The 57,671-nt window shown below is 36.8% G+C and carries 53 protein-coding genes (1 of these 53 running past the window's edge); 32 read left to right on the top strand and 21 right to left on the bottom strand.

Features of this window, described 5'->3' with window-relative positions:
* From M9949_02045 to argH, 23 genes are all read left to right on the top strand, one after another.
* Positions 1-256 carry the 3' end of a PAS domain S-box protein gene (locus tag M9949_02045; protein ID MCO5250186.1) on the top strand. 3,575 nt of this gene lie to the left of the window's left edge, so 256 of the gene's 3,831 nt are visible here — the last part of the coding sequence; the start codon falls outside the window, past its left edge; the stop codon is at positions 254-256.
* 42 nt (positions 257-298) lie between these two features.
* Positions 299-751, top strand: a complete 453-nt coding sequence (locus M9949_02040; protein MCO5250185.1) for a response regulator — start codon at positions 299-301, stop codon at positions 749-751.
* 59 nt (positions 752-810) lie between these two features.
* Positions 811-1,974 (top strand): hybrid sensor histidine kinase/response regulator, encoded by a 1,164-nt coding sequence (locus M9949_02035; GenBank protein ID MCO5250184.1) that lies wholly within the window; start codon positions 811-813, stop codon positions 1,972-1,974.
* A 324-nt stretch (positions 1,975-2,298) separates the two neighbouring features.
* Positions 2,299-3,384 carry a beta-lactamase family protein gene (locus M9949_02030; GenBank protein MCO5250183.1) on the top strand — a complete coding sequence of 362 codons (1,086 nt, stop codon included), beginning with the start codon at positions 2,299-2,301 and terminating at the stop codon, positions 3,382-3,384.
* Between the two features lie 211 nt (positions 3,385-3,595).
* A complete protein-coding gene (locus M9949_02025; GenBank protein MCO5250182.1) occupies positions 3,596-4,303 on the top strand; it encodes a hypothetical protein in 708 nt (235 codons plus the stop codon).
* A 253-nt stretch (positions 4,304-4,556) separates the two neighbouring features.
* Positions 4,557-5,078, top strand: coding sequence for a hypothetical protein (locus M9949_02020; protein ID MCO5250181.1), 522 nt, complete (start codon positions 4,557-4,559; stop codon positions 5,076-5,078).
* Positions 5,079-5,111: 33 nt separating this feature from the next.
* Positions 5,112-5,513: a hypothetical protein gene (locus M9949_02015; protein ID MCO5250180.1), complete on the top strand. Its 402-nt coding sequence runs from the start codon at positions 5,112-5,114 to the stop codon at positions 5,511-5,513.
* 163 nt (positions 5,514-5,676) lie between these two features.
* Positions 5,677-6,657: a GDP-mannose 4,6-dehydratase gene (locus tag M9949_02010; GenBank protein MCO5250179.1), complete on the top strand. Its 981-nt coding sequence runs from the start codon at positions 5,677-5,679 to the stop codon at positions 6,655-6,657.
* A gap of 209 nt (positions 6,658-6,866) precedes the next feature.
* Positions 6,867-7,748, top strand: a complete 882-nt coding sequence (locus M9949_02005) for a Fic family protein (GenBank protein MCO5250178.1) — start codon at positions 6,867-6,869, stop codon at positions 7,746-7,748.
* Positions 7,749-7,866: 118 nt separating this feature from the next.
* Positions 7,867-9,255, top strand: coding sequence for an AAA family ATPase (locus M9949_02000; GenBank protein MCO5250177.1), 1,389 nt, complete (start codon positions 7,867-7,869; stop codon positions 9,253-9,255).
* Entirely contained in the window at positions 9,252-10,622 is a 1,371-nt protein-coding gene (locus M9949_01995; GenBank protein ID MCO5250176.1) for a hypothetical protein, read from the top strand. Before M9949_02000 ends, M9949_01995 begins: the two co-directional genes overlap by 4 nt.
* A gap of 165 nt (positions 10,623-10,787) precedes the next feature.
* The gene (locus tag M9949_01990; protein MCO5250175.1) at positions 10,788-11,717 is read left to right on the top strand and encodes an OmpA family protein; all 930 of its coding nucleotides are present in this window, start codon (positions 10,788-10,790) and stop codon (positions 11,715-11,717) included.
* Positions 11,718-11,927: 210 nt separating this feature from the next.
* A complete protein-coding gene (locus M9949_01985; GenBank protein ID MCO5250174.1) occupies positions 11,928-12,155 on the top strand; it encodes a hypothetical protein in 228 nt (75 codons plus the stop codon).
* A 364-nt stretch (positions 12,156-12,519) separates the two neighbouring features.
* A complete protein-coding gene (argB, locus tag M9949_01980; GenBank protein ID MCO5250173.1) occupies positions 12,520-13,341 on the top strand; it encodes an acetylglutamate kinase in 822 nt (273 codons plus the stop codon).
* Positions 13,342-13,354: 13 nt separating this feature from the next.
* On the top strand, positions 13,355-14,551 hold the full coding sequence (locus M9949_01975; GenBank protein MCO5250172.1) for an aspartate aminotransferase family protein: 1,197 nt from the start codon (positions 13,355-13,357) through the stop codon (positions 14,549-14,551).
* Positions 14,544-15,581 (top strand): N-acetyl-gamma-glutamyl-phosphate reductase, encoded by a 1,038-nt coding sequence (gene argC, locus M9949_01970; GenBank protein ID MCO5250171.1) that lies wholly within the window; start codon positions 14,544-14,546, stop codon positions 15,579-15,581. The genes M9949_01975 and argC overlap by 8 nt, the downstream gene beginning before the upstream one ends.
* A 38-nt stretch (positions 15,582-15,619) precedes the next feature.
* The gene (gene argJ, locus M9949_01965; protein MCO5250170.1) at positions 15,620-16,831 is read left to right on the top strand and encodes a bifunctional glutamate N-acetyltransferase/amino-acid acetyltransferase ArgJ; all 1,212 of its coding nucleotides are present in this window, start codon (positions 15,620-15,622) and stop codon (positions 16,829-16,831) included.
* 244 nt (positions 16,832-17,075) lie between these two features.
* Positions 17,076-17,546: a DMP19 family protein gene (locus M9949_01960; protein MCO5250169.1), complete on the top strand. Its 471-nt coding sequence runs from the start codon at positions 17,076-17,078 to the stop codon at positions 17,544-17,546.
* Between the two features lie 21 nt (positions 17,547-17,567).
* Positions 17,568-17,960 (top strand): SMI1/KNR4 family protein, encoded by a 393-nt coding sequence (locus M9949_01955; GenBank protein ID MCO5250168.1) that lies wholly within the window; start codon positions 17,568-17,570, stop codon positions 17,958-17,960.
* A gap of 133 nt (positions 17,961-18,093) precedes the next feature.
* Complete coding sequence (locus M9949_01950; GenBank protein ID MCO5250167.1) at positions 18,094-18,396, top strand: BrnT family toxin; 303 nt, start codon at positions 18,094-18,096, stop codon at positions 18,394-18,396.
* Complete coding sequence (locus M9949_01945) at positions 18,374-18,649, top strand: BrnA antitoxin family protein (protein MCO5250166.1); 276 nt, start codon at positions 18,374-18,376, stop codon at positions 18,647-18,649. Before M9949_01950 ends, M9949_01945 begins: the two co-directional genes overlap by 23 nt.
* Positions 18,650-18,837: 188 nt before the next feature.
* A complete protein-coding gene (locus M9949_01940; protein ID MCO5250165.1) occupies positions 18,838-20,037 on the top strand; it encodes an argininosuccinate synthase in 1,200 nt (399 codons plus the stop codon).
* Between the two features lie 119 nt (positions 20,038-20,156).
* Positions 20,157-21,536 carry an argininosuccinate lyase gene (gene argH, locus M9949_01935; GenBank protein MCO5250164.1) on the top strand — a complete coding sequence of 460 codons (1,380 nt, stop codon included), beginning with the start codon at positions 20,157-20,159 and terminating at the stop codon, positions 21,534-21,536.
* Between the two features lie 185 nt (positions 21,537-21,721).
* Here the strand turns inward: argH and M9949_01930 are convergent, their stop codons facing one another.
* Complete coding sequence (locus tag M9949_01930; GenBank protein ID MCO5250163.1) at positions 21,722-22,027, bottom strand: hypothetical protein; 306 nt, start codon at positions 22,025-22,027, stop codon at positions 21,722-21,724.
* 180 nt (positions 22,028-22,207) lie between these two features.
* Here M9949_01930 and M9949_01925 point away from each other — a divergent pair, with 180 nt between their 5' ends.
* From M9949_01925 to M9949_01910, 4 genes are read left to right on the top strand one after another with little or no spacing between them, the layout of a single operon-like run.
* Positions 22,208-22,495, top strand: coding sequence for a TetR/AcrR family transcriptional regulator (locus M9949_01925; GenBank protein MCO5250162.1), 288 nt, complete (start codon positions 22,208-22,210; stop codon positions 22,493-22,495).
* A gap of 48 nt (positions 22,496-22,543) precedes the next feature.
* Complete coding sequence (locus M9949_01920; protein ID MCO5250161.1) at positions 22,544-23,110, top strand: YtfJ family protein; 567 nt, start codon at positions 22,544-22,546, stop codon at positions 23,108-23,110.
* Between the two features lie 50 nt (positions 23,111-23,160).
* Positions 23,161-23,352, top strand: coding sequence for an outer membrane lipoprotein-sorting protein (locus M9949_01915; protein ID MCO5250160.1), 192 nt, complete (start codon positions 23,161-23,163; stop codon positions 23,350-23,352).
* Positions 23,353-23,378: 26 nt separating this feature from the next.
* Positions 23,379-24,797 carry a DUF3943 domain-containing protein gene (locus M9949_01910; GenBank protein MCO5250159.1) on the top strand — a complete coding sequence of 473 codons (1,419 nt, stop codon included), beginning with the start codon at positions 23,379-23,381 and terminating at the stop codon, positions 24,795-24,797.
* A 130-nt stretch (positions 24,798-24,927) separates the two neighbouring features.
* On the opposite strand, the gene M9949_01905 is transcribed toward M9949_01910, so the two are convergent.
* The 11 genes from M9949_01905 to M9949_01855 all read right to left on the bottom strand — a co-directional run bounded on the left by M9949_01905 (position 24,928) and on the right by M9949_01855 (position 38,386).
* The gene (locus M9949_01905) at positions 24,928-25,668 is read right to left on the bottom strand and encodes an SDR family oxidoreductase (GenBank protein MCO5250158.1); all 741 of its coding nucleotides are present in this window, start codon (positions 25,666-25,668) and stop codon (positions 24,928-24,930) included.
* A 2-nt stretch (positions 25,669-25,670) separates the two neighbouring features.
* Positions 25,671-26,966, bottom strand: a complete 1,296-nt coding sequence (locus M9949_01900; GenBank protein MCO5250157.1) for an FAD-binding oxidoreductase — start codon at positions 26,964-26,966, stop codon at positions 25,671-25,673.
* Positions 26,966-28,390, bottom strand: a complete 1,425-nt coding sequence (locus tag M9949_01895; protein ID MCO5250156.1) for a UbiA family prenyltransferase — start codon at positions 28,388-28,390, stop codon at positions 26,966-26,968. Before M9949_01895 ends, M9949_01900 begins: the two co-directional genes overlap by 1 nt.
* Positions 28,390-29,517 carry a UDP-galactopyranose mutase gene (gene glf, locus M9949_01890; GenBank protein MCO5250155.1) on the bottom strand — a complete coding sequence of 376 codons (1,128 nt, stop codon included), beginning with the start codon at positions 29,515-29,517 and terminating at the stop codon, positions 28,390-28,392. The genes M9949_01895 and glf overlap by 1 nt, the downstream gene beginning before the upstream one ends.
* Complete coding sequence (locus M9949_01885) at positions 29,514-30,929, bottom strand: flippase (GenBank protein ID MCO5250154.1); 1,416 nt, start codon at positions 30,927-30,929, stop codon at positions 29,514-29,516. The genes glf and M9949_01885 overlap by 4 nt, the downstream gene beginning before the upstream one ends.
* 13 nt (positions 30,930-30,942) lie before the next feature.
* Entirely contained in the window at positions 30,943-32,670 is a 1,728-nt protein-coding gene (locus tag M9949_01880; protein ID MCO5250153.1) for a DUF1957 domain-containing protein, read from the bottom strand.
* 148 nt (positions 32,671-32,818) lie between these two features.
* Positions 32,819-33,145: a DUF3467 domain-containing protein gene (locus M9949_01875; protein ID MCO5250152.1), complete on the bottom strand. Its 327-nt coding sequence runs from the start codon at positions 33,143-33,145 to the stop codon at positions 32,819-32,821.
* Between the two features lie 19 nt (positions 33,146-33,164).
* Positions 33,165-34,664, bottom strand: a complete 1,500-nt coding sequence (locus tag M9949_01870; GenBank protein ID MCO5250151.1) for a tetratricopeptide repeat protein — start codon at positions 34,662-34,664, stop codon at positions 33,165-33,167.
* Positions 34,665-34,888: 224 nt separating this feature from the next.
* A complete protein-coding gene (locus tag M9949_01865) occupies positions 34,889-35,467 on the bottom strand; it encodes a PorT family protein (GenBank protein MCO5250150.1) in 579 nt (192 codons plus the stop codon).
* Between the two features lie 137 nt (positions 35,468-35,604).
* The gene (locus M9949_01860; GenBank protein ID MCO5250149.1) at positions 35,605-36,351 is read right to left on the bottom strand and encodes a hypothetical protein; all 747 of its coding nucleotides are present in this window, start codon (positions 36,349-36,351) and stop codon (positions 35,605-35,607) included.
* Between the two features lie 178 nt (positions 36,352-36,529).
* Positions 36,530-38,386: an HD domain-containing protein gene (locus tag M9949_01855; protein MCO5250148.1), complete on the bottom strand. Its 1,857-nt coding sequence runs from the start codon at positions 38,384-38,386 to the stop codon at positions 36,530-36,532.
* Positions 38,387-38,495: 109 nt separating this feature from the next.
* On the opposite strand from M9949_01855, the gene M9949_01850 reads away from it, so the two are divergent.
* Entirely contained in the window at positions 38,496-39,542 is a 1,047-nt protein-coding gene (locus M9949_01850; GenBank protein ID MCO5250147.1) for an LD-carboxypeptidase, read from the top strand.
* Here M9949_01850 and M9949_01845 read toward each other — a convergent pair.
* The gene (locus M9949_01845) at positions 39,535-40,851 is read right to left on the bottom strand and encodes a tetratricopeptide repeat protein (GenBank protein ID MCO5250146.1); all 1,317 of its coding nucleotides are present in this window, start codon (positions 40,849-40,851) and stop codon (positions 39,535-39,537) included. The genes M9949_01850 and M9949_01845 overlap by 8 nt on opposite strands.
* 118 nt (positions 40,852-40,969) lie before the next feature.
* Here M9949_01845 and M9949_01840 point away from each other — a divergent pair, with 118 nt between their 5' ends.
* Both M9949_01840 and M9949_01835 read left to right on the top strand, forming a co-directional pair.
* Positions 40,970-41,974, top strand: a complete 1,005-nt coding sequence (locus M9949_01840) for a DUF2851 family protein (protein MCO5250145.1) — start codon at positions 40,970-40,972, stop codon at positions 41,972-41,974.
* Between the two features lie 52 nt (positions 41,975-42,026).
* Positions 42,027-43,283 (top strand): Nramp family divalent metal transporter, encoded by a 1,257-nt coding sequence (locus tag M9949_01835; protein ID MCO5250144.1) that lies wholly within the window; start codon positions 42,027-42,029, stop codon positions 43,281-43,283.
* On the opposite strand, the gene murA is transcribed toward M9949_01835, so the two are convergent.
* On the bottom strand, positions 43,275-44,540 hold the full coding sequence (murA, locus tag M9949_01830) for a UDP-N-acetylglucosamine 1-carboxyvinyltransferase (protein ID MCO5250143.1): 1,266 nt from the start codon (positions 44,538-44,540) through the stop codon (positions 43,275-43,277). The two genes, M9949_01835 and murA, sit on opposite strands and share 9 nt — an antisense overlap.
* A gap of 125 nt (positions 44,541-44,665) precedes the next feature.
* On the opposite strand from murA, the gene M9949_01825 reads away from it, so the two are divergent.
* A complete protein-coding gene (locus tag M9949_01825) occupies positions 44,666-47,284 on the top strand; it encodes a PAS domain-containing protein (GenBank protein ID MCO5250142.1) in 2,619 nt (872 codons plus the stop codon).
* Positions 47,285-47,309: 25 nt separating this feature from the next.
* On the opposite strand, the gene M9949_01820 is transcribed toward M9949_01825, so the two are convergent.
* From M9949_01820 to M9949_01810, 3 genes are all read right to left on the bottom strand, one after another.
* A complete protein-coding gene (locus M9949_01820; GenBank protein MCO5250141.1) occupies positions 47,310-49,559 on the bottom strand; it encodes an inorganic phosphate transporter in 2,250 nt (749 codons plus the stop codon).
* Positions 49,560-49,654: 95 nt separating this feature from the next.
* The gene (hemW, locus tag M9949_01815; protein MCO5250140.1) at positions 49,655-50,839 is read right to left on the bottom strand and encodes a radical SAM family heme chaperone HemW; all 1,185 of its coding nucleotides are present in this window, start codon (positions 50,837-50,839) and stop codon (positions 49,655-49,657) included.
* Positions 50,840-50,845: 6 nt separating this feature from the next.
* Complete coding sequence (locus tag M9949_01810; GenBank protein MCO5250139.1) at positions 50,846-51,556, bottom strand: FAD-binding oxidoreductase; 711 nt, start codon at positions 51,554-51,556, stop codon at positions 50,846-50,848.
* Between the two features lie 171 nt (positions 51,557-51,727).
* Between M9949_01810 and M9949_01805 the strand changes: the two genes are divergently transcribed.
* Positions 51,728-54,235: a glycogen/starch/alpha-glucan phosphorylase gene (locus tag M9949_01805; GenBank protein ID MCO5250138.1), complete on the top strand. Its 2,508-nt coding sequence runs from the start codon at positions 51,728-51,730 to the stop codon at positions 54,233-54,235.
* An 84-nt stretch (positions 54,236-54,319) separates the two neighbouring features.
* On the opposite strand, the gene M9949_01800 is transcribed toward M9949_01805, so the two are convergent.
* From M9949_01800 to M9949_01785, 4 genes are all read right to left on the bottom strand, one after another.
* Positions 54,320-55,684, bottom strand: a complete 1,365-nt coding sequence (locus M9949_01800) for a hypothetical protein (GenBank protein MCO5250137.1) — start codon at positions 55,682-55,684, stop codon at positions 54,320-54,322.
* A gap of 402 nt (positions 55,685-56,086) precedes the next feature.
* A complete protein-coding gene (locus M9949_01795; protein ID MCO5250136.1) occupies positions 56,087-56,998 on the bottom strand; it encodes an IS3 family transposase in 912 nt (303 codons plus the stop codon).
* Entirely contained in the window at positions 56,971-57,336 is a 366-nt protein-coding gene (locus M9949_01790; protein MCO5250135.1) for a hypothetical protein, read from the bottom strand. The genes M9949_01795 and M9949_01790 overlap by 28 nt, the downstream gene beginning before the upstream one ends.
* 154 nt (positions 57,337-57,490) lie before the next feature.
* On the bottom strand, positions 57,491-57,671 hold a 181-nt coding region (locus M9949_01785; protein ID MCO5250134.1), incomplete at its 5' end, for a T9SS type A sorting domain-containing protein.

The raw sequence follows: 57,671 nt of genomic DNA, 5'->3' as shown, positions 1-57,671 counted from the left end.
GCTTATAGAAATTAATGCCCAAAAGCAAAAAGAGAAGTGGTTGTTCAGCATTAAAGACAACGGGATTGGTATTGATGAAAAATTCAATGAGAAAGTATTCGTTATTTTCCAACGCCTACACGGTGCTGCTCAATATAAAGGTACCGGAATCGGATTGGCTATTTGTAAAAGGATTGTTCAGCGGCACGAAGGCGAAATTTGGTTTGAATCGGAAGAAAACAAGGGAACAACATTTTTCTTTACACTAAAAAATTAAATTGAATGAGATATAATCATAAACCATTAAAAGGGAATTATCATGAATGACAAAAAAATTGAAGAACTAAAACCGATTGACATCCTGCTCGCTGAGGATAGCCCGGGAGATGCGGATTTAGCTAAAGAGGCTCTGGAAGAGAGCAAACTGAAAAACCAGTTGCACGTTGTTGTTGACGGACAGGAAGCTCTGGATTTTCTTTACAAAAAAGGAAAATACCAGGATGTGCCACGTCCTGATTTAATTCTGCTCGATTTGAATATGCCCAAAGTGGACGGGCGTGAAGTGCTGAAAATTGTAAAAGAAGACGAAGATCTAAGAAGCATTCCAATTGTCATCCTCACAACATCGAGAGCGGAGGAGGATATTTTGAAAACTTATAACCTTCATGCGAACTGTTATATCTCCAAACCACTCGACCTCGATAAGTTTATTGAAGTGGTTAACTCCATCGAAAACTTCTGGATAAGCATTGTGACGCTGCCCAAAAAATAAAATGGCAAGTAAAGCTAATAATTATAATATTTATAGACCAAGGTAACCAAAATAAAAAAATGAAGAAAAATCTCAAAATTCTATTGATAGAAGACAATCCCGGTGATGCAATGCTGATTGAAGAACTTTTGCTGGAAAGCAAACGATTCACTTTTAGCATTTCTATTGCAGATACATTAAAGGCCGGTCTTGAACTGGTAGAAAAAGATGATGTTGATATTGTTCTGCTGGATCTTGGGTTACCCGACAGCCAGGGGCTGGAAGCTGTAGAAAAAATGGTTGAAAAGGTCAAGCATCTTCCTATTGTGGTTATTACAGGGCTTGACGATGATGACACAGGTCGGAAAGCAATTAATATGGGAGCACAAAACTATATTGTTAAAGGATTAAACAATACCCGTTTAATTACAGATTCAATTATGCATGCAATTGAGCGAAACAATATCCTGCTGCAATTAAAGGAAAAAGATGCGGAGATGGTGAGGATAAACGCCCAATTAATGGAGACCAACCATGCCAAAGAACGTTTAATCGCTTTAATTTCCCACGATTTAAGGGGACCGGTAAAAACTGTTGTTTCTTTTCTTAAATTACTGGTTGAAGATTATAATGATTTTGATGATGAAATGAGAAAGCAGGCAATGAACTCATGCCTAAACAGTGGAAACATTGCGGTGGAATTAATGGAAACACTCCTCGATTGGGCACGCTTGCAATCGGATGAGAAAAAAATATATCCAAAAATAGCAATGCTGAAAACTTTTGTCGATAATTCAATGGAACCTATTTGGCCAATGGCAGCCCAAAAAAATATCACCATCAGCAATCTAACTTCAGATAATCTCTCATTTTATGCCGACACAGATATGATTGCAACGGTTATGCGTAACCTGTTAACCAATGCTGTAAAATTTACACCTCAAAACGGAACTGTCACTATAAAATCAGAAAAAACAACAAATGGAGGAGTGATTATTTCTGTTGAAGATACAGGAGTGGGAATAAAAGAAGATGACATCAATAAAATTTTTGACATCACCGCAGGATTTACCACACTTGGAACTAACAACGAAAAAGGCAGTGGGTTTGGGATGATACTTTGCAAAGAGTTTGTGGAGAAAAATAACGGGAATATCAAAATAGAAAGTGAATTAGGAAAAGGAACAAAAATATGCTTTGAGTTACCGGTAATGAGTAAACAAGGCTTCAATGAAAAAAACTAAGAAAATGAAAGATATCACAAACTGCTTATGGACACTGAAAGCTTGGCAGACAATTAAATAACTAATAACAAAGCACATGGCTATAACAAGGTGTATAAATAATTTGGCAGATAGTGCGTTCCCGAGCATTTCAGCTCGTATCAAAAGTAGTTGTAACTGGTCAATTTCATGACGGTCTTGCTTTCGCAATCGCTATAAATTTTGAAATTAAGAAATATTTCCTTAGATTTGCGTATCATTTATCGAGAGTACATAAATAAATGAGTTGTATGGGCAATTAGGAAATATCCTGTATATCAATAATTTTAAATCAGATATAAATAAATGAAAAACATAGCTACAGTCAAGGAGGAAATTGAGTCCAATTTTAGGCAGCAAGTACAAAATGATAAAAAAGTAAAGAATGCTTATCTGCTTGTTCATTCCGAAAAGCTAGGAATTGAAATCAATATTTCGGAAGGTAAGACGGGAGAATTTCAGGCAAATCCGAAGCAAGCCAACCACCTTGCATCCGTAGGCAAACTCTTTACAGCAACTGTCATAAGTATGCTGCACGATAAAGGGCTACTATCTTTTGAGGACAAAATTTCAAAATACCTTGATACAGAACTGATGAGTGCATTGCATGTCTATAAGGGCAAAGACTTCTCGTCTGATATCAGCATCAAAAATTTACTGAAACAAACATCGGGGTTAAATGATGTCTTTTTCCTATTACTTAAAAAGATAATGAACGACCCAAACCTTGAAATGACGGTGAGACAAGCACTGGAATGGGGAAAAACAAACCTTAAACCTGTTGGAAAGCCTGGTCAAAAACATTTTTATACAGATACAAATTATTATTTGCTGGGTTTAATCATCGAAAATATCACCAAAAAATCTTTTCACGAAGCTGTGCATGAAATGATTTTTGAGCCTTTGAAAATGGAGAATGCTTATATTAACGGTTATTCCGAACCAAAAAACAAACCCCTATATCCTCCGGCGAATATCTATCTTTTCAACACCAATTTTATCGAGAATAAAAGAGTGGCAAAGATTGATTATGCAGGAGGAGGCGTAGTGGCACCACTGAGCGAATACCTGGTTTTCATGAAAGCTTTGGTTAACGGCAAATTGGTGAAAGAAGCTACTTTGAATAAAATGATTTATGATGATATTAAAATGGGTTTCCCTGCCATAGGCTTTGATTATGGCTATTCTGTCTGGAAGCCTAAAGCCATTCCGTTGTTAATGCCTGAAAAGTATTTTTGCTGGGGGTGCGTAGGTGTTACCGGCGCCTTTATGTTCTTCCATCCGCAAACTGAAGCATATGTTATAGGTACATTCAATGATAAATCCTATACCTCTAAAGCATTGAGGTTTATGCTAAAGAAAGTTATTAAACCTTTACTGGAAATTAAATAAAGCTAAGATCATGATAATTAAACTCCCTGCAACACGTAAAATAGCAAATGGCGGGGACAGTAGTAAATTCAAGGGTTGTAGCCCTCTTCAACTTTTGTGTAACTTAACAGAAATCGCCCGAATCGCCACCTTCTTGTAGCTGCAAAACGTTATGGGCAAGCGTAGGACGACCGTAACGACAATAAAACGGTTGACAAAAAGGAATTAATAAATGGTAATTGACACAACATTTAATTTTTACACAGACGCAAATGGCGGAGACCCGGATAGCACAAGTCCGACACTTCGAGCATACCACCAATTTCTGTGGAATAAGCCTTTGCCTAACGGGGATATATTTGAACTAACTGACAAGAAAAGCGGAACTTATTTATACCATAAATCAGGACTTGGAGAATTTTCATTAGGAAGTGATGCAATTACACATTCATATAGAAATCACAAACGCAAGATTTGGCTGACTCAACAAATTCAAGACGAAGTAAAAGAGCTGTTTGACACGGGTTCGACTATTGGAGCATACACACTTTTCCCGAACAATAGAGTTGGCGGGAAACATACAATAAATCAAGCACGTGGAGTAAATAGCTTAATTGACGACAGATTTGACTTGACATTGGAGTGCATTCGACTTTTTTACTTAGGACAAGAAAGTCCGCTTTACTACACGTTATTGAGATATAAAAACTTCTTTGATTTGTTTGAAAGCTTTGAAGGATATTACAAGTTCTTTTTACTCTACGACCTTGTGGACGAAAACAAAAAAGTAAAATTCTACTTGCCATTCGACAACTTCAAAACCAAACCGACATTTTCCGAAATTAATGACTATCTGACTTATAAAAATGGAGTATTGAACTTCATTAAGGCGAGAAACAAAAGAATAGAAAACTATGCAAACCAACGAACAACAGAATAGAATGCCTGCCCATAACAGTACCCCCCCAAAAATCACCGCCTAAATGCTTAAACCATCTCCCCTCTTCTCCCAAACTTTCTCCTCACTTCCTCATCCCCCCCCAAAAAATTTGCAAATCCCCAATTTTTTCCTTAAATTTGCAAAGTGAATTTTGTGGTATGGTGGAAATAAACGAATTGGCAGTGATTTTAGAAAAAGTCTCTGCAATTAAGATAGAAATTGAGTTTGAACTATAACCAATAAAAGAGTTAAAATGAAAAAGTCCTTTTTCTTAATCGTTTTATTCATGGCAGCTATTTGCACTGCCGGAGCCGTCGAAGGTGATACCATTACTTATCTGTCAAAAAGCCAATTGGAATGGTCAGATTTCCGAATGAATCCTGATATTAGTGATTCGTCAAAACTAACATTAAACCTAACCATAGTAACCATTACTAAAGATGTAGGTTTGTGGTTTGGAACAATTACTGTTGAATCAGTTGCGGGAATACGAAGAGATTCTTCCTGGGTCAAGCCTGAATTTATGTCAGAGCAATTGCTGAAATATGCCCAGATTAAGTATGATATAGCCCACTTTTATGCTAAAGAATGTGAAAAGGAAATTAATGAGAGGAAAATAAATGCCGGTTCGACGAGAAAAATCGGTAAAATCATCCAGTCATACATTGATAAAATGAATACACAGCTTGTGAACTTTAGAATAGAAACAGCAGAAGGTGATAATAGTGAAGCAATTGATTTGTGGAGAGCTAAACTGACAAATGGAAGTATGTAGCAGCACAAGAATCAATTAAAAACCAAGTTAACAATGAGTTACTTTAAAATTTTAGGGATTGTGTTTGGTTTGGCGGCTATGCTGAAACCATTTTATATGCACCTGATTCCTTGGGACGAAAACAAATTCCTCGCCAAAGCCTACGCAAAAAAACGTCCCAAATGGATTGTGCCTGTGGCTATTGTTGGGCTGCTGTTGGTCGCATTTACATGGTATAAAGAATTGACTACCGATGTGGCTTATTCTATGGTTATTACTATTATTTTCTCGCTTACAGCCATCAAAGCACTCGTTTTCATTTTCGATTATGAAAAATTTCAAAAGTGGGTAGCCGAGATGCTCGCGGAGAAAGAGGGCAAAAAAATCGTGTTAATTGATATTGCAACAGGGATTTTTGGATTAATAGTCCTTGTTGCATCTTTGTTGATTTACTGACAAGAATTTATCCATGAAAATAATATTAAAAGAGTTTCACCCCTGAGATGTATGAGTAAAATAATAGGTTGATGAACATCACAGCCAATAAAACAAAGGACAAAATTAATTATAGCAACATTACTTTTATCAGGTAATTTCCTCTATTCACAAGTGAGAACCAATGAATAGGGAAATAAAAAACATATTAGTTACCGGTGGAGCAGGTTTTATTGGCTCAAATCTTTGTCATTTTTTGGTAGAGCAAAAGTTTAATGTTTTCTGCTTAGACAATTTTGATGATTTCTATTCGGAAGAAATAAAATTGAACAACATCACATCATTGCTAAACAATAATTCTTTTGAATTGATTAGAGGCGATATTCGGGACGGAAAACATTTGAATACAATTTTTGAAAGTAATAAAATTGGAACTGTAATTCATTTAGCTGCCAAAGCAGGTGTTAGAAATTCTATTTTTAATCCGTATAATTATTTTGACATCAATGTAAACGGAACTCTTGTTTTGCTTGAAGCAATGAAAAAGTATGGAGTAAAAAATCTTGTTTTTGCTTCGTCATCATCAGTTTACGGCAACAAAAGCGGAAAATCAAAAGAAACTGATTCTTGCAACGAGCAAATTTCACCCTATGCAGTTTCTAAGAAAACAGCAGAATTGTTGAATTACAGCTATCACGTTAATTTCAAAATGAATATTATCAATTTGAGATTGTTTAGCGTATATGGAAAAAATCAACGACCCGATTTAGTAATTCACAAGTTTTTCAATCAGATTTCGCAAAACAAACCAATAGAGATTTACGGAAATGGAGAAACAAAAAGAGATTACACATACATTGATAATGTGGTAGAAGCGTTTTACAATTCCGTTTTATACTTTGATAATCAAAATCAAAGTATTTATGAAATCATAAACATAGGTAACGATAAACCTATTTCATTGTTATTGCTTTTGGATTATATAAAAATAGCAATTCCAATCAGAAAGATTGAATTTGTAACAAAGGAGATTGTGAAAGGCGATGTGGAAACAACTCACGCAGATATTGAAAAAGCTAAGAACTTACTAAATTATAAACCGTCAGTTTCTCTTGAAAAGGGGATAAAATTGTTTTACGAATGGTTTAAAACAGAGAAAATATGACAACGATAGCGAATGAAAAAGTTCAACTTTACAGGTACTGTTTACACTTCTGCCTGTGAGTTTCCAATAGTTCTTGACGGTCACAGGTTCTGTTATAACATATGCTTTTAGGGTAAGAATTCCAATTCCCACCCCCAAATTCGAACATCTAAATTTTTTCACTATATTTGCAAATTGAATTTTAGAATGAAAATAAACGAGTTAGGTGCATGAGTAAGGAAAAAATTTCCATACGATTTTTTGATGACCGCGAGGTGCGAGCCGTGTGGGATGAAGAAAACGCCAAGTGGTGGTTTTCGGTGTTGGATATTGTAGCAGTACTTACCGACCAAGACGACTACACCAAAACCCGTAACTATTGGAAATATCTTAAAGCTAAATTAAAGAAAGAAAACAGTCAAGTGGTTAGTGTCACTACCCAGTTGAAATTTCTTGCCCCCGACGGCAAAGAGCGTTTGGCGGATATGATGGATTATCAGGGCATTATTGCTTTGGGCAAAACGTTTCCGGGTACCAAAGCCAACCGATTCATTGAATGGTTTACATTTAGCGACGAAAGCATAGACGGCAAAAGCAAAACAAAAGCATATGCACTCTTTGAAAGTTCATTTATAGACGGCATTGAAGTTGGCACAGCTAAGGGTTTGCAACAAATTCACGCTTATTTGTTTGGTGGCTTGTATGATTTTGCCGGACAAATAAGGCAAAAAAACATTTCAAAAGGTGGCTTTCAATTTGCCATATCACGATTTTTGGGCGAAACATTGCAGCGAATTGATGCAATGCCCGAAACTACTTTTGACGAAATCCTTGAAAAATATGTAGAAATGAATATTGCCCACCCTTTTATGGAAGGTAACGGCAGAAGCGCCCGAATATGGTTAGATTTGCTCCTAAAAAAACGCCTGAAAAAATGTGTAGATTGGAGTAAAATCACAAAAAATGATTACATGAACGCAATGAAGCATAGCCCAACAAACAATAGCCTTCTAAAAAAACTGTTGAACAACGCTTTAACCACCAAAATAAACGACCGCGAAATGTTTATGAAAGGAATTGACTATTCCTATTACTACGAAGAAAATGAGTAAGGGGGGAATGGATTTGGAGATTCAGTAATATTTGGTTAGATTTGTAAAGTAATTAATAACTTTATGGCGAAAATAAACGAGTTGCCGGGCATTGTAAAACGACATTCAAACAGACAATATGAACATAGAGAATATTAGACAATTCATCAAAGAGAAAGCGGAACAGTTCGGTGCCAAGACTGACAACGAATTTAATAAACCTTATGTTGAACGAAACAACACTGGACATGAAGCTTTAAAAGACAATGGAGCATATTTTGGTTTTATTCATCCAGAAGAAGAAGCTTCGGGACCGTTCCACGACTTTTCATTAACTATATTTCCAAACGACCAAGATCAACCTTGGTTAGTTTGTTTGGGTATTGGTTCTAGTGGTTTTAAAAATGATTATGAGCTTGCAACCTATCCCGGACTAAGACGACTATTTTCTAAACTTATTAATGAAAAAGGATTTTGTAAATCGGACTTTTCTGACATAGAAACAAGTTTGCCAAAGTCCATCACTGGCAGCCTAGATTTAGAACACATAAAAAACACAATAAAGACTTACACAAAAGTTTTACCAGCTTGCCAAATTGTTGATGACCCTGAAAGCGAAGAAGGCAAGAAAACAATTGCAGCATTTGTAGCAGGTTATGCAAAACTTAGAGACTGGTCATCAAACAAAGACCACCGAAGGGCTATATCAGAAGCTTTGGAACCTTTCGTTAAGGCAGATGCAATTGATGAAGCAGAAGAAATAAAAAATCTTTTGAACGAAAGAAAATATATTGTACTTCAAGGACCTCCTGGGACTGGGAAAACAAGAACAGCAAAAGAAGTTGCAGAAAAAATTAAAGCAAAAACATTTTTCACCCAGTTCCACGCGGAGACTAGTTTTTCAGATTTTATTTTTGGTATTCGCCCAGATTTAAACAATAAAGAACTTAGCTACAAAGAAAATTTGGGAAGTTTTACCGAGGCTTTGAAGTATGCGAAAGAACACGAGAATGAAAAAGTTCTTTTGATAATTGACGAAATAAACAGAGCAAATCTTTCGAATGTTTTAGGACCCATTTTCTATTTGTTTGAACACAAAATGGACAAATCAAATGTTGAAATTGAAATTTCTCCTGGTTTCAAGATTAACAAACTCCCGAATAACTTTACTGTAATCGCTACAATGAACACTGCTGATAGAAGCTTGGCGGTTGTTGACTTTGCGTTACGTAGACGATTTGCTTGGTATACATTAAAACCTAAGGCCATTATTTCAAAACAATTCTTCAAAGTTGATTTTACAAGAATTCAAGAAATATTTGAATGGTACGCTTCAAGTAGTGAATTGTCATTGCAACCGGGCCAAGGTTACTTTATTGCAGACAGCGAAGAGGAAATGACAAACCGTATCAAGTACGAAATATTCCCATTGATAAAAGAATATTTACAAGAAGGGTTGATTAGAAATACCAAAGAAGAATTTAATAATTATTTCGCTACTCGAATAAACAAATCACTTTTTGAATGAGCAAGCCATTAGATGTTTTCTGTGAAGTGCCTTGCTTAACTGAACAATCAAGACAGTTAAGTGGAATTGCTTTACAAAAAAAATGGTTTAAATCGGCTGACAAAAGAATTATTGGCCAGTACATCCAAAAGTTTATAGACTATAACTCATCACAATTTAAGTTCATAGGCGTTCAACAGCTATTATTGGCTCTGACAAAATACCTCATTGACTTTTCGTTCTTCCAGCTTCATCGGTACCATTCCCTTAGAGCATCTGACACCGGAAAGCAAATAGGTGATTTTGTTGTAATGCCAAGGTTTACTGGGTGTGACCGTTTTGAAGATTACATTGAAATTCTGAATTTACTTGGAACAGAAATAAGCCCGGAAGTTATTGACAGCTTACCGCTTGCTTCTGGTAAAAACTTCCGACCACCGTTATATTTAGAAGCAGTGAAATTCATTGCTTCTCTTGAAGCATTACTTTCAAGACCTTGGCGTAAGTTTGACAATATCGAAAAAATATCCAGCCAACCCACTGGACAAATCAATTGGAACAAATACATCAACAACGAATACAAAATTGAAAATCGTTTAAGGTTTCCAACCCGAAAAAATATTTTAAGTGAATTTCATAGCGAATATGCTGAAGTACGGTATGTATTTGACATTTGTAAGAACGAGTTGCTTTCATCCAACACGCCACAAAGAATAAAAAACACAATCCGTGTAAAGTTGAGTTTCATTGAAGAAAAATTGTATTACCATACACCTAAAGCGACAAATAATATTGTTATCAAATCATCTGACAGCCCAACAGTAAAAACGTGTAAAGCACAAGCTAATAAAATTCTAAACTTTAATTTGGTTGACAGTACAGCATGGAGAGTAGACTTCTCAGATGTTTTTGAAAAATTCGTTCAACATATTTTCAAAGCAGTTGCTAAAGAGACTGGAGGGAAATTATTTGTAAATTTCAAATTCCACTCACGAACTTCTAAGCATTATTCTTGGGAACTAAAACACATTGAACCAGACGCTATTTATCAAAAGGAAAACCTTTTAGTATTCATAGACGCTAAGTACAAATCAAATCTTTATAACAAGTTCGACAATAGCGAAACTCTGAAAGACGACCACAGACACGATTTACACCAAATTATGGCCTATACATCTTTTAGTAAGACAGACTTTAAATATGGGTTTCTTTGTTATCCATCAGACCAATTAGAATTGAAAAAAATAAAATATAAGAACGGAATTAACGAAGTAACAAACACGGTTTTAGTAATGGGTATTCCATTAAAAAAAGACAGCATCAATGAAGCAAAGCGACTACTAACAAATGAACTTAATGAGCTTGAGAGAAGAACAACGACCCGGTAACAGCACCTACCCAAATGGAACGCTTCAGTGCATTCATGCTTCTTCCTTCTCCCAAACTCTCTCCTCACTTCCACCCTCTCTATAAATTTGCACATCTAACTTTTTTCACTATATTTGCAAAGTGAATTTTTTGGAATTGATTACTTAAATAAACATTAGGAATCTATGAAAACAAATTATTTGAATTTAATCGTAATTGCAACTATAATGATTGCAATGAGTGGTAATCTACTAGCGCAAGATGATGCCGACGGATGCAATGACCATTCACTGTTCAACCGAATGCCAAACTATTATTTGTTTGACTGCGCCGAGGTCGAATTTGGCTCTATGAAATTCCCTGTGGGCGCTCCGAACCCTGATAATGATAACTTAATGAAATCGGAGAATATTGAAGGGAAAATTATGGTATTTAATTACAGTTTGATTGAAGATGCAAAAGCTGCTTCGGGCTTGCAAATTTTCCGTAATTTCCAGAACGCGGCGAAGCAGAAGGGCGGTGTCATCCAAGGCGAATATCAAGGTTGGTGCACAGGAACCTACGAGTTTAGCGGGTCAAATATCAACGGTGGCACGATTCCCTTTGGCAATAGCTGTACAAATTGGGGGCAAACTATTAAATTCGCCAGTGACAGCAAAGAAATTTGGGTTTACATTCAGATGAACGGCGATGGCGAAGGGTATGATATGGTAATTGCTGAAAAAGAAGCTATGATTCAAGATATTCAAGCCAACGAAATGTTCGACAAAATTAATGCCGGCGAAGCCCTGGCTCTATATATCAACTTTGAAACAGGGAAATCTGCTATCAAAAGTGATTCGCAGGATATTGTTGATGAATTGTATATGATGCTCAGCGACAATCCGGCATTGAATATTATCATCGAAGGACATACTGATAACGTCGGCAACTCTACGGCAAATCAAAAGCTATCCGAGCAGCGTGCAGCAAGTGTAAAAACTGCACTCGTCAGCAAGGGCATTGCATCAGACCGCATCAAAAGTGTTGGCTTTGGTCAACTCAAACCCGTCGCTGACAATTCCACCGATGACGGAAAAGCCAAAAACAGACGTGTCGAGATTAGAAAGCAGTAATCATAATTGCTAACAGAACCGAAATTATGTAAGCGGGTTTCAGTGATTTTCGTATCTGAGTAGCCCGCTTACTTTTCGCACCCACTACACTCTCCGGCTTTCCCCTGACTCATCAAATCCGCGATCCCAATCATAGTCTTCGCTATTCTGCTCGGTAACAATGAAATTTTGGTAGAGAATATAAATTTGTTAATAAAGAGATATTTTAGTATGTTTGCTTTTAGTTTTTTGAAAGTAAGTAGATATAAATTAGTCATGTTGCATAATAAACTAGCATACATCCTGATAAATATTTACATAAAAGACTTAGAAGGAAGATTGGATGGACAAACAACGTCTTCAATGATGGACCTTGAAATCATTGGAAATCTCAGAGAAGATTTTGCGATGAATGTGCATTTTGAAGATATAGGAGAATCATTTTGGTTTACAGAGTAGTTAGTTGAGCATTTGGATAACGGACAAGGAGCAGAAATAACTCTTGATGGAATTAATTTAAAATGGACTAAGGGAGAAAATTGTGAATGGATTGAAAAAGATACAATTTTAACAAACACGAAACATAAACTCGAACATAATCAAACTAAGAACAAGAATTGGTGGATATTTTGGAAGAAAAATGAATAACGACACTACAATAGCATATACAACTTATGACAGGTGAAGTGGTGGTTAAATCAAGAGCTTTGTGGCTCGTCTCAAGTTTAGTGCTTGGCAGACAGTTTCGTGTTCAAAAAACCACACATTTCTTTGCCTCAAAACGTTAAGAACAAATCAAAAACAGAAAATGTCAAAATTAATCATGAAAAAAAAACCTTTAATAGTATTTAAATATGGTGGGAACGCCATGACTAACGATTCGCTGAAGGTGAGACTTTTAGAAAATATTGTGGCATTATGTAAAAATGGATTTAATGTAATCATTTCACATGGTGGTGGTCCTTTTATAAAAAAAATGCTCAATGAAGTAAAGCTTGAGTCTGAGTTTGTAGATGGTCTGAGAGTGACAACACCTCAAGCTTTCGATTATATTGAAATGGTTCTTAAAGGTAAAGTTAACAGTGATTTGGTAAACACGATTAACAAACTAAATCATAAAGCCGTAGGGTTATCGGGCATAGATGGTAAAACAATTATGGCAAAAAAACGTAAACATAACAAAATAGTTAATGGAAAAGAAGAGCTTATTGATTTGGGTCGTGTTGGTGATGTAAGCAAAATAAACCCTGTATTAATTGACCTATTGCTTCAAAATGATTTTATTCCGGTAATTGCTTGCATAGCTGCTGATGAAAATGGAATCGGATATAACATAAATGGTGACACTTTTGCAGGCACCTTGGCAGGCGAATTAAAGGCAGAACAATTTATTGTGTTGACGGATGTAGATGGGTTATTAAGAGACAAAGATAATCCGGAATCAATCATCAAGACCATTAACTTTGCAGAATTAGAAATACTGAAAGCTGATGGAATCATTCAAGGTGGTATGATTCCCAAAATAGAAGCCTGCCAAATTGCTATTAATAAAGGGGCTAAAACAGCCAAAATACTAAATGGGACTAAACCCGAACAAATATTAACATTAGATGAAAATAAGTTTGGAACTTTAATTTATAAATAATAAGATGAGAATAATGGAAACTACCAATAAATATTACACAGAATTAGACAATCAGTATTATCTAAAAACATTTAAAAGGTACCCAATAACATTAGATCGAGGTCATGGAAGCCATGTTTGGGATGTAGAAGGCAAGAAGTATATTGATGCTTTAGGTGGGATCGCAGTGAATTCAATAGGTCATAGTCATCCTGTACTGGTTAAAGCAATACAAGACCAGGCAACGAAATTAATTCATATTTCAAATTTTTACTTAAGCGTTCCTCAGGTGCAGCTTTCAAAAAAATTGGTTGAGTTATCCGGTTTAGATCGCGTTTTCTTTACAAATAGTGGAGCTGAATCTGTAGAAGGAGCTATAAAAATTGCGAGAAAATATGCCCATAGTATCGGAAGAGGTGGAGAAATTATTTCTTTTGAAGGCGCTTTTCATGGGCGTACACTCGCAACAATCGCTGCAACAGGGAAAAAGGAAATGCAGCAAGGTTTTGAACCAATTCCAAATGGTTTTAAGCAAGTTCCTTTTAATAATATTGAGGTTGCAAAAAATGCAGTTAACCAAGACACGGCTGCATTTATAATTGAACCCATACAAGGAGAAGGTGGCATTAACATTGCTGATACAACTTTTCTAAAAGAATTGCGAGATTTTTGCAACCGGCAAAATATTGTTCTAATTTTCGACGAAATACAGTGTGGCATTGGAAGAACCGGAAAAATGTTTGCATACGAGCATTTTGATGTAAAGCCAGATATAATGGCTCTTGCAAAGGCATTGGGTGGTGGTGTGCCTATTGGAGCAATCTTATCTAATGAAAAAGTCGCCTCTGCTATAGATTTTGGCGATCACGGGACCACTTTTGGTGGTAATCCGCTTGCCTGTGCTGCTTCATTAGCTTGTTTAAAAATAATTGATACTGAAAAACTGCTCGTTAAAGCTGAAGAAAACGGAAACTGGTTCAAGGACAAAATAAAGCAACTAAACAATCCGGACATTAAGGAGATTAGAGGAATAGGTTTAATGATTGGTATTGTATTTGACTTTGAAACCAAACCATTGGTAGCAAAGATGCTTGAAAATGGAGTTTTAGCTAATGCTACAGCAGGCAATGTATTGCGAATTGTACCTCCGTTAAATATAAGTATTTCGGATTTAGAAGTGATTGTCGAAGTTTTAAAGAAATCATTAATCGAGATAAAAGAAAATGGATAAAAAGAAAATAGGCATTATCGGCGCTACAGGCTATACCGGCTCAGAGTTGGTTCGAATACTTAAAAATCACCCTGATGTGGAAATACATTTGATAACATCTGAAAGCCGTGCAGGTGAACGTTTCTCGGATGTCCATCCTTTTTTTCAAGGAATTGAAGAACAGGAGCTACAATCAATAAATCAAATTGAGAACTACGACTTAGATTTGGTTTTTTTAGCATTACCACATGGTGTTTCCATGGAATTTGTAAAAAAATTTCACGATAAACCTTTCAGTATTATTGACCTTTCGGGCGATTTTAGACTAAAGCCGAAAGTTGTATATGAAGAATGGTATAAAATGGAGCATATTTATCCTAAAGGCATCGATGATGCTGTATTCGGAATTCCTGAATTGTTTGCTGATGAAATAAAAAATGCAAAGTTGATTGCAAATCCCGGATGTTTTCCAACTTCTGCAATTTTAGGAGCGGCACCTTTAGTTATAGAAGGCTACGTTGAAACAAATTATATTATCGTAGATTCTAAATCAGGTGTAACCGGAGCAGGAATAAAATCGAAGCCTGTTAACTTATTTTCAAATGTAAATGATAATTTTAGAGCTTATGGCATTATGAATCATAGGCATACAATTGAAATTCAAAACACATTAGAGCATATCTCAAAGCAAGAAACAATAGTTCAGTTTACACCACATTTACTACCCGTTGACCGAGGCATTTTATCAACTATTTATTTACGTCCGAAAAAAGCGTTCAATAAAAAAACACTAACCGATGTTTACGAAAGTTTTTACAAAGACAAACCATTTGTACGCATGCGAAATCAAGCTCCTGCAATAAAAGATGTAAGAGGCACAAATTATTGTGATATTCATCTATGTTTTGACGAAAGAACAAATATGATAATTATTGTTAGTGTAATTGACAATTTGGTAAAAGGAGCAGCAGGACAAGCTGTACAAAATATGAATATCATTTTTGGATTGGATGAAAAAAGCGGTTTAATCCAAATACCTATGAATCCTTAAGAAATGTTAAATAGTGTTTATTTTATAAAGAGAAGATTATGATTAAAAATATTACAAACGTCAGAGGTATAAAATGCTGGGGAGCTCATACCGGAGTTAAATCTTTAAGACGGGATTTAGCTATTATTTATTCGGAAGTTCCTGCAAGTGCAGCAGCAGTTTTTACTCAAAACCAGGTAGTGGCAGCTCCAATTACCTTATCGAAAAGACACATTAAAGATGGAAAAGCACAAGCTATCGTTATTAATTCCGGTAACGCCAATGCTGCTACCGGTGAACAAGGAATGCAAGGGGCAGAAGCCATGGCTCAGACTTTGGCTGACGAATTAGGAATAGATAAAGAGATGGTTTTAGTATCATCAACAGGGATTATCGGAGAGCCGTTTCCTACTGAAGAAATCATCAAGGGGATAAAAGAAAATGCTAACAAACTTTCAACCAATTCTAATGCAGGCTCTTTTGTTGCGAATGCAATTTTAACTACAGACACTTTTGCCAAAGAGGGATTTGTAGAATTTGATGTAGGCGGTTACGAAGTTAATATGGGCGGAATTGCAAAGGGGTCCGGAATGATACATCCTAATATGGCTACAATGCTGGCATTTATTCTCTGTGACGTCTCGATAGACTCAACTTTACTTCAAAAACTGGTAAAAGAAACAGTGGATAAAACTTTTAATATGATTACTGTTGATGGTGATACTTCGACGAACGATATGGTGGTTGTTTTAGCAAATGGACTCGCAAACAATAATAAATTAGAAACAAAAAAAGATATCGGTTATCAAAATTTCAAAAAGAAACTTGAAGAAATGATGATTCATCTTGCCAAACAAATTGTTTCAGATGGTGAAGGGGCTTCAAAACACATAGAATACGAAATCGTAAATGCAAAAAGTGAATATATTGCTCGCACATTAATTCGTGCCATCTCAACATCATCATTGGTTAAAACCGCTATGTTTGGCAGAGACCCCAATTGGGGCAGAATAATTTCTGCAGCAGGAAATGCTAATGTTTCGTTTAATTATGAAAATGTTGAATTGTATCTTGGTTCAGAAGAAGAAATTATAAAAGTTCTGGATAAAGGAAAGCCTGAAAATTTCGATAGAAACTATATGAAAAAGTTGTTGCGAGAGAGTCATATTAAAATAAAAATCGATATGAATGAAGGTAAAGCGAAAGCAAAAGGCTGGGGAACAGACCTAACAACTGATTATGTTTTGTTTAATTCTGTTTATACTACATGATTATTTAGATGATAAACATAGTACAGGCATAAACCACTTACAACTTGCTAACGGACAAAAAACATTGTCGGTATCGTTGGCTATTCAAAGATTTGTACTTACTTGCAATTTCGTCCAAATTTGAATATTAAATTTTTCACTATATTTGTAGCGTGAGTTTTAGAGAAATGGGGTAAATAAAAGAGTTGGGTACGCAATTAATACAACCAATTTTTTAACATTTAGATAACAAATAAAAAACTATATGACAAGAATTGAAAACTTAGAAACGTTACTTGTAGCGGATAACAAGAACGACAGCATTATTGAACTAGACAACTTCATTGCCGACCTCTGTTCTTATGGGGACGCAATGGATAAGTTGTCCGGACCGCAGAAACAATTTTACTATAATCAATGCTTAGAAAGAGAAGTTAATAATGGTGGGTTTAATCAATATTTCATCAACTCAAGTGGCGGCTTTGCTCATCAGACCGTACATTCATTGCGGACAATTGGTGCGAACACAACTGCCGGCATTTTACAAAAAGCTATTGACCAGTTTCCTAATAAAATTGTTCCTCAAGACTCGGTAGAAAGAATTGAATTAGTTGAACAGATTGAAGAAACAGCAAATGAAGTTTGGGAAGAACTTGACCAAAAATTCTTTACATACGAAGACGATTTGAACACGTTGAATATTAATTTTATTAGACAAAATAAAGACAATTTCTAACTTGATAAATAGAAATAATATATGCCTTTACCACTTGACTTGAAATTTATCGAAGAGTTAGAGATTAACTTAGGAATTAGTTTCCCGGAGAAGTATAAATCTAAAATGACAATCCAAAACGGTGGAGAGATTCAAACCGATGACAAGTGGGCACTTTTTCCATTTTTAGACAAAACAGACCATAAACGAATTAGCCGGACAAGTAATCATATTGAGCTTGAGACCGCAAATGCCAAAGAGTGGGATAATTTTCCGGCAGACGCAGTTGCTATTGGAGAGAATGGGTTTGGTGATTTATTGATTTTATTGCCGGACAAAAGCGTTCCAAGCAAATTGACTGACAATATTTTTATTTGGTTACATGAGACCGGTGAAATATATGAACTAGCAGAAAATATAGACTTGATTGGTTAATTGCAATTTAGGGAAAGTCAAAGTTTACAGACACAGAACGCTTTAATTCGATTAATCACTGGTGGGGAAATTTGAAACTTTATCTCTTTTTACATGAATAAAATAAAATTGTGTATATATACGTAATATACTTATGGTGAACTTGAGCAACATAAACGGTTTCGATTGGGATGATTTTAATCGAGATAAAAATTGGCAAAAGCATGGGGTGCTTTGGGTGGAATGCGAGGAAGTATTTTTCAACGAGCCAGTGCTTTTGTATTTTGATGATAAGCACTCTAATGAGGAGTCCAGATTCTACGCGCTTGGTAGAACTGATAACAAGAGAGATTTGTTTATAGTTTTCACTTTAAGAAATGACAAAATTAGAGTTATTTCGGCAAGAGATATGAATAAAAAGGAGAAAAGTCAATATGAAAAATATTCCAAAATTTGAAAGCGAATCCGAAGAGCAGGATTTCTGGGCGAAAAATGATTCGACCGAGTTTTTGGATTGGTCTAAAGCAATTAAGGTGCATTTTGCTGAACTTAAGCCGACTGCTAAGAGCATTTCACTTAGATTGCCCGAATCTATGATTGTTCACTTGAAGCAAGAAGCTAATAAAATGGATATTCCTTATCAATCATTGATGAAATTGCTGATTAATGAAGGTTTGGAAAGAAGGAAAAAACTGAAGATGTCAACATGAGTGTAGGCGAATAGTAAGAGTCGTTGCCAGCTTTGATTCGACAGATCCGCCATGGCAGAAGCAGGTTATAAAATACTTGTTGAATCAAATTGTCATTATATAGAATGTTCATAATTCTATAAGAGAAACATGATTTTAAAACACATTATTAATTGAGTCTATTAAAGTGGACTCGTATGGAGAAAATATTGAATCCAAAGAAAATTGTTGTTGCTTATTCCGGTGGACTTGATACATCAGTAATGGTAAAATGGTTAAGCGAAAAATATGACGCTGAAATTATTGCTGTTACCGGAGATTTAGGTCAGAAAAGCGAATTAGTTGGCTTAGAAGAAAAAGCATTAAAAACGGGCGCTTCAAAAGTTCACGTTATAGATTTAAAAGAAGAGTTTATTAAAGAGTACGCTTTTAGAGCACTAAAAGCTGGGGCTCTTTACGAAAACGAATATCCAATGGGATGTTCAATTGGCAGACCTTTACTTGCTAAAATGCTCGTTGATGTTGCAATAAAAGAAGGTGCAGATACAGTTGCTCATGGCGCAACTGGTAAAGGTAATGATCAAGTAAGATTTGAGGTAGGAATTCAGGCTCTTGCTCCACATTTGAATATTTTAGCTCCACTAAGAACATGGGAGTTCAAAAATAGAGAACAAGAAATTGAATATGCCAAACTACACAACATTTCAGTTCAAGCAACAAAAGAATCACCTTATTCTATAGATGAAAATCTTTTTGGAATTTCTATTGAATGCGGTGTTTTAGAAGATCCTACTGTGGCACCTCCGGCAGATGCATATCAAATTACTACAGATCCTAAAAATGCACCAGATGAATCTGAAACAATTACAATTTCTTTTGCAAAAGGTATTCCTATTGCTATTAATGGAGAAACTAAATCCCCGGTTGATTTGGTTGTTGAACTAAATACACTTGGTTCAAAACATGGAATTGGTCGATTAGACATTATTGAAAATAGAGTTGTTGGAATTAAATCAAGAGAAATTTATGAAGCACCGGCAGCAACCATTTTACATAAAGCACATCATGAACTTGAAAAATTAGTTATGGATAAGGACACATTTAGATATAAACAAGGTGTTTCAAATCAAGTAGCTAATATGATTTATGATGGATTATGGTTCACTCCTTTGTTCAATTCACTTATGGCTTTTGTTGATTCAACTCAAGAATATATTTCCGGAAATGTTAAAATCGAACTTTATAAAGGAACTCTAAAAGTGCTATCAAGAGATTCTGAGTTTAGTCTTTACAATGAAGAATTGGCAACATACTCTGATGGAGATAGATTTGACCAAGTAGCTTCTATCGGGTTTATTCATCTTTATGGATTACCATTTAAAACGGCTAGTCAAGTTAGAAACAAATAAATTTAGATGAATGAAAGATATTAGATATTAGATACTAGGACAGAAGAGGGTTTACTCCGTGTTTTGTCATGTATTTAATATCTTTTTTTTTATTTCTAAAATAATAAGGAAACACAATTATGCTTTGGGGCGGAAGATTTAAAGATAAACTAAATGATAATGCAATGGAATTTTCTTCATCGCTTTCATTTGATATAAATTTAATTGGTGAAGATATTAAAGTAAGCATTGCACATGCAGAAATGCTGGCTTTCGTAAATATTATTTCCGAAGATGAATCCATAAAAATTGTAAACGGACTAAATTCTATCCTAAAACTATATAATAATAATGAATGGAAACCGGAAGAATTCGAGTTTGAGGATGTTCACTCCGCAGTTGAGGCAAAGCTTTTTGAACTAATTGGCGAAATTGCCGGTAAACTTCATACAGGAAGAAGCAGAAATGACCAAATAGCAACAGGATTTAGACTTTGGACTAAAAAAGCAATTTCTAATTTGATAGAGGAAATATCTAATTTTCAAAAAGCACTAATTAACTTGAGTGAATTGCATACAGAAACCATAATGCCGGGATATACTCACATGCAACGCGCCCAACCAATTTCATTTGCATTTCACCTGCTTGCTTATATTGAAATGCTCGAAAGGGATAAAAATCGCCTAAAATTTGTTTTTGAGGAAACCAACATTTCACCACTTGGTTGTGGAGCTCTTGCTGGCTCAACTCTTCCACTTGATAGAAATTTAACTTCCGAAAAATTGAATTTTAGCAAACCCGCTTCAAACGCTTTGGATGCAATTTCGGATAGGGATTTTGTCCTCGATTTCTTAAACTCATGTAATATTGGAATGATGCATATAAGCCGCCTTTCAGAAGAGTTAATTATCTGGTCAACTTCCGAGTTTAATTTTATTAAACTGGGTGATTCTTTTACAACCGGCTCTTCACTAATGCCACAGAAGAAAAATCCCGATATGGCAGAACTAAGTAGAGGTAAAACAGGCAGAGTTTATGGAAATTATACAGCCGTTTCCACTATGATGAAAGGTTTGCCTTTAAGCTATAATCGTGATATGCAAGAAGATAAAGAGCCGGTTTTTGATTCATTTAACAACTATTATCAAGCACTTTCTATGATGATTGGAATGATTAGCACGATTACTGTTAACAAAAACAGATTTGTAAATGAATTAGAAGGCGATTTTATTTTTTCAACCGAGCTTGCCGAATGGCTTGTTGTTAAAGGAATTCCGTTTAGAGAATCACATCACATTGTTGGCGAAGTTGTTAAACTTGCCGAAGAAAATCATTCCAAATTGCACCAACTTTCATTAGAGCAGTTACAAAAAATCAATCCAATTTTTGATGAAACTGCTATTGAAGTATTTAAAGTTGAAGGCGCCCTCTATCGCAAAAAAACTTTTGGTTCACCAAATCCAAATTTTGTAAAAGATGAAATAAATAGGTGGAAACTATTATTAAGCGTTGAGGATTAAATTTTCAAACTTCAACTTTCCTTATCAATCATTGATGAAATTGCTGATTAATGAAGGTTTGGAAAGTAGGAAAAAGCTGAAGATGTCAGTGTGAGTGTAGGCTGACTGTGAAGATGTACTGCCTTAGCAAAGTTCATTTCTTCAAATAAATTATGTTCATCAATTCGGAATTCAAAGTCGAAAACTCAAATCTTTTCATTTCGAAAATGACCATGCTTACTTTTGATTAACAAAGTCTCGGACAAAAATGCGTGGCTATGCAATAGATTTTTTGCATTCAGAAGATTGAGTTGCGCAAATTCGTATGCCGCAACCAAATTCTCAATATCTACTATTTCCTTATTATTGTTGCCTTTTGCTTTCAACAAAGCATGATTCTTAAATGAATTCAAATCAATGCTATTGCCCTCGATATTCGCCGAATAGTTCGCAATTTTATCGCCAACACTTAATTTGTAATCCTTCAAATATGTTTGCTCAGTGATTTTCATGAATCTCGGACTCATGATAATTTAGGAAATTTCACATTTCATTCTGACGATTATAGCAGGATTGAATTTGTTAGTAAACTTTTGAAGAAAAAAAATTGTATATGTAATTTTTTTACAATACTTTTGCATAGTGAACGTTCACTAACATAAAAGTAACTTTAGATTGGATATCATCGAAAAATGACAATGACTATAACAGACAGACAAATGGAAATCATAGAAGCTGCCGGCAGAATACTTACCTCATCAGGTACCGGCGGATTGACCATAAAAAACTTAGCCAAAGAAATGCAATTCTCTGTAAGTGCTATTTACAGGCACTTTACCGTGCAGGCGGAGATTATTGTAGCTTTGCTTGAATACACTGCACAGATTTTTGATGAACGATGCACTATTGCAACTTCGTTAGGTAATACGCCTGAGGAAAAGTTTACATTACTATTTCAAAATCCTTCCTATCGAAGATAGGATAGAGTTGACACGTATTTTGCAACAAAAAAAAGAAAATGAATAAAAATGAGAATGAATAAGAATCATAGAAGTATCATCACTATATCACGGTTTATAGTGCTCTCCCTATTTGCTGTAGTTACTTTAAATGCTCAAATCAAGATAAACAAAAATCTTCCGGATTTAGTTTTGCAAAAAGACAAAGGAGGTAATATTAATGGTAACGAATGGAAAAGCTCTGATCTTAAAAACAAACTAAATATTATTTTTTATGTAGCGCCGAACCAGCAAAAGGATGTTGAATCGTTGCTTAACAAAATAGATAGTAAAGCTTATTCTCGCAAATCCGTACAAGTAACACTGGTAATTAATACCAAGGCTACTTGGATTCCCAACGGCATTATCGAGGGAAAAGTAAAGGGAAGAGCAAAAGAAGATGCAACTAAATCATACGTACTTGATAATGATGAAGTTTTATTAAAGGGATGGAATTTGTCCAAAGATAATCCAAACATAATTGTGGTAGATGCGACGGGTAAAGTTATCTCTTTCTCCAATGAAAAACTAACCGACGATATTACAAAAAAATTACTTAGCATTATTGAAAAAGAGATTAAAAAAGAGGAGTTCTAAAATGAAACTCAGATATTCAGCAAAGATTACGGCAAGAAGAAAAGAGCATTATGTCTTTTCTTTCTACGGCTGATGTGAGAAACATGTCATTTATGAATTGGAGTTATGATAATGAGGGTAAAGACCACGACCAGTGGATTTATCTTCCAGCTCATAAAAAAGTGAAGCGAGTTTCAAGTGACAGTAAAAGCGATTACTTCATTCCGAAATGCACAATATTCAAAAAGCTCACAGAACTATAATGAATTTGATTGAAGGATAACTAAAAATGAAAAAAGATATTTATAAGCTGACCGTTAATTTTCTTGTGATAATAAGTCTGTTCTGCATTTCTCAAGACATATTAGCACAAGATAATAATCAAAATTTACTTTCAGCTTTGGTGGTTTATTCGGAAAGTTCTAATAGTGAACAAACAATAGAAACTTCACAAGCCGAGAAAAATTATCTGCTCCCTGCTGTTGAAATTATCGGGCTAAATCTTTCTCTCGGTGCCGTTAACACATATATCTTCGACCAAGATTTTGCTAAAATCAGTTGGAGAACAATTAAAGATAATTTTAAGACCGGGTTTGTTTCGGATGAAGATCATTTTTTAATGAATCAATTTCTTCATCCATTTCATGGTGCAAATTATTTTAATGCCGCACGTTCTAACGGATTGAGCTTTTGGGAGTCCGCCCCATATACATTCGGCGGAAGTTTAATGTGGGAGCTTTTTATGGAAAACGAGCCTCCTTCTTATAACGATCTAATTACAACTTCTTTCAGCGGAATAACTTTAGGCGAAATATCATATCGTGTTTCAAACTTAATTATAGATGAAAGTTCAACCGGATTTGAAAGATTCTTACGTGAGTTTACGTCAACCGTAATTAATCCTATGCTGGGTTTTAATCGTCTAATACGAGGTGATATGTGGAAATCGGGTTCACCGAATATAAGACCCGATTTCAAACTGATTGCTTCTACCGGGGTTCATACCGTGTTTTTCAGTAAAAACATTAATGAAAGCAAAACATACTTATCTCTTAGAGCAAATCTTAATTATAGCGATCGGTTTGATGTTGATAAACACACAAAACCGTTCGACTATATTTCACTTCACACTGAAGTTAATATTGCCGAAGGAAATGAAATAGTCGGAATATTTGCAAGCGGGGTTATCACAGACAGTAAACTTAAACTTTTTGACAACACCGATAATATAATCGGTCTATACAAAGAAATCGATTTATTTATAAATAATGTATATAAATTAACCGCCACGAGTGCTACAGGGCAATTAATCAACCGCGTTCTACTTTCAAATTCACTAACGATGGAGAATAATATAAGTCTATCGGCAATATTACTGGGCGGCACAAATTCTCAATATACAGTTGAAGAAGGGAAAGAGTATAATCTTGGTCCCGGCGCAAGCGGAAGTATCGGAATAAAATTTAGCTTCTATGATTTGGGCGAAGTCTATTCCAACTATAAAAGATATTGGATTTATACAATAGCCGGTGCAGAAGGAAATGAGTTCGTCGGTTTGCTTAATACCGGAATCAATCTACACTTGTCCCGAAAAACTGCACTCGGTTTAGAATTCCTTTTATATGAACGTTACGGCGATTATAAATATTACGAAAACTACAGCAGCTCAAACACAGCGTTGAGATTGTATATTCATCATTCTATTTAACCATCGTCCATTCAAAGTAAGATGCCTAGTTGCATCAATAATCCGGCTTAAATGTACGAAACAGACTTAGCCGTTTCGATTCAACGTGCCGAAATCTTTGACTTATCCGCCAAATTGACCCAAAATCAAATCACATCTTCAATTTCATAAAAAGAGATTCGGGGATGGATTTTACAATGCACATGATTAACCTCCAATATCCCGGAACATATATCGAACCAGATTTACCGGATTTCATAGCTTCGAAAATTCTTTTGCCGACAGCTGCGGATGATGCGAAAAGAAAGTTTTTCGGCAAATGTGAAGTCATTGGCGAATCCACAAATCCGGGCTTGATAGTCAGTACAGATACGCCCTTATGGAACATTCGATTGCGTAAACCTTGGAAATAAGTGCTGACAAAGCCTTTAGCAGCACCGTAAATGTAGTTGCTTTGTCTGCCACGGTCTCCTGCCACGCTACTTATCACTGCAATCATTCCTTTACCTAAAGGCTCGAAATAATTTGCGGCAATTGTTGCCAAATTAATCACAGAAACTCCGTTAGCGACGATTTCACGATTGATTGCATCCAAATTGCCCGCGATTTTCTCTTGCTCGGGCAATGTGCCGTGTGCTATCAAAACGGCATCAATCGAGCCGGCACTTGCAAGTGCTTCATTGAAGGATTTTTGATATGTTGCCTCGTCAAGTGCATCGAAATAAAATGTAGCGACATTTGCCGAATAACGTGTTTTCAAGTCGTTTGATAAATCATTTAATTTATTCTCGTTTTTTGCGACGAGCAATAATTTCCATTTATCTTGCGCGAAATTAACGGCTGCAGCTTGAGCTATTGCAGATGTTGCACCATAAATTAATACTGTTTTCATATTTATTCCTTTGTTACTCTTTTCCAAAAAGTTGACGAAAATTTAGGGTCTATATAATTAGCGAAATCCGTCCATTGCGGATAAAATACTTTAAAATTTTCGGGCGACATTCGAGCGTCTTTGCAAGGATAGACTACTCCCCCGACTGATTTGACAATATTATCGGATTCGTCTAATATCTTGAGCAATGCATCGCCTATCATTTTGAAATCAATTGCAAGCGTAACACCTTCACGTGGGAATGACATCATGCCGGGCGATTTAATATTGCCGAATGTTTTTAATACAGTCAAAAAAGATGACAATTTTGAGCGTGTAATTAAATTAAATATTTCTTTTAATACATTTATATAATTATCGAATGGAATTACAAATTGATATTGTACAAAACCTTTTTTTCCGTAGGCTTTGTTCCAACCGTCAACTGCATCGAGAGGATAGAAAAATGGCTCGAAAGATACATCCGCTTTTTTAATTCTCGATAATTGTTTGTTGTAATATAATGTATTAAATGCTTTTACGGTTAATGGATTAATTAATTCAATATTTAACGGGAATGGTAACATTTTACCATTTGTGGATTTATACGGTTTTTGTCTGCTTTTGGGAGCGAAATTACCACGATTATATAATCCTCTACCGGGTTTAGTTGTATCTACCCAAGCAACGGTATAATTGTAATTTTCTGAATTTTGCGTAATATCGAAAAACTCCTCAAATGTCCTGAATTTAATACTTTCGGATTCGATTATTGGTCCCGGGCATTCGACAGTTTGGAAGCTTACTTTTGTAATAATTCCCGTAAGTCCGAGCCCGCCAATTGTAGCAGCAAATAATTCAGAATTAATTGAATTGGAGCATTGAAGCAATGTTCCGTCCGAACGGAGCAATTCAAGCTCGGTGACGTGACACCCGAATGTTCCTGCTTTGTGATGATTTTTGCCATGTACGTCATTTGCGATTGCACCACCGAGCGTTACATATTTTGTTCCGGGAGTGACAGGCAAAAAACGCCCTCGAGGAAGCAAAAAGTCAATACAATCAGCCAAAGTCACTCCGGAATAACACGTCAAAATCCCGGATATTTCATCATAATTAATGAATTTATTCATGCCCGAAATATCGAGCAATGTTCCGCCATCAATTAGGCAACTATCGCCGTAGCTTTTGCCCAAACCGTAGGGCAAAATATCTCCCTCAATTTCGCCAATATTTAGTAAGTCGTTATAGCAATAATACTTGTTTAGTTTTTGATTGCTTAATTTGGGGTAATTTCCAAATGATAATGTTGTTTCCATTATAACATTCCAATTACGGATAAAATAAATATAATAATAACTACGAAATGACTTGCTCGGTCGCGAAATGCGAATACGACAGGGTCATGATGAATTTGCCCGCGATTGGCTATCAGCCAAGTTCGCGTAATCCAATATAATATTACAGGAGCGATAAGATACATTACAAAATGATTTTTGTAAAGCACGACAACCGCAGGGGAATTAATATAAAGCACATAAACCACTACTGAGATTAATCCGGAAGCTACACCGATTATCATCATCAATAATGTATCGTCGGTATTGTAGCCACGAACGGATTTGCTTGAATTGTTCAATTCTATAGATTTCAACTCTATAAATCGCTTCAAACTCGCAAGCGATAAGAAGAAGAACATCGAAAATGACAAGAGCCAATGCGAAATTAAAGTGTCGGTCGCAACGCCGCCAAGCAATAATCTCAATGTATATAATCCTGCCAGAATTATAATATCCGCCATGTTTAATCGCTTGAACCACAAGGAATATAATACGGTTACGGCAAAATAAATCAATATTACACCCAATGTATCAAAACCTTTGGCGAAATATGCTAATACTACAGCCATTGTAAATAGTATTGGTACAAGTTTAGCCGCTGAAAGGATTTTAAGTCTGCCTGATGCAAGAGGACGGTTTTTCTTGTCAACGTGCTTGCGGTCTGCTTCGATATCGAATAAATCATTAATTACATAAATGGCAGATGCCATAAAACTCAATGCGAAAAATGTCAGCGTGCTGCTGATTATCATACTTTGGTCTATCACATGTGCGAGTAGCATCGGCAAAAACACAAGTGTGTTCTTCACCCATTGATAAACGCGTAATTGTTCGGTTAATAATTTTAGTTTTGATTGGCTTTTGTCGTCAATTATTTGGGTTTCCGTACCTTGAAATTCATTTTTCATTTCGTCGGAACAATTGACCAATACTTTGCCGTGAGAATTTTGCCAAACAAATCGGTCTTTGTAACTGTCACCCGCATAATCAAATTGTCCTTTGCCAAATTGTTTGACTAAAAAATCGGATTTGGTTTTTGCCACGAGGTTAATTCCGTCTTTCGAAGCATAGGTTCCCTTGAAAAAGGGGAATTTCTGACCGACTTTTTCAGCGATAGTATGATACGATGCCGTCACTAAATACACATCTCTTCCGGCGGCATGAGCCGCTTCGGAAATGCGTATGACTTCCTCATTGTAGGGCAAAATTTCAACATTTGGCTCGACGTGTTTTGCCAATTGTTCTTTTAGCTCATAGCGCCCTTTCATCAACCAAATGGGAATCATGAAAATATAAAATATATTCTTCTTCAACAACAAGAAAATTGACTCGAACATTATATCGGTTCTAATCAAAGTGCCGTCCAAATCCACACAAAGAGGGTATTTATTCAAATCTTGCATTATGTTCTTAAATTTGCTATACTTTTTTCAAATTTCTGAAGTGTCACACCAACAATCTGGTCCATATTGTAATATTTATAATCTGCCAATCTGCCAACAAAAATCACATTTTTGAGTTTGTCGGCTTCGGCGGCGTATTTTTTGAAAATTTCGTCATTTTCTGCTCGAGGAATTGGATAATACGGGTCATTTTCGCCGATAACATAAGGCTGAGGATATTCGTAAGCCACAGTTGTACGGTGATGCTTTTGCATTGTCAGATGCTTGAACTCGGTGATTCGTGTATAATCATGATTATTGGGATAATTGATTTGCGCCCCGGATTGGAATTGCTCCAAATCGAAATTTACGAGAGAAAAATTCAAACTTCTGTATGGCAATTCACCATGGGAATAATCAAAAAAGTAATCAATTGGACCCGAATATATGATTTTGTCAAATTTAATATCGTCAATTATCTCTTTATAATCGGTTTTTAAAAGGATTCTGATATTTTTGTTGGCAATGATTTTTTTGAACATTTCCGTGTAACCATGCTTTGGGATACCTTGGTAAGTATCTTGGAAATACCTGTCGTCGCGAGATATGAAAACAGGCACTCGCGAAGTAACGGAATAGTCCAATTCTTCAGGTTTCAAGCCCCATTGTTTGATTGTATAGCCAAGGAAAACATTCTTGTAAATATATTCGGCAAGAAATTTAATATCCGCGTCGTCAGTTTCACGCATTTTCAATATCGGAATTTTCAGCCCGAAACCATAATTTTCAATTAGCTTGATTTCCAATTTTCGGGCAAAATCGGGTGGAAATACTGTATATAATGAGTTCAGATTGAAAGGAACAGGAACTAATTTGCCTTCTACGACTGCTTTGACGTGGTGAACATAGGGATTCCATTCGGTAAATTGCGACAAGTAGTCCCATACTTTTTTGGATGATGTATGAAAAATATGCGGTCCGTATTTATGTACGAGCAAACCCGCTTCATCGAAATAATCATAAGCATTTCCGGCTATGTGGTCGCGTTTGTCAACAATCAGCACCTTCTTGCCCAATTCATTAGTAATGCGTTCTGCCATAACGCATCCGGCATAACCCGCACCAACTATCAGATAATCATATTTCATTTCTTCAAATATCCCCTTATTTCGTTGAAATCAACCAATTTGGTATATAAATAAATCAAAATACATGCCGTAACAGTAACTATGACGGATAAATACATGTTTAGTCCAAGTGCCAGCATAACAAATCCGGGTGAGACTCCAATAAGCGTTGCTACGAATGCTTTAGCCAGATTGGGAAGATATAAATTTCCGTGAACTTTTCTAAATAAAATTAGCATCATTGTCAAAACTGACAGTTCGCTGAATATGGTAGCAATTGCCGCACCATACAAGCCGTATATAGGTATTAGAATCATATTAACGATTACATTCAAAGTCAAACCGATTAAAGTAGCTTTTATTACCTTATCCTCGTATTTCCAAGATATCAGTGGTTGGAAATAGTTTACGACAATGTATTGAAGAAAAATCGTCACCGAGAGTATTTTCAATGCTCCCGATGATTCTGCATATTGAGTTCCCAATAGCACAACGATTAAGTCGGAATAAAGAAATAAATTCAGAGCTATAAATGAGCCCAGGAGAAAATTGATTCGTGAAAAAATACTGATTACTTTATCTCTTTCTTCAAAGTTTGTAGCTCGGGAAAATTTGGGGAAAAAGGCACCTTGAAGGATTAACGTAGGCAAAATCAAAAAAGCGAGCAATTGGTGTGCTGCGGCAAAAATCCCTGTTTCGCGCTCATCTTTGATTATTCCAAGCATCGTGATGTCTATGTTATTGTACATCGTTGCAATCAAAAAAATCAATCCAATGCTGAAAGATTGGCGAAACAAACTCAGGATGAAGCTTTTATCAAACGAAAAACTCAGTTTGCCGAATGTGCTTTTGTAGTGGATAAACATCCAAATCGAATTGACCATGAACGAGATAGTGATAATAATGATTGCTATTTCGACATCGCTTTCGCTTTTGACGAAGACCATAATGCCAACCAGATTCAGAATGCCGAGAACAAGCGACCTGATTGCTAATATGTGCATTTTCTCGACAGCCATATAGACCCATGTGAGCAAAGTTGCCTGTCCGAATAGCAGAAAACCGTAAATATAAATCATCCTCTTGGTGACGTCGGCAATCGGTGAGAAGGAATCAATTATGTGTGTTGTGATGATAATGCCGATATAGCCCAAAATTGCAAGTGCAATTCGGAGCATCAAAATCGAACCGACATATTTTGGCAGCAATGCTTGGTTGCGAGCTACATCTCGTATGCCTGCTTGGTCAAATCCGAGCATTACAATTATAAAAAAGTATTGAACAATAGATTTGGCAAAGCTCAAAGCACCATTGCTTTCGGGTCCGATTGTACTGATGAGGTACAATGTATAAATCACAGCCAATCCCTTAGCGGAGAGTTCTGCTGTTCCCATCGAAAGTATATTTTTTACAATTTGATTTGAATTGCTCATTGGCAAACAAATGTTAACTAAAAGGTTCCGCCCACCATTCCGGATTTAGTTCCGGAAAGATGGAATTGCGTTCTTCTGTTTCGCTCAAATATAGCTCATCGTTCAATTCAATTTCAGATTTTCCGGCATAAGTTTCAAATAAATCGCATAATTTGTTAAAATCGGAATGATGATATACAAATCTTTGCTCGGCATAATCTTGAGCCGAACGTGTATAAATCAAAAATTGCCAATCCGAAGATTGGAGCAGCATAAGCTCTCTCAACGCCTGAGTCAATATCCTTCTTTGCAAAGCTCCCAAATCGGGAATCGAATTGCTTTCGTATATTTTGCTTAATCTCAATTCATTATTATAAATTGCTTCCCATGTCCAATTATTGTCGTCGTTTGACCAAACTTCGTGGCTGTTGCCTTCACCCCACGAACCTTCCGGTAATTTGATTACTTCAGTTGGGTTGATTTTGTTGTATTGTTCCCAAGCTGTTGCAGCTTTGGTATGAGGAGAATTATGCATACCTTTGAGCAAAGATTTGATGAAAAGCGGTCCTTCGAACCACCAATGACCAAAAAGCTCAGTATCGAACGGAGTGCACAAAGTCCCAAACATTCCGGTGATGTTGTGGTAATAATTCAGTGCGTTTTCGATATGATGAATGAAATGATTAGTTTGCAAATCAATTTTATCGAAAGTCCAATCGGTATGATAGAGTGTTTTATACATCATATCGGCTTTGGTATCTGTCACTCTCCAATATCTCAAACCCGAATCAACGTGCTTTTTGTGGAAATCTAAATAATCCGGTTGCCCGGGATAGCCAACTTCGCCACTCCATACTTGCATCGAAATATCTTGATGACGCACAAATGCCGCCGCAGTGCCATATTTAGTCTCAACTCCCGAACTAACTTCGTACAATCTAAGCGATGATTTGTCGAAATTCCAAGCAGTATGCTGGAATGATGGTGAATTGACAGGCACAAAAACGTCGTTTTCCTTGTCTGTAAATTTGCCCAAGGGAACAGATTTTAGCAATAAATTCTCATCTGTGACAAAATATTTTATGCCGTGCAAAGCAATGATTTGTTCAACACCTGCACGTAATTTCTTTTCATTAAATGGAGCCACAGGAAGATAAGATTGCCATTCATAAGCCGGGCGATATGCACACTCGGGCAACCATGTGCCGCGAGGCTCTCTGCCAAAGTGCTTTTTGTAATTCTCTACGGCAGCTTTGACTTGCAAATTCACACTTCGGTCAAATCCGAGCATTGGGAAATAACCGTGAGTTGCACCGCATGTCATTACTTCGATATGACCATCATCTTGCAGCTTCTTCAAACCTTTGATAATAGACATATCATATTTATCAGTGAAATCAGCCCTCCGCTCTCTGAACCAATCTTCCCAGAACTGTGTCAACCAAATATGGTGCGGGTCGTATCCACGCGAGGAAAATTCGATTTTGTCCCTTTGAGCAGCGGCAATTTTTTCGTCGCAATAATCAAGGAAAATTTTCTTGAAATCAGGATGCTCGAGTTGTTCGCAAAGAACAGGGGAAATATCGAGTGTAACATTGGGTGAAATACCTTCGGCTACTAAATCGTTAAAAACATTTAGCAGTGGAATATAACATTCTGCCACAGCTTCGTTTAACCAATCCACTCCGTGCGGAGATTTGCCATGATGCAAAACCCAGGGCAGATGAGTATGCAGGATTAGAACATAATTTCCTTTGTACATTTTATTTCCGATTTTAGTTAATAAGCCAAATTATATATGCAATTTATGCAAAAAAAATGTCATCCCAAACGTTTCATTTCGATTTTTGACCGAAGCATTTGGAATGACGTGAATATTGTTTTTCTTGAACACTATCATTGCCTTCGGGTTAATTCACCTTCGGGCTACCTCCGAAAAAACCCGGAAAATTGTTCAAATTGTTGGGATTGTCTATGTTAATCTCGCCATGAGTGTTCTCGTATCGTGCTATATTGTCATGCAAAGCTCTCATGAGCAATTTTGCATGTTGTGGCGTCATAATGATTCGGGCGTGTACTTTTGCTTTGGGTACACCCGGTAAGACTCTCGTAAAGTCCACAACAAACTCGGCAGGCGAATGTGAAATAATTGCCAAATTTGAATAAATACCTTCGGCTTCTTTTTCGCCCAACTCGATATTTATTTGTTGTTGTTTAGGTGCATTTTTATCATTCATATCAAATCCCGTATATAGATTATAAATTGTCGTATTTTGCTCTTACTTCTTGCAATTTTTGTGATTCTTTCAAATCACCATAAATTTTCATTAGTATGAGATAGTATTGGTCTCTTTTGTTTTTTGGCACTGTGCTTTCAATAGCTTCGAGTTTGTTCAGAATTTGCTTCAATTCATTTGCTTGGTCGAGAACAGTATAAATATTTGCCAATTCGCCCATCACTTGGAAATCATTCGCAAATTCGGATGTATTCATCGCTCTTGAAAAGTATTCGGCAGATTTTCTCAAATGAGGGAAATACTCTTCGTAATCGGGCATATATTTAGGGTCAGCTTCGATTTTATCTTGTTGTTTTCGCTGAACATCACCCGCTAAATTTTTATAAGCCGAAGCTATATTGCGAAGTACAAATTCGTAATTTGGGTCAATTTCCAAAGCTTTTTCATACTTTTGAATAGACTCTTGATAGCGGCTCATATTTTGGAGCAAGTCGCCATATTGTGCCCAAGCGTATTTGTTCTTAGGGTCAGTTTTAGTAAGTTCATCAACTGACTTGAGTGCATCGTCTGTTTTGCCCAATTCCTGATATAATGCGACCAACGAAGTGTTTGCTTCGGGGTTTGTAGGTTCAATTTGGGCAAATAATTGGATATATTTTAGCGATGCATCAAATTCCTTACGTACGTAATGAAGTTGCGCCAATGCTCTGATTGGGGTTGTATTCATATTGAATCTTTGCGAACGTTCGACTTCAAGTCTTTCCATCGGCGGGTCATATCGCCATCCTTTCAGCATGTAGTTAGCTTTGTCTTGGTCATAAAACATGAACAAATCTTTGTCATTGATTACAAAATGGTCAGTGATTGTCGTATCGCCTTTAGGAGTTGATTTCACTTGGCTGTTTTTGGGTTTGCCCAATTTGTCATTCACAGCTCTGCGAGTCATGTCGTAATAAAATCCGTTCTCTTTAGCAAATGATATGTCTTTCATGGATTTTTCGACAAATAATTCATATTGTTGCAAAGCTTTCAAAGTGTCGCCAATCACTTCGTATGCAGAACCTTTGAAATTGTAGAAATCTGTAATTTCGGGTCTGATTGAAATCCCAAGGTCAAAATTTGCCATTGCTTTGTCAATGTGGGCTTTCTCTTTGGTTTCTAAGTATTTTGAATAACTTTCGACGCCTTGATTATACGCTTCGACCCAAATTTGGTTAATCCGAATTCTCATAGTGTTCCGTTGGGTTTCGTCTATATTGCTTTTCAAAGCTTTATTAGCGGATTCCGAAGCTAAAGCGAATTCATTCTTTGTCATATAGATTTCTGTCAGATATACATATGCTTCGCCGTTATTGGGGTTAGCTGCCAATTCCATTTTCAGATATTCTATAGATTTGTCATAGTCTCTGTTGTTATAAGCGACCTTTGCAGTAGTCATATTTCTCGAAGCGCATTGAAAACCCTGGAAAGCGATTGTGCCTACTATGAGCATCAAAATTGAAAGGGCTATTTTTTTCACGAAATTTCTCCGATATTGTTTTTAAACTTGTTGATAATTTGTTGGTTTATCATTTATTTATTATGTAATTATTTAGACTGTAAAAATAACAAATTTTTTACAAATCATAAAGTATAATAATGATTATTATAAAGTTGAACAAACCATTCAATCATCAATCAACATATAAACAGAGACTTTTAAGGTCAAAAGTCTCTGTCAAATTCAAAATATCAAACTTTATCTTAAAAAGATAACATTTTCCATCCGAGAGTAACTTGAATCAGTGAGTTCTTGGCGTTAAAATCGCCGCTATACACACTGCTCATACCTAACTCATAACGGACATCTAAAGTGAACATCAATATATCAAGCCCAAGACCAAACTGCATAGACCACATTGCATCGCTGAATTCAGATTCCTCGACCACACCTTCTATTTCAAGCACCCCTTTTTCGGTAATGATTGATGCCACAGGTCCGGCTTGAACATTGAGTTTAGCTAATTTGAAGTCGAAAAGATGAATTCCGAACAGTGCAGCAAAATCTATTGTTTGGTGTGTACTACCGTATTCTGCTGAATTATAGGTCAATACACCACCCTTTTGTGTCATCATTATTTCAGGTTGTATAAACCAATCTTCTCCAATTCGTGCAAAGACACCGTATTGAAAAGAACTGTTAAACGAACTCGAAATATCATTCTCGTCAAACGATAGTTTAGAAGCTGTGTATCCAATTTTCGGACCAACGCTAAGTTGTGCGAAAGCCGAGGATACTACAAATAGACTGAACAAAATGCTAAATGCTATCCTTTTCATCATTCACTCCAAATGATTAATTCACATTCATTAACTACAAAATTATTCGACGTGAAAAATTGAAAATGATTACAATAACTAAAAAAAAAGAGATTACTCTTTAGTGAGCAATCTCTTTTTTCTTCAAATATTCTTAGCGATTATTCTCGTGTATTACCTGTGCCGCCATCATTTTTGCGGTCGTCTTTGCGATCATCTTTGCGGTCATCTTTGCGGTCGTCAAGCTTGCCACCACCGTTAGCAATTCTTTCGAGCCATTTCTCAAAAAGTGCTAATTGTTCTTCGTCTAAGATTTCTTTGATACCTTTGATGAAAGTCTCCCAACAAGCCTTAAGAGCAGCCCTAACTTCTTCGTTGACCGGATTGTTAATTAATGCTTCACGAATTCTCATGTTAAGTTGATAAATCATCTTTGCAGCTTCTTCTCTGGTGATTTCCCCTGCTTTTAATTGACTGATAATTGCTTGGCGTGCTTCATGTCCTTTCATCATGATTTCGCGTCTTGATTGTTGGAGCAATTTGAGCCATTCAGCTTCACAACGTCTGTGATTCATAATCAACTCTTTAACCTTTTCGATTTGGTCGTCAGTAAGGTTAAGCTGACGTAAAATCATACCGATTGCCATCATTTTGTTAACATGTGGTGGTCTTTTGTTAGGTGTTAATCTGTCATAATTGGCAAAATCACCTTCAATAACCGGAGTGAGTGCGAAATCGGATTCGAGCGTTGCTTCTTGTAATTCAAACCCTGTAGGGTTGATATCAGCGATAGCAAATGATTGGTAGTCGTAATTGGTTTTGTTCTCTGTAGCATTTGGTGATTCGCTGCATGAACTTATAATTAGTGCCAAAGCGACTGTGGTTGCGATAAGCAAATTTCTCAACATAATTAATCTCCTAAAAAAAAAATAAAATTGTTTGTTCTATCTATTAGATTCAAAATCTTTCAATTGGTTTAATGCTTATTTTTTTTTAATATCGCATTTTTATCGTTCAATTTACATTACAAATTGATATACACACGAAGTCAAAATTGGTTGCAAAAAAAAACATAAAAAGTGAAAATTATTTTTCCTCTTCTTCATAAACTCTGCTGACATCGCTCACACCCTTGACTGTAAGCAATCGTACCATGATATTATTCAGCTCTTCGACGTTTTCGACCATGACTGAAAGTGCGCCATCGAACATCGAATCTGCCGTATCGAGATTGATTCGCTTGATATTCGATTTGCCTATGGCTTCCGTTATATCGAGTAGCATCAATTCGCGGTCTTCGCCACGAATGATAAGTTTTGTATCATAATTGCCATCAGCCTTCTTCTTAAGCAAAGTTTTTGGCGGATTGAGTTTGAAATATTTGTGAAGCATTGCTACTGCTCTATGCGAGACTACACTTTTTTGCCATTCAAATTTCGGAACTGCATTGTCCGATTTGATAATTTCGACTTGGTCGCCGGAATTCAGTTTGTAGTTCAAATCATGAAATGAACCATTTACTTTGCCTGTTACGCAATGCAAACCATATTCATCCGATAGTACAAACGCATAATCAACCAAAGTTGAACCCTTAGGCAGAGAAATTTGTCGCCCTTCTTTCGAATATACTGTGAGCTCTGAATCGAAAAGATTTACTTTCAGCGAATCCCAAATAATCTGCGATGCATTATCGCCGAATTCTTCAATCATATCCTTCATCCATTCGCCCCATTCGTCAATATCCGAATCGGTGAATTGAAGTGCTCGCACCCTGCCGGTTTTGAGCGAAAAGTTTGCTGCAAAGCCTTCTTCGGCTATTGTATCCATCTCCTTGGTGCGTATCAGTATTTCGATTCGCTTTCCGTCGGGACCGATAAGCTCTGTGTTGAGTGATTTGTACCAATCGAGCTTGGGCTTTGCGATGTAGTCAACAAAGCTAATAGTATTGAAAGCATTAGCCAATACTCCCAAAGCACGATAACATTCGTGTACATCGTTGGATTGGAGTATAATCACCACAGAATAAAAATTATCTATATCGCTGATTGATTTCCCGTTTTGGGTCATCTTGTGGATTTCGTATTCGTGTTTGTGAACGATAGATAAAATATGCTTGAGGTTTTGTGCGTTCAGCGAATTTTGGATTAAATCCGAGAAAACTCTGATGTAATCAATGAATTCGCGGCGCTTTTCGTTCAATGCAGTCCTGATAGCTTCGTAATTTTCGCGATTTGAGTAGTAAAATGAACGATTTTCCAATTCCATTTTTACTTTGAGCAAACCCAATCTATGAGCTATCGGAATATAAAAGTTTAATGTTTCTTGGGCGATTTCTACTTGTTTTTTGGGCGAAAGATAGTGCAAAGTACGCATATTGTGCAATCTATCGGCAAGTTTAATCATTATTACACGAGCATCTCTAACGAGTGCCATAAACAATTTTCGATAAGTTTCAGCCTTGCTCACTCGCGGTTTAATAGGACCAGCCATATTATCTTCACTGAAGTTATGAGGTAAGTTGTCTTCAGTGTATATTTCGGGTTTGATAATTTCTGAATGTGATATTTTGGTTACGCCGTCCACCATCTCTGAGATATCTTCGTCGAATTCGCTTGTAATCATCTCCGTGCTTACGATTTCGACATCTTCGATAGTATCATGAAGCAAACATGCCGCCAATGAATTGGAATCATGCAACTGCAACTCATTCATCAACAACAAAGTGACGTTGAGCGGATGAGTATAATAGGGATAGCCCGATTTGCGATATTTACCCTTGTGCATTTCTACACAAAAATAAAATGCTTTACTGATTAGCTCTTTGTCAAGATTGCCACCGACTTTGTCGATAGCATCCATCAAATAGGCGTGGTCGGCTTCCACGTCCTTTCCGAAGGGGGTATCCTCGTCAAATTCTACATCATACTGTAACAAAAGTTCCATAAATTGCCAATTTGCAAATAATAATACTACAAAATAAAACGAATTATTCGAAAAATCACTATATTTATAATCAATTTAATCAATAAACTCTTAAAATCCAATTTTTCTTATGAATAGAAAAGAATTTTTAAGCATCGCATCGCTTGCAATCGGCTCGCTGATGCTCTCAAAAAGCATTGCAAAAGCCAATGTTTCTCAAAAATCCACTGTTAAGCCTGCAAAATTAGTGCCAGGCGACACGATTGGCATTGTTTCACCCGGAACTTCGGTAAGTTCGCCTGATGATTTGGCAAAAGTTGAAGAAATTTTGAAATATTTGGGATTGAATTTCAAATATGCGAAGAACACTGTCTCCGGCAGCGGTTATAAAACTCGCTCAGTCCGCCAACGTATTGATGATATGCATGAAGTTTTTGCCGATAGCTCTATCAAAGGTGTGATTTGCACCAGAGGTGGCTACGGCTCAGGGCGTCTGGTTGACGGGCTTGACTATGATTTGATTCGCCAAAATCCGAAAATCTTCGTCGGATATAGTGATATCACTGCACTGCATCTTGCTATAAACAAAAATGCCGGACTCAGAACATTCCATGGTCCGGTTCTCATGTCTTCATTTAATAATTACACGGCTACAAATTTCCGAAACATCGTCTTTGGTGATGTTAATTTCCCGCTTGTTTTGAGCAACCCTCATTCCGGTTCATCGCCTCGGAACCCCTTCCCTATTCGTACTATTGTGCCGGGCGAAGCAGAAGGAATAACGCTCGTCGCAAATTTGTCATTATTGACTTCGCTGATGGGAACGAGATTCGAGCCTGATTTTGACGGGAAAATTTTGCTAATTGAAGACGTTGGCGAACCACCATACCGAATTGACCGAATGTTGAATCAATTGAGGCTTGCGGGAGTATTTGCCAAAATAGCGGGTTTGATTTTCGGACGTTGCGATGATTGCGGTTCCGGTTCTACTCAAAATACTTGGGATTTATCATTGGGCGAAGTGTTGGACAGCTATTTCGCCGAACTAAAGATTCCGGTCTTTTATGGATTCATGTTCGGGCATACCGATAATCAGTTGACTATTCCACAGATGTGCAAAGCTAAGATGAATGCAGTCGAAGGGGATTTAACTTTGCTCGAATCGCCTGTTATTTAGCTCTAATCAAGGGATAGTGCATTTTTTTGAGCCAATTTTTGATTTGAATTACAGTTCTGGTATTATGCGTTGATAGACGGAGAAATTCTTGAAAATCAATCGCCGCTTTTTCATTTATACCCTCAAGTTTGAATGCAATCCCACGATTGAGGTATCCGATAGGATTTTCCTTGTTCAACTCAATTGCAAGCGTGAAATCTTCGAGTGCTTTTTTGAATACTTTCATCTTCAAATAAGCGTTGCCCCTGCCGATATAAGCTTGTAAAAACTTGGGATTGAGTGTAATCGCACGGCTAAAATCTTGAATTGCATCGCGATATTTATTCATGTAAACCGAGCAATTCGCTCTACCAAAATATGCTGATGTTAGCCCGGGTTGTAATTCGATAGCCTTGTCGAAATCGAGGATTGCTTCGATAAATTGCTTCAAATAATAAAGTGCATTCGCTCTGTTGAAATACAAATGAGGCGAATTTGGCTTCAAGTGTAAAGCTCTGGAATAGTCCTTCACGGCTTTTTCGTAATCTTTCATCCAGAAATGTGCTATTGCACGATTATTATAAGCATCGGCGTTATTTGGAGCTAATTCAATCACTTTGTCGAATTCGATTACAGCAAGAGTGAAATTTTTGGTCTTGTTGTAAATCAAACCTCTGTAATTATATGCCAAATGCGAATTGGGATTTATTTTCACTGCCAATGCAAAATCATCTAAGGCTGATTTATATCGCTGAATATGCGAATTTGCCAGACCGCGAGCCACGAGTGTCTTTTCTTGGCTTGGCTCAATCGTCAGAGCCGAAGTATAATTTTTGACAGCATTTTCATAATCTTTTTTGTCAAAATAAATGTTGCCTCTGTTTAAATATGCAGGCATATAGCCCGGATTGAGCTCCAGTGCTAAATTTAGGTCTTCGAGTGCCTCGTCAATGTCTTTGAGCTTTAATTTGCACATTCCTCGCTTATAATAAGCAAAGGAAAAATCAGCATTAAGTTCGATGGCTGTCGAAAAATCTTCAATTGCACTTTTATAGTGGTGAAGATTGAACTTTACCGAGCCGCGTTTGAAATAAGCAAATGAAAAACTTGGGTTGAGCATTACTGCATTATTGAAATCTTCGAGAGCATCATTGAACATATCAAGCTGGACTAACACCGAGCCACGCTTGAAGTAGGCAAATGACGCACGGGGATTGCTTGTGATGGCACGAGTATAACATTCCACCGCCTTATCAAAGACTTGATTTTTGGCATAATCATCACCTTTGGTAACCCAATCCTCAATTTCTTGTATGTTTTCTTCGCTCATTTCAAATAATATTTTGCTAAATTATTAACAAATATAACAAATATTAAACCAAACTAACTGAATTTCAATAGTATATCGTAAATTTACAAATTAATAAATATATCTTTTGGAAAAAATTATGCAAGTTGAAAACGAAAGAGAATTATTGCGTAAGGTTCATGCCTATCTCTCGAATCCTTCGCAAGTATTTATGACACAATCAAACAATCGGCTGCAAATTTTATCACCGGGCAAGATGAATTTGTACGATGGTCCCGACCTCAAAAATATTGCAATTTTATTGAACGGCTACGTAATTGTAGGCGATGCGGAATTTCACAGAAGCTCATCGGATTGGCTTCGTCACGCCCACTCCTCGAACATTGAATACGATGACGTTGTGATTCATATCGTATTCAAAGACGACACACCGATTAGAAGAGATTTTGAAACCTTAGTGATTGATGAAACTCAACTTAAGCTGCTCGCTCCGACTGAGAAACGAACGGAAATTGATATTGCCAATGACATCGAGGAGTTGCAAAATTACGCTCTGATTCGCTTGCTCCGAATGACTGCAAAAGCAAAAAAAATGTTCAATAACGGCAATTTGCGAGAAGGTTTTCATTCCAATTTAGCCGACTTTTTGCAAAGATACGCTTCAAAGCGTCGTCGTCCATCGTATGATGAAAAACGATTGAATGAAATTTTGGAAAATTTGACAAATTCGGAAATGATTGATTTTTTGAATTTTCTCGAAATCAAGGAAACTGTTTCAATTCCCGATACGATGCACGGATTTATCAAAAAGCGAATAGCTAACGAAGGTGCACATCTGCGGCGTGAAATTGTGTTGAATTGTTTGCTGCCGTCAGCACTTAGCATTGCTGATGATAATTCGAGAATCAGTCTTTTCTCTTGGTTTTGGTCAACATCGGCGCTGAATACTTATGGTGTTTTGAAAAAAAGATTCCCGAATATTCCTCAAAATTTTCTTTGGCAGCAACAAGGGATGTTGGAATATATCAAGGAAAACGGCAGACAACCTGATTACATTTCCGAAACTTCCAATACATATGGATTCGGGGAGATACTGAGTTTTTATAAATTAGGACGATTGCCCTTAGAATTTTTTGAAGATTAGAATTTTGTAGCATTATTCTGCTATTTTTGCATTGTTTAAAATGATGATAAGCATGAATAAAGAAAAAATAATTGGCATTTTAAAGACTATCGGACCCGGGATATTGTTTGCAGGAGCAGCAATCGGCGGTTCGCACCTTGTGCAATCTACTCGAGCAGGAGCCGATTACGGATTTACATTGCTATGGATTGTTGTGATGGCAAATCTATTCAAATATCCATTTTTTGAATTCAGCTACAGATATACTGCGTCAACAGGAAGGAGTTTGCTCGAAGGTTACAATGACATGGGCAGATGGATATTGGTAGCTTTTACTATTGTTTCCGTAATCACAGGTATAATCAATCTTGCTGCACTTGCCTTAGTTAGTGCGGGACTTGCCGGATATATATTCGGTGGCGGTGTTGACCCATTGATGATGAGTATCGGATTAGTGCTTTTGTGCTTCTTATTGTTAGTAATCGGCAAATATCCGGCACTTGATAAAATTATGAAAATCATGGTTTTCTTGCTTGGAGTTTGCACTTTTATAGCCTTTTTGTTGGCGATTGACAGAGGACAAAATATTCCTCCTGATTTTACACCTATGGATTTATATACCAAGGGCGGAATAATATTCATCATCGCATTGATGGGATGGATGCCGGCACCAATTGAATTATCAGCATGGACTTCGCTTTGGACATTGAGCAGAAGCAAACAAAAAAAGCATATCCCGACATTGAAAGAGTCGCTTATTGATTTCCATATCGGCTACATTGGTACGACATTATTGGCGATATTCTTTTTGACTCTCGGGGCAACTTTGATGTATGGCACCGGTATTCAATTCTCTAACTCGGGTGCGGTTTTTGCCCAACAACTTATTAGTCTCTATACCAAATTATTTGGTTCTTGGAGTGCTGTAATAATTGCACCTGCTGCGTTTATCACTATGTTCAGCTCATTGTTGACAGTTATGGACGGCTATCCACGTGCTATAACCGGAAGTTTGTTCTTGTTGAGCAAACGTGCCAACCAATTGAAGCTGAACGTTTACTTTGCAATTATGATAATAATAAGTGTTTTGGGACTTATCATTGTCAGCTTTTTTGCTAAGAATCTGAAATTGATGATGGATGTAGCAACGATTGTGTCATTTTTGGCAGCACCAATCTTAGCATTTTTCAACTACAAAGTCGTGACCACAAAATATTTCCCGGAGCAAGGCAAACCACCGCTCTGGCTCAAAATACTTGCTATTGCCGGTATGGTCTTTTTGTCAGGCTTCAGTTTAATCTATTTATATACTTTATTCTTCTTAGATTAACTCTGACTGATGACGTTCTATCACGGCACCCAGCTTTTTGAGCTTTTGTTCGATATTATCGTAGCCTCTGTCCAAATGATAGATTCTGAGCACTTCAGTAGTGCCTTTGGCTACAAGAGCCGCCAATATCAACGATGCACTGCCACGCAAATCTGAGCTCATTACGGTAGCACCGGAAAGCTTTTCGCCTCCGGAAATAATCGCCGCATTGTCAACGACGTCAATTTTTGCTCCTAATCGAACTAATTCAGGAATATGTTTGAATCGGTCTTGATAAATATTGTCCGTTACTTTGGAAGTGCCTTCGGCAGTCAACATATACGAAGTCCATTGTGCTTGAATGTCGGTAGGAATGCCCGGATAGACTGCTGTAACCAAATCAACAGGCTTGGGCGGAGCAACGGCTTTGAGGTGAATTTTGTTGGAATTAATATCCATTTCGCAACCGGCTTCCTCCAATTTCGAGATTACCGATGTTAGATGATAAGGATTAACATTCTCGAGCTGAATTTCGCCCATTGTCATTGCCGCGGCAATCAAATAAGTCGCAGCTTCGATACGGTCTGGAATAGTTTCTTCATTTACAGGTTTGAGTTCGTCCACACCTTCGATTATCAATTCCGTTGTACCGATGCCGTCAATTTTTGCCCCCATTTTCGTAAGCATTTTTGCTAATGCGGTAATTTCAGGCTCGATGGCGCAATTTGTAAGTACCGTTGTGCCCTTTGCAAGAGTCGCCGCCATCAAGACATTTCCTGTAGCACCTACACTTGATATATCAAAATGAAACTTGCAGCCTTGTAATCTGCCCTTGCTTTTCGCAATTACATAACCTTGGTCTAATGTGATTTCTGCACCTAATTTTTCGATGCCTTTAATATGCAAATCAACAGGTCGCGGACCCCAAGCACAACCGCCCGGCAATGATACTTTTGCTTCGCCATATCGTGCCACAAGAGGACCAAGCACATAAAACGAGGCTCTCATTTTCTTGACATGCTCGTATGGAGCTACTAATTGGGTGATTTCGCGAGCGTCAATGAAAAGTTCGCTATTATTCAGTTCACAAAATACTCCGAGCGCCCCCATCAGGCGTGTCATTGTCCAAACATCTTTCAAATCAGGTGTGTTTGAAATATTGTAGATGCCCGGTGCTAACAAGGTAGCAGGTATCAGAGCCAAAGCTCCGTTTTTTGCTCCTGCTATTTTTACCGACCCTTTTAATCTATTGCCACCTTCGATTACAAATTTATCCATTTTGCTTCAATTTTGTTTATATATTATTAGCAAAAGTAACGATTACTTACATAATTTGATGTTTTTCATTTTTTAGATTATAAACAAATAGTTATATTTAGATATTAAATTAATGAGGTTTCAAAATGGCTAAGCAAAATATAAAATCTGCTCATGAAGTTACTCAAAAAAGCGAGATTCATTCAGAAACAACGTTTATGAATTTGGCGGAGCAACTTTCTACTGCCGTAATTGTCATCAACAAAGAAATGAAGATAGCCTTTGCGAACAAAGCTGCCAAAAAATATCTGAAGATCAAATTCCCAAAAGGGTTCAAAATTCAGCATGATTATTCGGGCGATTTCGATAAAAACGAAATCATGAGACTATTCAAAATTGACAGCAAGATGCATTTCAGTTGCCAATCAATCAGTTGGGAAAATGAGAACAGCCTTTTGCTAATCATATCAGTTGACTCCAAATCCGATAGTGAGACTTCTCCTGCCGGAAACAATTTGGGCTTTTTGTATCACTATGCTTTCGATATTTCAACAGCTAAGATTACCGATAGTAGCGATGAATTTAACCATTTGACCGAATATAGCACCGGTGATGATTTGGCAGCTCTCATCCACCCCGATGATTACAAGGATTTCCTGAAGAGAGTTAAACCGCTCAAACAATCCGATAATATAGGCATCATTGTCGCTGACCATAGAATCATCAGCAAAAGCAATAAAGTTTATTATGTAAGAAATCGGCTGACATTTGAAGCCGTTGAAGGCAGCTCGTCTATTGTTCATGCTTATATAACCTTGATTTCCGACCTTGTTTTAGAAAACGAACATGCGCGATTGACAAAAGAGTTTTATGAATCACTCCTGAAATTATCTGTGATTGCGTATTTCAAGTATGATTTGATAAAAGACACTGTTTATTACAAAAATACTCGTTCCGACAAGTCAAGTGATTTGGTCAAAAATCGAAAAATTTCGCGTAATACTTTAAAAAATTATATCGCTTCAGATGACTATTTAGCAGCAATCGAAGATTTCGACAAATATTTGAGCAACCCAAAGGGGGTTTTTTCAAGCAAATTGAGGGCGCTTTTCAAAAACGATTGGAAATGGATTGAAACAAAATTGATGATAATCGCAAATGATGAATTGGGCAATCCCTCGATGTTAGCCGGAGTAATGATTGATATTGATGACTATTATGATGAATATGTTAATTTGCAAAATAGATGTTCAGCTTTTGATACTTTGATTGAGAATTTAGACCCGGGCTTCATGCGAATTGATGATACGGGAAAAATCACGCATTGGAACAAAAGCATTGAAAAGCTGTCAGGTTTAGAAGCGGATTTAGCTATTGGAGAGTATATTTGGGATTTGCAATCAGATTATTTTAACAAAAACACTTCCTTTGTGATTGATAAAGACGTGTTTGAATCCGAAATTCGGACAAATTTATTGAATAACAGCTCCGAGCCAATCAAAAAAGAAACAAGGTTTAGGACGATTGACGGTATAGACAAAGTTGCTGCAAGTGTGCAGTATAAATTGTCTGAAGGTGGCAAACCGGCAATCTATTACTTTTTTGATGATATAAGTGAACAATATAAAAATCCTGAGCAAGACTTTTATGAAGTTACAATGTTGAAAGAAATCTTGTGTTTCACGAATCAAATTATCTACAAGAAGAACCTCGTAAGTGGCAGATACGTTTATATCAGTCATTTTATAATGAAAATATTGGGATATACTCCTGAAGAGTTCATGAAATTCAGCGACGCAGAAATATTTGCAATGATACATCCTGATGATATTAATCATTTTCAAAATTTTCATCTATCGCCAAATTTGCGGAATGATTTCAACGAAACGACGTCTCACTTGGAATACCGGATAAAAACAAAATCGGGCAAATATAAAAACATCAGAGATACTCATACATACATTATTGATAAAGGCAGTAACAAGGCAATTCTAATTGGGCGAATTGAAGACATCGGCGAACAAAAGCTTCGTCAAAAAGAGCAAAGCGAAAACGCCGATAAATTCAAGAAATTGCTCGAACACCAAAGCGATTTGTTGATAACTAAGGATGATAACGGAGTTGTAAGTTATCTTAGCCCTTCATTTTGCGAATTGTTCGATGTTGATGAGTTGGAAATAATCGGCACAAAGTACGAATATCAAATTCATCCCGATGATATCGCCGGACTCAAAGAATCACTCGATATACTGAATTCTGCCAAACCTTGTAGTGCCAATACAGAGCATAGAGCTCTGACCAAATACGGCTGGAGGTGGTTCTCATGGGCATGTACAAGCTACATCACCAAAGATGGAGTTGCCGAAACTCTCTATGCAGGACGCGACATCACAAAGCAAAAGCGAATAGAAGAAGCTCTCAGACTATCTGAAAACAAATATCGGAGTATTTTCGAGCTTGCTCAAGATGCGATTATTATATTTGAACCGAACGATGAAATCGTGCTTGACGTTAATCGCAAAGCCACAGAAATGTACGGTATTGAAAAGTCGCAATTCATAGGTATGTCACTCGAGGAAATCTCGACAAATGTAAGTCATGGCAAATCTCAGATTTCGCGAACATTCCGCAGCAACGAAAAGCACCGATTTGTGACTACTCAAAAACGTTCCGACGGTTCAACTTTCAAAGTAGAAATCAATGCCGCAATTATCGAATACGACGGAAAATCAGTTGTTTTGAGCATTAACCGAGAAATCGAGTAGAAATCGGAATTTGCCAATTATGAATTTACTTGTACTTTGCAATTTTATCGTTAAGTGTTGCAGCAGATTTCACGATATAAAGTATCTTATCGCCAATGAAATCAACATCGCTAAGTATATTCAAGTAAAGCATAGATTTTTTGTACTGACCGGATGCTTCCTTAATCCTATAATATTGGATTTTGGACAACTTTTTCAATTCAGCTTCATTCAGAGCATGTTGAATCTCAAGTTCTTTCATAATTTTCTGGTCGAAAGTATCCAAATATTTTAACGAACTGTCAATTAATTGGTTTAAGCCTCTTACTAATCCCCCGATTTCGGTGATTTGCTCGGCTGTAAACTTATGGTGATTATTGTCAATATATTTATGATTTTGCTTGGAAAGCAGCACCACCCTATCTGCCAAATCTTGCAAACTAATTAGGGATGATGAAAAATTATATACTTCAGAAATATCAGATTCTTTATTCTTGTATAATTGTTTCAAAATGTTTTTGATAAGCATTTGGCAATTGTTATCATGCTCACCGGCTTCAACCATACTCTTCTTCAAATTTTTGAGGTTGGAAGCTAGTAATCCGGAATATGACAAATTCATGATAGTTTTCAATTTGCTTATATTGTTGGATATATTGTTGAATGTATTCTTAATCAAAATTGAGGTGGCTTCGTTGGTATAGCTAAACATCGAAAGCAAAGCTTCATCTTTGGTATTTTTATCTTTAACAAATTTGCCTGTTCTGAGGAACGTAAATGCAACTAATCCAACAAATCCGGCAATTGCATAAAGCTCGCCGAAGAAAATAATTGAAGCGATAACACCTGCAATAAAAAACGCCGAAATAGCAGTAAAGAACCATCCACCGATTACAGTCACAACGCCGGAAACTCTATACACGGCAGATTCTCTGCCCCAAGATTTATCCGACAGAGCCGCAGACATCGCAACAATGAAAGTGACATATGTAGTAGAAAGAGGCAGTTTCATCGAGGTAGCTAAAGAAATCAACCCGGCAGAAACCATCAACATCACTGCTGCACGCAACAAGTCAAAAGCCGGTGGAATACCGTTCTCGTCCAAATCAGGTTGGTACTTTGATTTGTCGAATCTGCTCTGAATCCACTTATCTATAAATTTTGGAGTAATGGATTTTAACCCATTGCCTAATGCAATGAAAAATCTAACAATAACGCGTGCAATCAAATTGGATTCAAATTTTTCGATACCATCTTCTTGGCTTCCGAGACCAATCTCGGTTTTAGAGACATTTCTTGCTTTGCGGGACAAAAAGAGTGTTATAACCATTATTAGACCGGCTATAAGCAACAAATAAGTATCTACCTTTACCGGTTCCGACATTATTCCCATAGTAACATTTGCAATTTCGGGATGTTCGAGCGAATACTGATAAGCGTGAAGTCCGGCAATCGGTGCTCCGATAAAATTCACTAAATCATTTGCAGCAAATGCCATTGCAAGAGCAAAAGTACCTATCATTACTATGACTTTTAGCACGTTTATTTTTGTGAACCACATCAAAAGTTGTATTAGCATTGTCCAAGCGACAAACATGTATGCTGATAATAACAATTGATTTTGCTGTATCCATGATGAAACATCAGGTGGTATAAAAGCAGCCCCTTTGGCACCTTTTATCAAAATGAATAGTGACAATGAAGTTAGCGCCAATCCACTCCAAACTGAACCGAATTTACGAAAATTGGGTTTGTAACTGTATGTAAATATCAATCTTGTCAAATATTGGATAATATACCCAAAAGTAAATGCAAACAAGATTGATAGCAAAATAGCGGATATTATCACCAAAACTGAATCGGTATTGATATAATCCACAACATATGATAAATCTTGTCCCAATTGGAGGACTTTGATGATTGCAAGGCCAACTGCTGCACCTAACAATCCAAAAACTAAGGACACAGTTGTTGATGTAGGGAGCCCGAATGTATTGAATAAGTCTAAGAGCAATATGTCTTGGAACATCAGAGCTACAAAGATAATCAGCAGTTCGGTCAGTCCATAAAATTGTGGGTTGAATATACCGCTTCGGGCAATTTCCATCATTCCGCTCGAAAATGTTACACCAACCAATACACCTAATGAAGCTACAATCATTGCAACTCGGAAAGTGGAAGCTCGGGAACCTAAAGCTGAATTGAGGAAGTTTACTGCGTCATTTGCGACACCGACAGTCAAATCGGTGACAGCTAAAATGAGTAATACGATGACAATTATTAAAGTTAATTCCACAAAAATCTTTTTCTTAAATTGTGAAAAAATCAAGTTCAAATATATGAAGAATTAAAAATTAAATTGTTAAGATACCTTAACAATTGAAAATATTCTTAATAAATTTTACGATTTCTCTCGGCAATTTTCATGAACTCTATAGTAATCCTATCACTTACAAAATATCCCTTTGAAGTAAGTTTTAGTGTGTTAGAGCTTTTATCAACAGCATATCCCTCCGCAACTAATTTATCTATGAATTGAGTGCAGTTCTGTCGTAAATCAAAGCCGAATTTTTCTGCAAATGAATCGAATCGCAACCCTTCTGAACGCAAATCCAAGTAAATACGCTCATTGATTTGCTGCTCCGGAGTCAATACTTCGGAATTTTCTATCGGTAGCTTTCCCTCGCCCAGCAGGGTGAAATATTTATCTAAATCGCGATAGTTCCAATATCGCTGCTTATGGTAAAGTCCGTGAGCAGATGGACCATATGCAAGATAATCTTCCGATGTCCAATATTTCAGATTATGAAGACATTTGAAGCCCTCTTTGGCAAAATTGGAGATTTCGTAATGCTCGTAATATGAACCGGCAAAATTTTTGACTGCGAGTTCGTAGAAGTCTTGGTCAATCTCTTCGTCGTGCACATTCAATTCCCCGCGAATGAATCTGTCGTAAAGCGGCGTTTCCGGTTCGTAAATTAAACTGTAAGCCGAAATATGCTCGGTTTGGAGCGACAATGCCTTAGTAATTGAATCACTCCAAGTGTCGAGCGTTTGCCCGGGAATAGCGTAAATCAAATCTATGCTCAAATTTTCAAAACCGGCTTTGCGAGCGATATTGACAGCATTGTAGATTGATTTCTCGTCATGAATTCGTTCTAAGAATTTGAGTTCGTCGCGATTGAAAGACTGAACCCCAAAGCTGATACGGTTAACGCCGAACTGCTTATAATCAGCTATAAATTTAGCATCTATAGTGCCCGGGTTGCATTCCATTGTCCATTCGCTCAATTCGCTCATATCGAAGCAATCGTGCAAGGCTTGAGTAATTTGCTCCATATGTTGCGGTTTCATCAACGAAGGCGTTCCACCACCGAAAAAGATGGTTTCGACTTTCAACTTACTTCCCGTCTCTTGATTTCGGAGTTTGATTTCCGCTACTGCCGCCTCGGCAAATTTATCACGGCTCGAAAGCTTTTCAATGGAATAGAAATCGCAATAGGAGCACTTATGAACGCAATACGGGAAATGCAGGTAAATCCCTACACTTCCCGATTGATTTGATATTATATTCATGAACGTTTAATTGTAGCGTTCGAAATTGATACTTTTACGACTAAATCCCATGTCAAGCAAAGTTTGACGAGCTTCGGACACCATATCTCTCCATCCGCAGATATAGAAATCCACAGGTGGCTTATCAGCAAAAAGCTCTTTATAGACTTGGTGCAAATATCCGCGTCTTCCAACCCATTCGTCTGAAGTTTCACGAGATAGAACCGGAATAAAAGTGAAATCACCTCGTTTGGTCAATTCTTCCATTTCCTCCAAATACACCATATCGTGCATATATCGAGTACCAAAAATCAAATACATATGCCTATGCGGAATATTGTTTTTGATGATATCCAGATACATTGACCTAAGCGGAGCAAGCCCTACACCGGTGCATATAAAGCAAATGTCTTTATCGGCATCAGGTTTGTGAACGAAACTTCCCCTTGGTTCGGAAACTTTCAACTGACTTCCAATATCAACTTCATTAAACAAATAGTTAGTAGCCAGCCCGTTTGGGTCTAAAACAATGAGTAATTCAAAGACATTCGAGCCGTTCGGAGCATTCGCCAATGAGTATTGGCGATAGTTCTTCTTAACGTTGAACGGGAACTCGATTTTGATGTGCTGCCCGGCTTGAAAAGTGTATCTTTCAAGCTCCGGCACCTGTATATAGAATCTTCTGATACTTGGCGTTTCTTTAATAATATCAACGACTTTTCCTTGATACCACAGCAATTTTATATTTCTCCAACATGAATGTTATAGTTAAGTTAAGACGAAAAAAAATGTCATATATTATCTAAGTTATAATTCAACTAAAAAAAACCAAGTATTGGCTACCATAAAATAATTAGTCCCATATACGTACATAATTTCATATTGATAATGTAAAAATGGATTTATAAAATGGCTAAAACAAAGAAGCAAATTACTAAAAAAAGCGATTCGATTTTTTTTACGGATGACCAAGACCCGGAATCATACTCGCTAAGGAATCAGATTGCCGAGCATCTTGAATTCCGAATGGTGAAGGACAAAACGACGGCAACGCTCGAAGACACTTACCGCGCCGTGGCTATGGCTGTTCGAGACCGTTTGATTAGAAAATGGCTTCGGACTCAGAATCATTATTACAAAAACGATGTCAAAAGAGTTTACTATCTTTCGATGGAATTTTTGATGGGACGACTATTAGGAAATACACTTATAAATATGGGTTTTTACGAAGAAGCTGAAAATATTCTCAAGGAAATGGGTTATGATTTGGACGAGATAGTTGATGCCGAGCATGATATGGGATTGGGCAATGGTGGTTTGGGCAGACTTGCGGCTTGTTTCTTGGATTCGATGGCTACAATGGAATTGCCGGCATTTGGATATGGCATCAGATACGAATACGGGATATTCGAGCAAGATATAATTAACGGCTACCAAGTCGAAAAGCCCGACAACTGGCTTCATTTCGGCAGCCCTTGGGAAATTATGAGACCCGAATATACTTATCCTATCAAATTCGGCGGGAAAACCGTAGTACGTCAAAATGGCAATACATGGGTCGAATGGATTGACACTACCGACGTGCTCGCAGTAGCTTATGATATTCCAATTCCCGGTTACAACAATAACACATGCAACAATCTTCGACTTTGGGAAGCGAAGGCATCTAAAGACTTTGATTTTCATTCTTTCAACGAAGGAGATTACATCAAAGCAGTCGAAAATAAATACGAAACTGAAAATATTTCTAAAGTTCTGTACCCCAATGATAATACCGTCGCCGGAAAAGAGCTGAGGCTCAAGCAGCAATACTTCTTTGTATCCGCTTCATTGCAAGATATCATCAGGCGCTTCAAAGTTAAGCACGCCGATTTCTCAAATTTTGCCGAAAAAAACACAATGCAATTGAATGATACGCATCCTGCGATTGCAATTGTTGAACTGATGCGGATATTGTTAGACAAGGAGCATTTGCATTGGGACGTAGCGTGGGAAATCACCCAGAAGTCTTTTGCATATACTAACCACACCGTTCTAAGTGAAGCACTCGAAAAGTGGTCGGTCGCTTTGTTTGAGAAACTGCTCCCAAGGCATTTGCAAATTATTTACGAAATCAATGCCAAATTCCTTGATAAAATCCGAATGCACTTCCATAATGATTTGGACAAAGTCCGCGATATGTCAATAATCGAAGAATCGAAAGATAGAAAAATCAGAATGGCTAATCTGGCAATCGTGAGTAGTTTTTCCGTAAACGGCGTTGCAGCATTGCACACAAAGATAATCAAAGAAAAAATATTCAAGGATTTTTACGAGTTCATGCCCGAAAAATTCAACAGCAAAACGAACGGAATCGCTCAACGTCGTTGGCTAGTGAAGGCAAATCCCGAATTGTCGGATTTGATTAACTCCAAAATCGGTGATAGCTGGATAACAGACCTTTACGAACTCAAAAAACTCGAGCAATTTATCGGCGATGAGCAATTTTTGACCGACTGGCAAAATGTGAAACAAGCGAATAAAATCAAGCTCGCCAAATACATCGAGGAAAATTGCCATGTCAAAGTCAACATCAATTCGATATTCGATTCGCAAATCAAAAGATTCCACGAATACAAGAGGCAATTGCTCAATGTATTGCATATAATCCATCTTTACAATACTATAAAGGAAAATCCGAACGCCGAATTTGTCCCCCGAACAATGATTTTCGCGGGGAAATCTGCTCCCGGATACTATACAGCAAAGATGATTATAAAGTTAATCAATTCGGTTGCAAATATAGTAAACAACGACCCGGACATCGGCGATAAGATGAAAGTCGTGTTTATCAAAAATTATTCGGTAACTTTGGCTGAACTCATTATTCCCGCATCGGATTTGTCCGAACAAATTTCGACCGCCGGATACGAAGCCTCCGGAACGGGCAACATGAAATTCCAGCTCAACGGAGCCTTGACAATCGGCACTTTGGACGGTGCAAATATCGAAATGATGGAAGAAATGGGCATAGAGAACATGTTCATCTTCGGATTGAACGCCGACGAAGTAACGCAACTGCATTCAAACGGATATCATCCGAAAGAATATTACGAGAATAAACCGGAAATTAAAAAAGTAATAGACCTAATCAGGAGCAATTACTTCTGCGCCCTTGAGCCCGGGATTTTCGACCCGATGCTCGACGAAATACTTTACAAGGGCGATAAATATTGCCTGTTTGCCGATTTCGATGCCTACGTAATGGCTCAAGAAATCGCAGCAAAAAACTATTTGGACAAGCGAGATTGGACAACCAAATCCATCCTCAATACCGCAAGGTCGGGTAAATTTTCGAGTGACAGAACCATACGGGAATATGCCGACGAAATCTGGAAAATTGAAGGCTGCAAAATAAATTTGGATAACAAAAGCTGAGAGGGAGAAAATTACATCTTGTCCCTCTCTTTTCAAGAGGGGTTTAAACAAAAAAGCCCGACATTTTTGCCGGGCTATTTTTTCTTAGTCTTGGATGAGCACTTGTATAAATTGCCTACCCTCGGAGGTATCTAAATGAATGAAATATAAACCGCACGATATATCATGCGGAAGATTAATTACCGAAGTATTATTTCCGATGGAAAATTGCAAATTATCATCAATTTTAGCACCCATAATTGTATGCAGGGCAGGTGAATTAAGTATTTCCAAATTTTGTAAATGGATTTCACCGCCACGTCTTATTAAATAAGATTGATTCTTGCTGCCAAATTCCGGAATAATTTCAAAAACTCCGCTTGGATTCCTTTGAAGCAAAAAGACTTTGGAAGAAGACTTAATCAGTGCGGTATTCTTATCGAATGGTATTATCTTGTGTATGTAATTTAAAACATCCTTGGCATATTCTTTATTAAACAATAATTTCCAATTCTCACCGCCGTCTTCAGTATAAAAGTGGGTGCCAAAAGAACAATTAGCAAAACCGAAATTTTCATCGTAAAAGTTCATCTCTATAATATCTGATGCATAAATTACGTCCGGTGAATATGTATCTAACCAATATATCGTTGTATCAAGCTGGTTTTTCCAGTTTTCCCCACCATCAGTAGTTTTGTATATTATGTGAAAATTGATTGAATCGGGTCGTTTACCAAAGGCTGGCGTACGTCTAAAGCACCACCCAACATCTTTATTAATAAAATAAATTTTATTCATGTGTTGTGGAGTTTCAATTAATTTATAATTGCCGTTATATATATTTAGCGATGCATGATATCGATGGTCATTAATCCAGTCATACATAAATGCCATAAAATAACCATCTTTTGTCAAATGCATCCTATCAATAGATATACTGTCAGCCGTTTCTAAAGGATTTTCAAATGAATGCCAAGTATTAAAATTATCAGAAGATTTCAGAAGTAAATGATAATGAAATAAATATGTAGTATCATTATGATGATATGGCAAATAAGGCCCAGAATTGTAGAATGCACTATCAGGAACAGACTCCATCCAATTTTCACCTTTATCATTGGTTACAACAATTGTACCTCTGCTAAAATTTAATAAAAAAGTATGGCTATTTGCAATTATTACTTTATCAATCCAACCTGCGTAAGGTAGAATAGTTCTCCTTTCTTCACTATAAATCATTTTCCAGGTTTTGCATTTATCTTCTGTCAGATATACAAAGTTCGAATCACCTATTCTTGTTGTTATAATTGCGATGTTTTCATTATGAATATATATATCAGGAGATTTAAACTCCTCAAGATGTGTAATAGTAAATTCATCTTCGGATTTTAAGTTGGTACAATTTACAATTAATAGTAGCAATATTAAACATTTCATTGGAATTCCTTCTATTTTACAAATTTTCAACATCAAAGTTCCATTCTGTATGTTCGTACAATGCTAATGTATAAAAAAATTCTTATTTCCAAATCGCAATTGAAAATATTTTATAAATTTTCATTCACTTTGTTGCAAAGTCGTAAGAAGCTGCGTCATTCTGAGCGAAGCGAAGAATCCATGAATTTTTGAAAGCTTGATTCTTCGACTTCGTCTTCAGAATGACCAGCTGTTTGGACAGAACGCTGCTCTGTTCTTACGACTTAAATTCCCCTCTTGAGGGGTGGATGCGCCAGCAGACGGGGTGGATTGTCATTTGTCTCGTCCTAAAAAAAGTTTACAGTTTTAAATGTTAGTACTGTAATAAGTTGACAATATAATAAAATGATACAAATAGTTGATTATATTTTTTCTTGTTAACATGTGGATATTTCTCTAAGTTGTTGATTTATATGTTATATTCTTCAACTTGCCTTTCCATAAGCGTTTTAAGGGTTGTTCCCCTTTATGTGCTTCTGTTGGTGTTAACATGCTACAGCTCATGTGTGGTCGTTCATTGTTATACAAGTCTATTGATTGTTTGATTAGTTCTTTAGCCATTTCTAAGCCGGTTATTGCTATTCCTTGTAAGTATTCTGTTTTTATTATTCCATTTACTCGCTCTGCTATTGCGTTTTCGGTTGGTTCACCTCCTTTTGTCATACTGATTTGAATGCCGTTTTGCTTTAGTATTTGTGTATAGTCATGGCTGGCATACTGCGAACCACGGTCTGAATGATGGATTAAGCCTGTTGTACTGTCTATTGTATTTATTGCCATGCTGAGTGCTGTTAATGGTCCAAATGTCTGCAAATTCGCTGATAATTCATGTCCCAAAATCTTCTTGGAATGTGCATCTGTGACTAAGCTGAGATAATAAAAACCGTTTGTTGCTTTGGGTATGAATGTAATATCGCTTACCCAAAGCTGATTTGGTTTGTTTATTGCTTGATTCTTGACTAAGTTGCCATAGACTCTTGAGCCATGACCGCTGTCTGTTGTCCGCTTATAACGGCGACGGCGACGTACTAGAAGCTGGTTACGCCACATTAGGTCAAAGATTGAATCTCTGCCTATCTTTATCCCATTGGCAAGCAAATCATCTTTGATACTTTCATATATTTTTCTTACACCCATATAACGATGCTTTTTGCGTATGGCATGGATTAGCTGCAGAACTATATGCTCTTCAAAACTTTGCTCATCTTGGCGCATCTCATACTGGTAATATGCTTGGCGACTTATACCGAACAATTGACAGATTGAAAACAATGAGCGTCTCATTGTTTCTTCTCTGACTTTATCAATTGTCCGGTGGCGGACTTTTTTACTAAATTGCCCTTTGTCTCTTTTTCTAATTCTTGAATGTAGATTTCGAAGGCTCTTAGCTTGAATTTCGCATCAGATAACTCCTTTTTGAGTTTCTTTATCTCTAATTCACTGTCTAAGTCATGCTTCGTATTATCAGAACTTTTCATCGGTAACTCCAAATTATCCATTGCCAAATTTCTTTGCCAATTTAATATTGCACTATGACCTTTAATTCCATATTTAAGTCGTGCTTCTTCTTTGCTTAGTTTACCGAGTTCTACTTCTTGTAATACATGAAGTTTGAAAGTTCTGCTGAAATAATTTCTTGTTGACATGGTTTTGCTCCTTTTTTTGTCAACTTATTTCAGGACAATACAATTGTCCTTAATAACCCACGAATAAATTCATGGGCTATGTTTTAGGTAGAGACGAGACAAAAAAAAGAGGCTGCCCATATGGACAGCCTCTTTTATACGTTTGCGAATCGGATTATTTAACAATAATCATCTTCTTGGTGTCTTTGAAAGGTCCGCTTACCATTTCGTAGAAGTAAACGCCACTTGAAAGCTCTTCAACAGGGATACGTACGCTGTATTCACCGCTATTCAATACGCCTGTGAATGGTACTGATACTAATTCACTTTGTGCATTGTACAAGCGGATTTCGGTT

The sequence above is a fragment of the Candidatus Kapaibacterium sp. genome (assembly GCA_023957315.1).
GTDB lineage: Bacteria > Bacteroidota > Ignavibacteria > Kapaibacteriales > UBA2268 > PGYU01.
This window is presented reverse-complemented; position numbering and strand designations above follow the sequence as displayed.

Coding starts and splice junctions, on each gene's coding strand:
- M9949_01805 (MCO5250138.1), top strand. CDS start 51,728: ATGGCTAAAACAAAGAAGCAAATTACTAAAAAAAGCGATTCGATTTTT.
- M9949_01960 (MCO5250169.1), top strand. CDS start 17,076: ATGACAAGAATTGAAAACTTAGAAACGTTACTTGTAGCGGATAACAAG.
- M9949_02020 (MCO5250181.1), top strand. CDS start 4,557: ATGAAAAAGTCCTTTTTCTTAATCGTTTTATTCATGGCAGCTATTTGC.
- M9949_01840 (MCO5250145.1), top strand. CDS start 40,970: ATGCAAGTTGAAAACGAAAGAGAATTATTGCGTAAGGTTCATGCCTAT.
- M9949_01885 (MCO5250154.1), bottom strand. CDS start 30,929: ATGAGCAATTCAAATCAAATTGTAAAAAATATACTTTCGATGGGAACA.
- M9949_01895 (MCO5250156.1), bottom strand. CDS start 28,390: ATGCAAGATTTGAATAAATACCCTCTTTGTGTGGATTTGGACGGCACT.
- M9949_02030 (MCO5250183.1), top strand. CDS start 2,299: ATGAAAAACATAGCTACAGTCAAGGAGGAAATTGAGTCCAATTTTAGG.
- M9949_01835 (MCO5250144.1), top strand. CDS start 42,027: ATGAATAAAGAAAAAATAATTGGCATTTTAAAGACTATCGGACCCGGG.
- M9949_02025 (MCO5250182.1), top strand. CDS start 3,596: ATGGTAATTGACACAACATTTAATTTTTACACAGACGCAAATGGCGGA.
- M9949_01975 (MCO5250172.1), top strand. CDS start 13,355: ATGGAAACTACCAATAAATATTACACAGAATTAGACAATCAGTATTAT.
- M9949_01955 (MCO5250168.1), top strand. CDS start 17,568: ATGCCTTTACCACTTGACTTGAAATTTATCGAAGAGTTAGAGATTAAC.
- M9949_01825 (MCO5250142.1), top strand. CDS start 44,666: ATGGCTAAGCAAAATATAAAATCTGCTCATGAAGTTACTCAAAAAAGC.
- argJ (MCO5250170.1), top strand. CDS start 15,620: ATGATTAAAAATATTACAAACGTCAGAGGTATAAAATGCTGGGGAGCT.
- argC (MCO5250171.1), top strand. CDS start 14,544: ATGGATAAAAAGAAAATAGGCATTATCGGCGCTACAGGCTATACCGGC.
- M9949_01800 (MCO5250137.1), bottom strand. CDS start 55,684: ATGTTGAAAATTTGTAAAATAGAAGGAATTCCAATGAAATGTTTAATA.
- M9949_01905 (MCO5250158.1), bottom strand. CDS start 25,668: ATGAAAACAGTATTAATTTATGGTGCAACATCTGCAATAGCTCAAGCT.
- M9949_01845 (MCO5250146.1), bottom strand. CDS start 40,851: ATGAGCGAAGAAAACATACAAGAAATTGAGGATTGGGTTACCAAAGGT.
- M9949_01860 (MCO5250149.1), bottom strand. CDS start 36,351: ATGTTGAGAAATTTGCTTATCGCAACCACAGTCGCTTTGGCACTAATT.
- M9949_01925 (MCO5250162.1), top strand. CDS start 22,208: ATGACAATGACTATAACAGACAGACAAATGGAAATCATAGAAGCTGCC.
- M9949_01875 (MCO5250152.1), bottom strand. CDS start 33,145: ATGAATGATAAAAATGCACCTAAACAACAACAAATAAATATCGAGTTG.
- M9949_01995 (MCO5250176.1), top strand. CDS start 9,252: ATGAGCAAGCCATTAGATGTTTTCTGTGAAGTGCCTTGCTTAACTGAA.
- M9949_01865 (MCO5250150.1), bottom strand. CDS start 35,467: ATGATGAAAAGGATAGCATTTAGCATTTTGTTCAGTCTATTTGTAGTA.
- M9949_02010 (MCO5250179.1), top strand. CDS start 5,677: ATGAATAGGGAAATAAAAAACATATTAGTTACCGGTGGAGCAGGTTTT.
- M9949_01990 (MCO5250175.1), top strand. CDS start 10,788: ATGAAAACAAATTATTTGAATTTAATCGTAATTGCAACTATAATGATT.
- murA (MCO5250143.1), bottom strand. CDS start 44,540: ATGGATAAATTTGTAATCGAAGGTGGCAATAGATTAAAAGGGTCGGTA.
- M9949_01855 (MCO5250148.1), bottom strand. CDS start 38,386: ATGGAACTTTTGTTACAGTATGATGTAGAATTTGACGAGGATACCCCC.
- argH (MCO5250164.1), top strand. CDS start 20,157: ATGCTTTGGGGCGGAAGATTTAAAGATAAACTAAATGATAATGCAATG.
- M9949_01910 (MCO5250159.1), top strand. CDS start 23,379: ATGAAAAAAGATATTTATAAGCTGACCGTTAATTTTCTTGTGATAATA.
- M9949_01915 (MCO5250160.1), top strand. CDS start 23,161: ATGTCTTTTCTTTCTACGGCTGATGTGAGAAACATGTCATTTATGAAT.
- argB (MCO5250173.1), top strand. CDS start 12,520: ATGAAAAAAAAACCTTTAATAGTATTTAAATATGGTGGGAACGCCATG.
- M9949_02005 (MCO5250178.1), top strand. CDS start 6,867: ATGAGTAAGGAAAAAATTTCCATACGATTTTTTGATGACCGCGAGGTG.
- M9949_01950 (MCO5250167.1), top strand. CDS start 18,094: ATGGTGAACTTGAGCAACATAAACGGTTTCGATTGGGATGATTTTAAT.
- M9949_01985 (MCO5250174.1), top strand. CDS start 11,928: ATGTTTGCTTTTAGTTTTTTGAAAGTAAGTAGATATAAATTAGTCATG.
- M9949_01920 (MCO5250161.1), top strand. CDS start 22,544: ATGAGAATGAATAAGAATCATAGAAGTATCATCACTATATCACGGTTT.
- M9949_01850 (MCO5250147.1), top strand. CDS start 38,496: ATGAATAGAAAAGAATTTTTAAGCATCGCATCGCTTGCAATCGGCTCG.
- M9949_01945 (MCO5250166.1), top strand. CDS start 18,374: ATGAAAAATATTCCAAAATTTGAAAGCGAATCCGAAGAGCAGGATTTC.
- glf (MCO5250155.1), bottom strand. CDS start 29,517: ATGAAATATGATTATCTGATAGTTGGTGCGGGTTATGCCGGATGCGTT.
- M9949_01900 (MCO5250157.1), bottom strand. CDS start 26,966: ATGGAAACAACATTATCATTTGGAAATTACCCCAAATTAAGCAATCAA.
- M9949_02035 (MCO5250184.1), top strand. CDS start 811: ATGAAGAAAAATCTCAAAATTCTATTGATAGAAGACAATCCCGGTGAT.
- hemW (MCO5250140.1), bottom strand. CDS start 50,839: ATGAATATAATATCAAATCAATCGGGAAGTGTAGGGATTTACCTGCAT.
- M9949_02015 (MCO5250180.1), top strand. CDS start 5,112: ATGAGTTACTTTAAAATTTTAGGGATTGTGTTTGGTTTGGCGGCTATG.
- M9949_01930 (MCO5250163.1), bottom strand. CDS start 22,027: ATGAAAATCACTGAGCAAACATATTTGAAGGATTACAAATTAAGTGTT.
- M9949_02000 (MCO5250177.1), top strand. CDS start 7,867: ATGAACATAGAGAATATTAGACAATTCATCAAAGAGAAAGCGGAACAG.
- M9949_01880 (MCO5250153.1), bottom strand. CDS start 32,670: ATGTACAAAGGAAATTATGTTCTAATCCTGCATACTCATCTGCCCTGG.
- M9949_01790 (MCO5250135.1), bottom strand. CDS start 57,336: ATGTCAACAAGAAATTATTTCAGCAGAACTTTCAAACTTCATGTATTA.
- M9949_02040 (MCO5250185.1), top strand. CDS start 299: ATGAATGACAAAAAAATTGAAGAACTAAAACCGATTGACATCCTGCTC.